The following is a 55,521-nucleotide window of genomic DNA, read 5'->3' as shown; positions in this document are numbered from 1 at the left end:
TGTTTCGCGAACATCCCGAGACGCAGGCGATGTTTCGCACCGAAGGCAGCGAGCCGGTGAAAGGCTCGATGCTGGCGCTGACGATCGAAGCCATCCTCGATTTCGCGGAGGAGCGCCGCGGACATTTTCGCCTGATCGAATCGGAAGTGTTCTCACACGACGCCTACGGAACGCCGCGCGAACTGTTCGTCGCGTTCTTCGCCGTGATTGCCGACAGCTTGCGTGAAATTCTCGGCGAGCAGTGGACTGCGGAGATCGATGCTGCGTGGCACAAGCTGCTCGGCGACATCGAAGCCATCGTGCTGCAGCAGAAACATCTCGTGGACGAGAGGCCGTAGCATCACCGTTCCGATTGTGACACACTCGCTTTATCCGCGGCGCGTGCAATTGACGCCGACGGTCAGAAAAACGAAGAGGGAGCAAGCAATGCCAGGGACCGACAAGGGGATGGACAAGGCGTCGACGACGCGGCGCGACCTTCTGCAGATGGCGGCGGCAGGTGGAGCTGCGGCCGGCCTGCTCGGCGGAATGGGCATGACGACGTCGGCGCTCGCCGCCGAAATGGGACGCTCGGAAAAGCCGCTGAAGGCGGCATTCTCCAACGCCGGACTGCAGGCGACATGGTGTGCGCAAGGCAAGCAGGCCGCCGAGTTCTGGGGCAAGCTGTTCAACGTCGAGGTGACCTGGTTCGACGGCCAGCTCGATGCCGTCAAGCAGCGCGCCGCGATCGACAACATGGCGTCGCAGAAATGGGATTTCGTCGCGATCCAGGCGTTCGGCATCGGCACGCTGACCCAGCCGGTGCAGAAGATGATCGACGCCGGGACCCCCGTGATCGACATGGACACGCTTATTGCTCCTCTCGATCAAATTAACGTCCACTCGTTCCTCGCACCTGACAACGAGTTCATGGGCGCCTCCGTAACGCAGGCGCTGTGCAACGCGATCGGCGGCAAGGGCAAGGTCATCATGACCCAGGGCGCGCTCGGCCATACCGGCGCGCAGGGCCGCGCCAAGGGCTTCAACTCGGTCATCAAGCAGTTCCCGAACATCGAGGTGCTGGATACCCAGCCCGCCGACTGGGACGTCTCGAAGACCGCCCGGCTCTGGGAAACCTATCTGACCAAATACTCGCAGATCGACGCCGCCTTCTTCCACAATGACGACATGGCGCTCGCCGCCTACAACATCATGAAGGCGCGCAACCGTACCAACATCCTGATCGGCGGTGTCGACGCCATGCCGCCGGCGATTCAGGCGGTCAGCGAAGGCCGCATGTTCGCGACCGTCCGCAATCCGTCCTGCCGCATCCATGGCGGCGCGATCGTCGCGGGCGTCGCCGCCGTGGTCGGCGGCGAGAAGAGCGGCCAGGGCATTCCGAAGAACGTCGTGACCGATGGTCCCGTCGTGACCAAGGCCAACGCCGCCGGCATGCAATGGATGGAGGATCATTTCCTGATCTGAGCGGGCCTCATGACGCAGGGACGCTCGGCGATCCTCGAGTTGCACCAGATCACGAAGGCCTTCGGCGGTGTCGAAGCCCTTCGTGGGGTCGACTTCGCGCTGCACGCCGGCGAGATCCACGGTCTCGTCGGCGAGAACGGCGCCGGAAAAAGCACGCTGATGAAGATCATCGCCGGCGTGCATCCGGAGTTCTCCGGCCGCTTCATGCTGGACGGCAAGGAAACCCGCTTCCGCTCCACCCGCGACGCGCACGCCGCCGGCATCGGCATGGTGCATCAGGAGCTCAGCGTCGCGCCTGATCTCACGGTCGCCGAGAACGTGTTCCTCGGCAACCAGCCGACCAACCGCCTCGGCTTCGTGCAGTGGCGGCGGATGGCGCGCGAGGCCGGCGAGCAGCTGGCACGGTTTGGCATCGACGTCGATCCGATGACGCGGCTCGGCGATTTGCCGATCGGCCTGCAGCAGCTGATCGAGATCGCCCGCGTGCTGTTTTCCGGCGCACGCATCATCATCCTGGACGAGCCGACCTCCGCCCTCTCTCCGCCCGAGGTCGAACGCCTGTTTGCGACGCTGCACAGGCTGCGCGACGAAGGCACCAGCATCGTCTTCATCTCGCACTTCATCGAGGACATTTTGCGGGTCTCCGATGTGGTGACGGTGTTCCGCAACGGGCGGAAGATCGCGGAGACCGCGTCCGCGGACACCACCAAGGGCGCCCTGATCGAGGCCATGATCGGCCGCGGCGGCGAGGCGCTGGAGCACAGCTACACCGATGACCTGATGCTCCCGCAACCGGGCGGAGGCGCGGCGGTGCTGAAGGTCGATCAGCTCTCGCTGCGCCGCAGCCTGCAGGACGTCTCGTTCGAGGCCCGCTCCGGCGAAGTGCTCGGCATCTACGGCTTCATGGGCTGCGGGCAGCTGGAGCTGTCGCGGATCCTGTTCGGCAAGCTGCGACCCGACGGCGGAACGCTTGCGGTCGACGGCGCAGCGAAGACGTTTCGCAGCACCGCGGCGGCGCGACGGGCCGGCGTCGCCCTGGTGCCGGAAAGCCGGCGCGCCATGCTGTTCCACCAGGAACCGGTCTACAAGAACATCTCGATCAGCATCCTCGAACGGATCTCGGCGCTGCTGCTCAAGCCGGTGCGCGAGCGTGCGATCGCCCAGCGCCAGGTCGAGCAACTGCAGATCCGGCCGCCGGTGGTCGGCCTCGATCTCGGCATGCTATCCGGCGGCAATCAGCAGAAGGTGGCGCTGGCGAAATGGCTCGCCTATCCGCCGCGCGTGCTGGTGCTGTGCGAGCCGACCCGCGGCATGGATGTCGGCGCCAAGAACGACGTGATCAACATCGTGCGCGATCTCCGCGCCAAGGGGCTGGCGATCATCGTGCTGTCGACCGAGCCGGAGACGGTGCTGTCGCTGGCCGACCGGATCCTGGTGCTGAAGCGCGGCGCGGTGGTGCGCGAATTCGCGGGCGAAGCGGTCAGCAAGGACCGGCTGCTGGAGGCGGCCTAGAGCATGATCCGGAAAAGTGCGAAGCGGTTTTCCGATGAGATCATGCTCAAACGAACAGAGAAAGCGCGATGACGACCTCATCGCGCTTGATGGAGAGCCATGATGGCAAGCAGTGACGGCGCGACGGCGCGAGAGGATCACCAGCGGTCGCGCGGGCTGGCGCCCTTCCTGCGCTCGCAGATGCGCAACATCGCGCCGTTCCTGACGCTGATCTTCCTCAGCGCCTTCTTCGCGATCGCGAGCCCGTCGTTTGCCACCATCGACAATGTCGGCAACATCCTCACGCAAGTGTCGGTCACCGGCATCATCGCCGTCGGCCTCACCTTCGTGATCCTGTGCGCCGAGATCGACCTGTCGATCGCCAGCATCGCCAACGTCACCGGCATTGCGGTGGCGTACTTCACGCTGCAGGAATCCTACGTCAACATCGCCAATGTCCCGATGCCGGGTTTTGCTGCGATCCTGCTGGCGCTGGCGCTGTGCGCGCTGCTCGGCCTCGTCAATGCGCTGGGGCTGACCATGATCGGCATCCCCTCCTTCATCATGACGCTCGCCATGATGCAGATCGCGGCCGGCGTCTCGGCACTGCTGGTGCGCGGCCAGATCGCCTACAAGGTGCCGGACCTGATCACGACGCTCGGCTCGGGATCGATCGGCGGCATCCCCTGGATCGTGATCGTCGCGGCAGTGATGCTGCTCGGCGGCCATCTGGTGCTGACCTACACGCGCTTCGGCCGCTACGTCTATATGGTCGGCGGCAACCGCGAGGCCGCGGAATTCGCCGGGCTGAACGTCAAGCTCATCCTCGGCAGCGTGATGGTGATCTCGGCGGTGTGCTCGGGGATCGGCGGCATGCTCGGCGTCGCCCATTTCGGCAGCGCCCAGCAGAACGAGTTCGATACCTATCTGCTGGATTCGATCGCGGCCGTGGTGGTCGGCGGCACCAGCCTGTTCGGCGGCCGCGGCGGCATCGGCAACACCATCGTCGGCCTGTTCGTGCTCGGCGTTCTCAACAACGGCCTCGACCACGTCAATATCGACAGCTTCCTGAAGATCCTGATCCGCGGGTTGATCCTGCTCGCGGCGCTGATCATCAACGTGTACGCGCAGCGGCTGCGGGAACAGGCGGCGGATTAAGGATGAAGGAGCTGAGCACACAGCTCTCTCCATTCGTCGTCCCTGCGAAAGCAGGGGACCCATACGCCGCGGCGGGTATTGTTGAAGGAACTCGTCATTCCAGCGTCGCTCAACAATGATCGTTGGTGGTTATGGGTCCCGGCCTTCGCCGGGACGACGCCGAGTGTGTATCGCTCGTGAGTCAAACATCCGCATTCTCGCGACATGATTTGTCCGAGCTTGCTGTTCGTTCCGCCCTCGCGTTTGAAGAGGGCGCAGGGAAAGCCGCGCTGCGTAGGACGAGTAGAGCGAAGCGAAACCCATCAACTCTTATCGCGGTCAGAATGATGGGTACCGCTTCGCTCCACCCATCCTACGCTTCCCGGCTACCTCGCAAAACCGGGCTGCCAGTGGCGCAGCTCGCGGGCGGCGTAGGTGACCGCGCCGATCGTCGTGTAGGACGGCGCCTCCAGCATCATATTGCGGGCGAGCTTGAGGGCCCGCGCCTCGCAGATCGCGCGCTGCTTCTCGTCGGCGATCCACTCGAAGTCGATGTTGTGCGCGAGACCAAGGATGCGCCGGATGGTCTTGGCCGCGGCGAAGCCGACGGTGTCCTCGAACAGCCGCGCCATGTACGCCTGCCGTTCTGCCTCCAACCGCGCGGCACCTGCCTCGCCGGTAAACAGCGACACCGGATAGCCGTCGCCGTTCGCCTCGCTGCGCCACAGCGCCAAGAACTTTCGGGAAAACTCGCTCCAGACGCCCTCCATGGTCGCGAGTAGCCAGGCCTCGAACGAGGCGCGCTCGCCCGGCGTGCGCTCGTGACCGGCGGAGGCCAGATAGGCCATCAGGAGGTTGCCGATGACGGCGCCGATGTCGAAGCCCATCGGGCCGTAGAAGGCGAACTCGGGATCGATTACCCTGGTCTCGCTGTCTGTAACCATGATCGAGCCGGTATGCAGATCGCCGTGCAGCAGCGCCTGCGGGCTCGCCATGAATTTCAGCTTCAGCCTGGAGATCGCGACATGCAGGTCGAGGTCCTCGCGGAACGCCGCCGCCATGGCGTCGAGATACGGCGCGGTCCAGCGGTTCTGCTCGGCGATGCGGTAGGGATCGGTGAAGATCAGGTCTTCTGTGATCTTGCAGAGCGCGTGGTTGCCGGCGAAATCGGCGATGCCCTGCTTCTTCTCCGCGGCCGACAACGCAAGGTCGGACGTGAAGAACAGCGTTTGCGCCAGGAAGGTTGAGATATCCTCGACAAAGCGCGGGTACCACGTGGCCTCGATCAGGCCCTTGCGCATGATGATGTGCGGCTCGAGCAGCTCCATCGCGGTGAGCGCGAGCGGCGCATCATGATGCAGCACCGCCGGCACGAGCATCGGCGCCAGCCGCGCCTGATGCACCAGCGCCATGTGCTCGTAATGCGCCCGCGACAGCGGCAGCGGCCAGCTCTCGCCGACGAGGCGCACATACGGCAGCGCCTGCTTGACCGCGAGGCCGCCGCTTCCGCCCTTGACGATGAAGACGAGATTGAGATTGCCGTCGCCGACCTCGCTGATCGACCAGTCCGCCGGCGCGCCGCCGAGCTGCGCGACGATGGCGGGCAGTCCCGCGAGATAAGCCCGCAGATCGGCTTCCCGCAGGATTCGATATGCGCTCGGCCCGGAGCCCGGCTGGGACTGCAGGTTCATCGTGGTCGCCTCCTCCGCATTGCCAGGGCGAGGTTGATCCCCACTCCATTGGCATCAGTTTCTAAGACAGCATCCTCATCGGTTCGTAGCCCGGGTGAGCGAAGCGATACCCGGGAAAGTGATCCCGCATGTCGCTTCGCTCATGCGGGCTACTTCTGATCCCACGAAAACTGCGTATCAGAACGGCATCCCCATCAGCTTCGACAGCCGCTCGATCGAGAGATAGCCGGAATGATAGGCCCACATCGCGATCGCGAAGATCACGGCGGAAATCAGTGTGGTCCACAGCAGCTTGCGGCCCATCCGCGCCAGGATCGGCGCGCCGGGGTCGGTGCCGGGCGCGCCGACATTGTCCTCGTGCTGGCTGCGCACGCCGAACGGCAGCGTCAGGAACAGCACGAGCCACCAAAGCACGAAGTAGATCGCAAGTCCGGTGGAGATTTGGTAAGCCATGCGGCCTCAGGCCTGTTCGATCTCGACCAGGGCGCCGGAAAAGTCCTTCGGGTGGAAGAACAGCACCGGCTTGCCATGCGCGCCGATCTTCGGCTGGCCGTCGCCCAGCACCCGCGCACCCTCGGCGATCATGCGGTCACGGGCCGCGATGATGTCGGGCACGTCGTAGCAGACATGGTGGATGCCGCCGTCGGCATTGCGCTCGACGAATTTCGCGATCGGCGAGGTCTCGCCCAGCGGCTCGATGAACTCGATCTTGGTGTTCGGCAGCGTCACGAACACGGTGATCACGCCGTGTTCCGGCAGCGGCACCGCATCGGAAATCTCGGCATTGAAGGCAGTGCCGTAGATCTTCGCGGCCTGCTTGGCGTCCTTGACCGCGATCGCGACGTGATTGAGCCGGCCCAGCATCTCTCTCTCCCTTTAGTTGAGCATGATCTTTTCGGAAAATCGCTTCGCACTCTTCCGGATCATGCTTAGGCTCAAACCGTCAGAACGTGCACGACGCAGATCGGCTTCTTGCCCCATTGCTCGTTCAGCGCCGCCCGCACCGCGCGCCGCACCGATTCCCCCAGCGCGTCCGGATCGCGCCGCCGCGGCTTCGGCAGGCCCTCGATCGTCGATACCACCACATCGAACACGATGTCGTCGAGCAGTTCGCCCGCCGCATTGTTCTCCGGCATGCCGACCAGATCAACCTCGGGATCGTCGACGAGCTCGCCCTGCTCGGTCATGGCGATGGCGACGAAGGCGCAGCCGGCAAAGCCCATCCGCCGCCGCTCCACCACAGCGCGCGACTTGGCGTCCTCCAGGATGGTTCCGTCCTTGTAGAGCCGCCCCGCCGGCACCTCGCCGATGATGCCGGGCTCGCCGGGCCCGAGCTTGACGAGGTCGCCGTTGCGGCAGGTCAGGACCTTGGGCACGCCGGCGGCGCGCGCCAGCTTGGCGTGTTCGGCGAGATGCAGCGCCTCGCCATGGACGGGGATCAGCAGTTGCGGCCGCACCCAGGAGATCATGTCGCGCAGCTCGTCGCGGCGCGGGTGGCCGGAGACGTGCACCAGATGCTCGCGGTCGGTGATGATCTCGACGCCCTGCATGACGAGGTTGTTGATGATCGAGCCGACCGCCTTCTCGTTGCCGGGAATGGTGCGGGAGGAGAAGATCACGGTGTCGCCCTTGTTCAGGGTGACCTGCGGATGGTCGTCATTGGCGATCCGCGCCAGCGCCGCACGCGGCTCGCCCTGGCTGCCGGTGCACAGCGCCAGCACCTTGTCGGCCGGGAAATGGCCGTAATAGTCGGCGCTGCGGAATTTATGCGAGCCATCGAGATAGCCGCATTCGCGCGCCACCTGCACCACGCGCTCCATGGCACGGCCGACCACGACGACCTCGCGGTCGGCGGCGTTGGCGGCGTCCGCCACCGCCCGCACCCGGGCGACATTGGAGGCGAAGGTCGTGACCGCGACCCGGCCCTTGGCCGCCTTGACCAGCTTCTTGATTGTGGCGGCGACCTCGGTCTCCGACGGCGAGCGCCCGTCGCGCACCGCATTGGTGGAATCGCCGACCAGCGCCAGCACGCCTTCATCGCCGAGCTCGCGCAGCCGCCGCTCGTCGGTCGGCTGGCCGATGATCGGGGTCGGATCGATCTTCCAGTCGCCGGTATGCAGCACGGTGCCGAGATCGGTCTTGATCGCCAGCGCGTGCGATTCCGGAATCGAATGCGCGACCGGGATGAACTCGACATTGAACGGACCGATATCGACTCGCCCGCCCGACGGGATCACCGTGACCGGGATTTTTGGCGGGTTGCGCTCGGCGGCGCATTTGGCCTCGAACAGCGCCGCGCTGAATTGCGTCGCGTAGATCTTGCAGCCGAGCTTCGGCCAGAGATCGATGATGGCGCCGAAATGATCCTCATGGGCGTGCGTCAGCACGAGGCCCACCAGATTGTTGCGCTCCTTCTCGAGGAAGCGGACGTCGGGCATGATCAGGTCGATGCCCGGCAGATGCTCCTCGTCGCCGAAGGAGACGCCGAGATCGACCGCGAGGAAGGACCGCTGGTGGCGGTTGCCGAGGCCGTAGATCGACAGGTTCATGCCGATCTCGCCGACGCCGCCGAGCGGCGCAAAGCTGAGCTCGTCGGGACGCGCCATCAGTTCGCCCTCACCGAGGCTGCGGTGCCGAAATAGACCTCGCCCGCCGTCACGGACAGGCGCTCGCCATCAGCGGTGCGGACGATCAGGCAGCCGGTATCATCGATGGTGTCGAACGTGCCCTCAAGGGTCGCCGAGCCGGTCTGGACCGCGACCTTCTCGCCGAGCCCGGCCGCGCGCTCCAGCCACAGCCTGCGGATCTCGGGGAAGCCGCGGCCGTCGTCCCAGATGCCGCGAAACTCGACCCAGGCGTCCGACAGCGCGGCAAACAGCTCCTCCGCCCCGATCTGGATGCCGAGCGCCGCGAGCGATACGGCCGGCGTCGGCGTCCCCTCTGGTGCTGCGACGACATTGGTGCCGATGCCGACGACGACCGCCAGCCGGCTCCCGATGGCTTCGGCCTCAAGCAGGATGCCCGAGAGCTTCCTGCCGTTGGCCAGCACGTCGTTCGGCCATTTCAGGGTGAACTTCGGGCTGTCCGGCCCGAGCCGCAGCGCCGCCTCGATGCTGACCTTCCGCAGCGCGGCTTCGAGCGACAGCCCGGCGGCAAAGCCGAGCGTGGCGGCGACCGCCGGCTGGACGTCCGTCACCTCGAGGATCGTGCTGGCGAGATTGCCGCGCGGCGCGACCCAGACCCGCTGCCGCCGCCCGCGGCCAGCGGTCTGTTCCGGCGTCACGAACCACATCGGCCCCTGCTCGCCGTCGCGGGCGCGCAGCATCGCCTCGGCATTGGTCGAGCCGATCTGATCGAAGGCGGCGAGCCGGTAGCCCGCCGCTATGGCCCGGGGCCCGAGCGTGAAGGTCATGTCAGCGTTATGCGCATGATTGGTTCCGAAAGCCAGCATCCCGATTTCGGAACTGCACGCTTCAAAATAGTGATTTGGCCGCCGCCGTGGCCACGCTCACCAGCGGGCCCGGATAGGCGAAGTAGAAGATGTTGAAGATGCCGGCGACCGCCAGCACTGTGCGCAGCTCGACGCGGACCGGGTCGAGCTTGCCGAGCGGCTGGTCGAAATACATCACCTTGACGATCGACAGATAGTAGAACGCACCCACCACGCTGGTCAGCACGCCGATCACGGCGAGCGTGAACAGATTGGCCTTGATCGCGGCGACGAACACGTACCACTTGCCGAAGAACCCGGCGAGCGGCGGCACGCCGGCCAGCGAGAACAGCAGCATCGCGAAGATGAAGGCGAGCAACGGGTTGGTGCGGGACAGCCCGGCGAAATCGCTGATCTGCTCCAGCGCCTGGCCGTTGCGCTTCATCGCCAGGATGATGCTGAAGGAACCGAGCGTCATCGCGACATAGATCGTGATGTAGATCAGGACGCCCTGGGCGCCCTCGACCGTGCCGGAGGCGAGGCCGACCAGCGCAAAGCCCATATGGCCGATCGAGGAATAGGCCATCAGCCGCTTGATGTTGGTCTGGCCGATCGCCGCGAATGAGCCCAGCGCCATCGAGGCGATCGCCACGAACACCAGGATCTGCTGCCACTGGGTGACGATGCCCGGGAACGCGGTCAGCGTCGCGCGGGTGAACACCGCGAGGGCCGCGACCTTCGGGGCGGACGCGAAGAACGCCGTCACCGGCGTCGGCGCACCCTCATAGACGTCCGGCGTCCACATGTGGAACGGCACTGCCGAGACCTTGAAGCAAAGGCCGGCGAGCAGGAACACCAGGCCGAACACGATGCCGATGCTGCCGGTCGTCGCGGCGGCCGCGATGCCGGCGAAGCTGACCGTGCCGGTGAAGCCGTAGATCAGCGAGGCGCCGTAGAGCAGCATGCCCGACGACAGCGCGCCGAGCACGAAATACTTCAGGCCCGCCTCGCTCGACTTGGCGTTGTCGCGCTGGCTGGCGGCGACGACGTAGAGCGCAAGGCTCATCAGCTCGAGGCCGAGATAGAGCGAGATCAGGTCGCCGGCCGAGATCAGCACCATCATGCCGAGCGTCGACAGCAGCACCAGGATCGAGAACTCGAAGTTGCGGCTCGACGGCTGTGACAGGTACTCGGTCGACAGGATCAGGGTTGCCGCCGAGGCGATCAGCGCGAGGACCTTCAGGAAGCGCGCGAAATCATCGACGATGAAGCTGCCGCCGAAGGTCACGAGCTTGCCGGCCGGCAACCAGAGCTCCAGCACGCCGGTCAGCACCAGGAGACAGATCGCCAGCGCCGTGACGAGCCGCGTCGTCCCCTGCCCGCGATAGGCTCCGATCATCAACAGCACCATGGCGCCGACCGCGAGCACCAGCTCCGGCAGCACCGGCTGCAACTGATAACCTGCACTGGAAAAGCTCATGACGAGGGCCTTACTGGACGGTCAGCGCGGCTGCCTTCACGGCAGTCACGGCGGTTTGGTAATTGTTGACGAGCTGCTGCACCGAGGCCGCCGACATGTCGAGCACCGGCTTCGGATAGACGCCGAACAGGATGGTCAGTGCGATCAGCGGGAACAGCGTCACGCATTCGCGGAAGGTGAGATCCTTGATCGACATCAGCGACGGCTTGACCAGCGCCCCGAACACCACCTTGCGGTAGAGCCAGAGCGCGTAGCAGGCCGACAGGATCACGCCGGTGGTGGCGAAGAACGCCGTCGGCAGCGAGATCTTGAAGGTGCCGAGCAGCGTCATGAACTCGCCGACGAATCCGCTGGTGCCCGGCAGACCGACATTGGCCATGGTGAAGACCATGAAGGTCAGCGCGTAGAGCGGCATCCGGTTGACGAGACCGCCATAGGCCGCGATCTCGCGGGTGTGCATGCGGTCGTAGACGACGCCGACGCAAAGGAACAGCGCGCCGGAGACGATGCCGTGCGAGACCATCTGGAACATGCCGCCGGCGACGCCCTGCGTCGTCACCGCGAAGATGCCCATGGTGACGAAGCCCATATGCGCGACGGACGAATACGCGATCAGCTTCTTCATGTCCTCCTGCATCATCGCCACCAGCGAGGTGTAGATGATGGCGATGACCGACAGCACGAACACGAACGGCGCGAAGTCGTGCGAGGCCAGCGGGAACATCGGCAGCGAGAAGCGCAGGAAGCCGTAGCCGCCCATCTTCAGCAGGATCGCGGCCAGGATCACCGAGCCCGCCGTCGGCGCCTCGACGTGCGCGTCCGGCAGCCATGTGTGCACCGGCCACATCGGCATCTTCACCGCGAACGAGGCGAAGAAGGCCAGCCACGCCCAGGTCTGCATCGACCGCGGCACCGCGGTGTGCATCAGGGTCGGGATGTCGGTCGTCCCGGCGTTCCAGTACAGCGCCATGATGGCGAGCAGCATCAGGACCGAGCCGAGGAAGGTGTAGAGGAAGAACTTGAACGACGCATAGACCCGGCGCGGGCCGCCCCAGACGCCGATGATCAGGAACATCGGGATCAGGCCGCCCTCGAAGAACAAATAGAACAGCACGAGGTCGAGCGCCGAGAAGGTGCCGACCATCAGCGTTTCCAGGATCAGGAACGCCATCATGTATTCGCCGACGCGCTGCGTCACCGACTTCCAGCTCGCGATGATGCAGAGCGGCATGATCGCGGTGGTCAGGATGATCAGCGGCAGCGAGATGCCGTCGACGCCCATGTGATAGGTGATGCCGGTGGCGAGCCAGGACGCCTTCTCGACGAACTGGAAGTCGGTCGAGGCCGGATCGAAGCGCGCCACCAGGATCAGCGAGATCGCGAAGGTGATCAGCGTGGTCCACAGCGCGATCCAGCGCGCCGTGCGGCTCGCGGTCTCGTCACCGCCCCGCGCCAGCAGATAGACCAGGATCGCACCGACCGCCGGCAGGAAGGTCGTGACCGAAAGGATGGGCCAGGTTGTCATCTACTGGCCTCCCAAGCCGAACATGAACCAGGTGATCAATCCGGCGGCCCCGATCAGCATCGCGAATGCGTAGTGATAGAGGTAGCCGGTCTGCAATTTCACGACGTTGCGGGTGACGTCGAGCACGCGGGCGGAGACGCCATCGGGACCGAAGCCGTCGATGATGAAGCCGTCGCCCTTCTTCCACAGCGTGTAGCCGAGCCACTTCGCCGGGCGCACGAAGATCCAGTCGTACAGCTCGTCGAAGTACCATTTGTTGAGCAGGAACTGGTACAGCATCGGCTGCTGCTGCGCGAGCTCGACCGGTAGGTACGGCCTGCGGATGTAGAACAGATACGAGATGAACAGGCCGAGCGCCATCATCACGGTGGGCAGCGGCGCAAGCCAGCCCGGCATGTGCTCCATGTCCTCGAGGATGTGCGGGTTCATCTTCACGGACTCGCGGAAGAACTCTTCCACGCCGTGCGGGTTGACGAACAGCTCCTTGAACGGCAGGCCCGCCAGGATCGAGCCGGCGGCGAGCACGCCGATCGGCACCAACATCCACACCGGGCTCTCATGCGCCGCCTCGTAGTGCTTCTGGTCGTGCGGCTCGCCGAAGAACGTCTTGAAGATCAAACGCCAAGAGTAGAACGAGGTCAGGCCGGCGGCCACGATGGTCAAGAGATAGGCGTAGGTCGCGAACGGGTTATGCGCCGCATAGGCCGCCTCGATGATCGCGTCCTTGGAGAAGTAGCCGGCGAACAGCGGGAAGCCGGTCAGCGCCAGGGTGCCGATGCACATCACCGCGAAAGTGTACGGGATCTTGCGCCACAGCCCGCCCATGTTGCGGATGTCCTGCTCGTGGTGCATCGCGTAGATCACCGAGCCTGACCCTAAGAACAGCAGCGCCTTGAAGAAGGCGTGCGTGAACAAATGGAACATGCCGACCGAATAGGCCCCCGCTCCCATCGCCACGAACATGTAGCCGAGCTGCGAACAGGTCGAATACGCGACGATGCGCTTGATGTCGTTCTGCACGAGGCCGATCGTGGCGGCGAAGAACGCCGTGGTCGCGCCGAAGAACATCACCACCGCCTGCGCGGTCGGCGACAGCTCGAACAGCGGCGACAGCCGCGCCACCATGAACACGCCGGCGGTGACCATGGTCGCGGCATGGATCAGTGCCGACACCGGGGTCGGACCTTCCATCGCGTCCGGCAACCAGGTGTGCAGCAGGAACTGGGCCGACTTGCCCATCGCGCCCATGAACAGCAACAGGCAGGTCAAGGTCAGCGCGTCGGCCTGCCAGCCGAAGAAGTTGATGGTCTTGCCGGTCAGACCGGGCGCGGCATGGAAGATGGTCTCGAAATCGGTCGAGCCGACCAGCGCGTAGATCGCGAAGATGCCGAGCGCGAAGCCGAAGTCGCCGACGCGGTTGACCACGAAGGCCTTGATCGCCGCGGCATTGGCCGACGGCTTCTGGTACCAGAACCCGATCAGCAAGTAGCTCGCGAGGCCGACGCCCTCCCAGCCGAAGAACAGCTGAACGAGGTTGTCCGACGTCACCAGCATCAACATCGCGAAGGTGAACAGCGAGAGATAGCCGAAGAAGCGCGGCCGGTTCGGATCCTCGTCCATGTAGCCGATGGAATAGAGGTGGACGAGCGCGGACACCGTGTTGACCACGACCAGCATCACCGCGGTCAGGGTGTCGACCCGCAGCGTCCAGGCCACCTGCAGGTCGCCCGAGTTGATCCAGGGCAGCAGCACGACGCGCGCGTCATGGTGCATGAAGCCGACATCGACCAGCGTGAACCACGACAGCGCCGCCGACACGAACAAGAGGCCCGTGGTGATCAGCTCGGCAAGGCGCGAGCCGGCGGCCGCCGGCTCGGAGACATGGTGATCGTCATGGCCATGGTCATCATGGCCGTGATCGTCATGGGCGGCGGAGGCATGGGCGTCGCCATGCGCATCGTCGTGATGGTCGACGGTATCGCCGCTCGGGCAGCGCGCATGGGCACCGACCAGCGAGATAATGCCTGCGAGGATGGCGCCCAGCAGAGGCAGGAATACGATTGCCTGAACCATAACTGCGCCTAGCCCTTCATCAGATTGACGTCTTCAACCGCGATCGAACCGCGGTTGCGGAAATACACCACCAGCACGGCGAGACCGATCGCAGCCTCGGCGGCGGCCACCGTCAGCACCAAGAGCGCGAACACCTGGCCGACGATGTCGCCGAGGAAGGTCGAGAACGCCACAAGGTTGATGTTGACCGACAGCAGGATCAACTCGATCGACATCAGGATGACGATGATGTTCTTGCGGTTGAGGAAGATGCCGAGGATCCCGAGCGTGAACAGGATCGCGGCGACCGCGAGATAGTGTCCGAGCCCGATCGTCATTTCACCCACTCCGCCGCGTCGGCATCCTGCAGGCCCTGCCCCGACGCCACCTTGCGCATCGCCATCGCCATCTCGGGCGTGCGCGCGTTCTGCACGTTGATGTTCTGCCGCTTGACCTTGGCCTTGTGGCGCAGCGTCAGCACGATGGCGCCGATCATCGCAACCAGCAGCACCATGCCGGCGAGCTGGAAGTAATGGATATACTTCGTATAGAGCACGAGGCCGAGCGCCTCGGTGTTGCTGACATTGGTCGGGATCGCCGCGGTGATCGTCTTGGTCACGGCCGGGTTGATCACCCAGGCGCCGACCACGAGCAGCAGCTCGAACATGAAGATGCCGCCGATCACGATGCCAATCGGCAGATACTGGATGAAGCCCTCGCGCAGCTCGACGAAGTCGACGTCGAGCATCATGATCACGAACAGGAACAGCACCGCGACGGCGCCGACATAGACCACGATCAGCATCATCCCGAGGAACTCGGCGCCCATCAGGATGAACAGCCCGGCCGCGTTGACGAAGGCCAGGATCAGGAACAGCACGGAGTGCACGGGATTGCGCGAGACAATCACCATGACCGCCGAGGCCACGCAGGCCGCAGCAAACAGGTAGAAGAACAGCGCCGGAAGGATCATGCCCTCACCTCACCGGTACGGCGCGTCGAGCGCGATCGACTTCGCGATCTCGCGCTCCCAGCGGTCGCCATTGGCGAGCAGCTTGGCCTTGTCATAGTACAGTTCCTCGCGGGTCTCGGTCGCGAATTCGAAATTCGGTCCCTCGACGATGGCGTCCACCGGGCATGCCTCCTGGCACAGGCCGCAATAGATGCACTTCACCATGTCGATGTCGTAACGCACCGTGCGGCGGGTGCCGTCGTTGCGGCGCGGGCCGGCCTCGATCGTGATCGCCTGCGCCGGGCAGATCGCCTCGCACAGCTTGCAGGCGATGCAGCGTTCCTCGCCGTTCGGATAGCGGCGCAGCGCGTGCTCGCCGCGGAAGCGCGGCGAGATCGGACCCTTCTCGAAGGGATAGTTCAGGGTCGGCTTCGGCTGGAAGAAATAGCGCATCGCCAGGAAGAACGCCGAGACGAATTCCGACAGCAGAAGCGAGCGGGCTGTTGCGTTGACATTGACACTCATGAAGGCCTCACTTCGGCGCGATGCCGGCGAACTGCAGCACGCCGGCCACGATCACCACCATCGCCAGCGACAGCGGCAGGAACACCTTCCAGCCGAGCCGCATCAGTTGATCGTAGCGGTAGCGCGGCACGATCGCCTTCGCCATCGCGAACATGAAGAACATGAAGAACACCTTCAGGGCGAACCAGACGATGCCCGGAATCCAGGTGAACGGCGGCAGATTGACCGGCGGCAGCCAGCCGCCCAGGAACAGGATCGACGCCAGCGCGCACATCGTGGTGATCGCGACATACTCGCCGAGCATGAACAAAAGATACGGGGTCGAGCCGTATTCGGTCATGAAGCCGGCGACCAGTTCGGATTCGGCCTCGACCAGGTCGAACGGCGGACGATTGGTTTCCGCGAGCGCCGAGACGTAGAACACGACGAACATCGGGAACAGCGGCCACACATACCAGTTCAGGATGGTGAGCTGCGGCAGGCCGATCAGGTGCGCAAGCCCGCGGGTGTTCTGCGCCTCGACCACCGCCGACAGGTTCAGCGAGCCGACGCAGAGCAGCACGGTGATGATGACGAAGCCGATCGAGACCTCGTAGGACACCATCTGCGCCGCCGAGCGCAGGGCGGCCAGGAACGGATACTTCGAGTTCGACGACCAGCCGGCCATGATGATGCCGTAGATCGACAGCGACGAGATCGCGAAGATGTAGAGAACGCCGACATTGATGTCGGAGATCACCCAGCCGAGATCGAACGGGATCACCGCCCAGGCGGCCAGCGCCAGGATGCACGACACCAGCGGCGCCAGCAGGAACACGCCCTTGTTGGAGCCGGACGGAATCACCGGCTCCTTCAGCACGAATTTCAGGAGGTCCGCGAAGGATTGCAGCAATCCGAACGGCCCGACCACGTTGGGGCCGCGGCGGATCTGCACCGCCGCCCAGATCTTGCGGTCGGCGAGCAGGATGTAGGCGATCGCGATCAGGAGCACGACCAGCAGCAACAGGCTCTCCGCGACCATGATGATCAGCGGCCAGAGGAAGCCGGTCCAGAACGAGCTTGCGAAGAATTCAGCCATCAGGTCACGCTCACTCCGCTGCCGTCAGCATTCGGCCCGACGCCAGCCGCGAGCACTCCGCCATCACGGCAGAGGCCCGCGCGATCGGGTTGGTCAGATAGAAGTCCTCGACGGTCGGCTTGAATGCCGCCTTGTCGACGCTGCCGCCCTTGCCTGCCAGCGCCTTGACGTCGTCGGGCTTGCCGGCCTCGATCTGGTCGAGCCGCATCAGATGCGGGTAGGCCTTGAACATAGCTTGACGCAGCGCCTGCAGCGAGTCGAACGGCAGCTTCTTGCCGAGCACGTCGGACAGCGCGCGGATGATCGCCCAGTCCTCGCGGGCCTCGCCCGGCGGGAATGCGGCGCGGTTGGCGATCTGCGCCCGGCCTTCGGTGTTGACGTAGATGCCGGACTTCTCGGTATAGGCCGCGCCCGGCAGGATGACGTCGGCGCGATGCGCGCCCTGGTCGCCATGGGTGCCGATATAGACCACGAAGGTGCCGTCCGGCACCTTGATCTCGTCGGCGCCGAGCAGGAACAGCACGTCGAGCGTGCCGAAGGTCGTCATCTGCGCCGCGGTCAGGCCACCGGCCGCCGGCGAGAAGCCGATATCGAGCGCGCCGGCGCGCGAGGCGGTATCCTGCAACACGGCAAAGCCGTTCCAGCCGTCCTTCAGCGCGCCGACATTAACGGCGAGCTTGGCGGCCTGCGCCAGCACCGCAGCGCCGTCATGCCTGGTGTAGGCGCCGGCGCCGACCAGGATGATCGGGTGCTGCGCATTCTTCAGCACGTCGGCGAAGGAGTGCTTGCCCGCCACGAGGTCGGCGAGCGTATCGGTGCCCGCGCCGAGATAGTCGTGGTCATAGGTGAAATCGGCCTTGGCGCCGATCATGCCGACCTTGAGGCCGCCGGTGCGCCAGCGCTTGCGGATCCGCGCGTTCAGCACGGCGGCTTCCTTGCGCGGATGCGAGCCGATGATCAGGATCGCGTCGGCCTGGTCGATGCCGGCAATGGTCGGATTGAAGATGTAGGAGCCGCGGCCGGCCTTGGCGTCGAACGCATCGCCGCCCTGCACGGCGAGATTGACCGAGCCGAACTTCGCGAGCATTTCCTTCAGCGCATACATTTCGTCGACCGCGGCCAGATCGCCGGCGATCGCGCCGATCCGCTTGCCGTCGCTGCGGCTGGCCTTGGCGGCGATGGCGGCGAAGGCTTCCTGCCAGGTCGCCGGCCGGAGCTGGCCGTTCTCGCGCACATAGGGCCGGTCGAGGCGCTGCGTACGCAGGCCGTCGACGATGTGGCGGGTCTTGTCGGAGATCCACTCCTCGTTCACCGCCTCGTTGATGCGCGGCAGGATGCGCATCACCTCGCGGCCGCGAGTGTCGACGCGGATCGCAGATCCCACGCCGTCCATGACGTCAACCGACTGCGTCTTGCCGAGCTCCCAGGGCCGCGCCGCGAAGGCGTAAGGTTTCGAGGTCAACGCGCCGACCGGACAGATGTCGACCAGGTTGCCCTGCAGCTCCGAGCTCAGCGCCTGCTCCAGATAGGTGGTGATCTCCATGTCCTCGCCGCGGCCGGTCGCGCCCATTTCCGGCGCGCCGCAGACTTCGGCGGAGAAGCGGACGCAGCGCGTGCACTGGATGCAGCGGTTCATCGAGGTCTTGACCAGCGCGCCGAGATACTTGTCCTCGACCGCGCGCTTGTTCTCGGCGAAACGGCTGGTGTCGACGCCGTAGCCCATCGCCTGGTCCTGCAGGTCGCACTCGCCGCCCTGGTCGCAGATCGGGCAGTCGAGCGGATGGTTGATCAGCAGGAACTCCATTACGCCTTCGCGCGCCTTCTTCACCATCGGCGAACGGGTCGAGATCTCCGGCGGCTCGCCCTTCGGGCCCGGACGGCAGTCGCGCACGGCCCAGGCGCAGCTCGCGACCGGCTTCGGGCCGCCCTTCACCTCGACCAGGCACATCCGGCAATTGCCGGCGATCGACAGTCGCTCGTGATAGCAGAAGCGCGGAATCTCTGCGCCGGCCGCCTCGCATGCCTGCAGCAGCGTGTACTCCGGCGGCACATCGATCTCTTTGCCATCGACGATGATCTTGCTCATGTCTGTCTCAAGTCTTTCCGAGCTTGCAGTCGGGCGGTGCGACGCTCGCGGTTTTCAATGAGGTCTTCACCCATTGCTGGGTGTCGGCGCCGTAGGTCGCGAGGTAGGCAGGCTGCGCCTGGTTCTTCTCGCAGAGGAACGGCAGATGCGGTTTCAGGTCGTAGTCACACGATGCCTGCCATTCGCGCTTGTCCGCGAAGGCGGCAAAGGTCTCCTCGCAGGCATAGAGGAAGTACGAGACAAAACTCTCATATTGGGACCGCTCTTCGCGACCGGCGGCCTTGATGGCCTCGTAGTCGGGCTGAGCGAACTTCGGATTCTGGAATGCGAGATCGGTGTAGCCGAGAAACGCCGAACGCGCGCTGGAGGCGCGGTTCGAGGTGCGGATTTCGTTGATCTGCAGCAGGATTGCAACAAAGCCGAGCAGCGCTACGGTCGCCTGCGCCATCTGCGCAAGCGTCCCGTATTTCTGCCACCATGCGGCCTGTTGCGTCATCGCCAGCATTACTCCGCGGCTACCATGTGCATGGGATCGCGCACGCCCTGATCGTCGAGATCGGCCTTGTGTGAATACTGGTCGATGCGCTCTTCGATCTCGTGACGGAAATGTGCGATCAGGCCCTGGATCGGCCAGGCGGCGGCGTCGCCGAGCGCGCAGATGGTGTGGCCCTCGACCTGCTTGGTGACCTCGAGCAGCATGTCGATCTCGCGCTTGTGGGCGCGGCCCTCGGCCATGCGGGTCAAGACGCGCCACATCCAGCCGGTGCCCTCGCGGCACGGCGTGCACTGGCCGCAGCTCTCATGCTTGTAGAAATAGGAGATTCGCGCGATCGCCCGGATCAGGTCGGTCGACTTGTCCATCACGATCACCGCCGCGGTGCCGAGACCCGAGCGCAGCTTGCTCAAAGAGTCGAAATCCATCGGCGTGTCGATGATCTGCTCGGCCGGCACCATGCGCACCGACGAGCCGCCGGGGATCACGGCTTTGAGATTGCCCCAGCCGCCGCGGATGCCGCCGCAATGCTTCTCGATCAGCTCGCGGAACGGAATCCCCATCGCCTCTTCGACGTTGCAGGGCCGCTCGACGTGGCCGGAGATGCAGAACAGCTTGGTGCCGACATTGTTCGGCCGGCCGATGCCGGCGAACCAGGCGGCGCCGCGGCGCAGGATGTCCGGCGCGACCGCGATCGACTCGACGTTGTTGACGGTGGTCGGGCAGCCATAGAGGCCGACATTGGCCGGGAACGGCGGCTTCAGCCGCGGCTGGCCCTTCTTGCCCTCGAGGCTCTCGAGCAGCGCGGTCTCCTCGCCGCAGATATAGGCGCCGGCGCCGTGCGCGACATAGATGTCGAACGGCCAGCCGTTGATATTGTCCTTGCCGACCAGCTTGGCCTCATAGGCCTGGTCGATCGCCGCCTGCAGCCGCTCGCGCTCGCGGATGAACTCGCCGCGGATATAGACGTAGCAGGCATGCGCGCCCATCGCGAAGCTCGCGAGCAGGCAGCCTTCGACCAAAAGATGCGGATCGTGCCGCATGATCTCGCGGTCCTTGCAGGTGCCGGGCTCCGACTCGTCGGCGTTGACGACGAGATAGCTCGGACGGCCGTCCTTGGATTCCTTCGGCATGAAGGACCACTTCATGCCGGTCGGGAAGCCGGCGCCACCGCGGCCGCGCAGGCCCGACGCCTTCATCTCGTTGATGATCCAGTCGCGACCCTTGTCGATGATCCCCTTGGTGCCATCCCAGGCGCCTCTGCGGCGCGCGCCCTCGAGGCCCCAATCATGCAGGCCGTAGAGGTTCTTGAAGATGCGGTCCTTGTCGTCGAGCATGCTCAAAACTTTCCGAACATCACCGATTGGCTTGCGAATAAGCGAGCCCGGCGGCGCAGCCGCCGAACACGATGGCCCACAACAGGCTGGATTCCAGCGTGGCGCTCAGGCCGTAGCGTTGCAGCAGGAACATGAAGCCCGCCGCGACAGCGGTATGCAGGGCGATCGTGCGCCAGGCCTTCATCGCAGCGCCCCTCCCTGCCTTGTTTTCCTGCCCGTTTGCCAGCACCTGAAAGCTCCGCATCAGGTGATTTCCTTCAGCGTCGTCGGCCCGCCGGCGGGCGCCGAGAACTGACGGTCGATCTGCGGGCCCGGCTTCGGCGGATTGCCGGCGGCAAAGCCGTCGAGCACCTTGCCGAAGCTTTCCTTGGTCAGATCCTCATAGGTGTCCTTCCAGATCAGCACCATCGGCGCGTTCACGCAGGCCCCTAGGCACTCCACTTCTTCCCAGGAGAAGTTGCCGTCTTTCGACAGCTGGAAGGGATCGTGATGGATACGGTGCTGGCAGACCTCGATCAGGTCGGCGGCGCCGCGCAGCCGGCACGGCGTGGTGCCGCACACCTGCACATGTGCCTTCTTGCCGACCGGCGAGAGCTGGAACATGGTGTAGAAGGTCGCGATCTCCAGCATGCGGATATGCGGCATCTCGAGCAGGTCGGCGACGGCGCGGATCGCGGCTTCCGAAACCCAGCCGTCATGCTGCTCCTGCACGCGCCAAAGGATCGCGATCGCGGCCGAGGCCTGACGGCCCGGCGGATATTTCTCGATCTGCTTCTTGGCCCAGGCAAGATTCTCGTCCGTGAACGTGAAGCTCGCGGGCTGCAATTCCTTCGGGGCAAGGCGGCGGACGGACATCGATCAAACTCTCATTGCGCGCGGTTCGGATGCGGACATCGTCACCGGTCGACTTCGCCGAACACGATGTCCAGCGAGCCCAGGATGGCGGAAACGTCGGCCAGCAGATGGCCCCTGCAGATGTGATCCATCGCCTGCAGATGGGCGAAGCCCGGCGCGCGGATCTTGCACTTGTAGGGCTTGTTGGTGCCGTCGGCGACGAGGTAGACGCCGAACTCGCCCTTCGGCGCCTCGACCGCGGCATAGATTTCGCCGGCCGGCACATGCACGCCTTCGGTGTAGAGCTTGAAGTGATGGATCAGCGCTTCCATCGAGCGCTTCATCTCACCGCGGCGCGGCGGCGCGATCTTATTGTCCTCGACCACGACCGGGCCCTGCCCGTCGGGTGCCTTGAGCTTCTGGATGCACTGCTTCATGATGCGCACCGACTGGCGCATCTCTTCCATGCGGATCAGATAGCGGTCGTAGCAGTCGCCGTTCTTGCCGATCGGAATGTCGAAATCCATCTCGGCGTAGCACTCGTAGGGCTGCGACTTGCGCAGGTCCCAGGCCGCGCCCGAGCCGCGCACCATCACGCCGGAGAAGCCCCACTCCCAGGCTTCTTTCAGCGGCACCACGCCGATATCGACGTTGCGCTGCTTGAAGATGCGGTTCCCGGTGAGCAGCCGATCGAGGTCGTCGACCACCTTGAGGAACGGATCGCACCACGCCTCGATGTCGTCGATCAGCTTCGGCGGCAGGTCCTGGTGCACGCCGCCGACGCGGAAGAACGCCGCGTGCATGCGCGAGCCCGAGGCGCGCTCGTAGAACACCATCAGCTTCTCGCGCTCTTCGAAGCCCCACAGCGGCGGGGTCAGCGCGCCGACGTCCATCGCCTGGGTGGTGACGTTGAGCAGATGCGACAGGATGCGGCCGATCTCGCAATAGAGCACGCGGATCAACTGGCCGCGGCGCGGCACCGTAATGCCGAGCAGCTTTTCCGCCGCGAGGCAGAACGCATGCTCCTGGTTCATCGGCGCGACATAGTCGAGCCGGTCGAAATAGGGAATCGCCTGCAGATAGGTCTTGTGCTCGATCAGCTTCTCGGTGCCGCGGTGAAGCAGGCCGATATGCGGATCGACGCGTTCGACGACTTCGCCGTCAAGCTCCAGCACAAGACGAAGCACGCCGTGCGCCGCCGGATGCTGCGGCCCAAAGTTGATGGTGAAGTTACGAAGGTTTTGCGGTTGTTCATTCATGGCTTCGGCTCCGCCTTGGCCTTCTCATCGCCGGGCAGCGGATAGTCCGCGCCTTCCCAGGGCGAAAGGAAATCGAACTTGCGGAATTCCTGGTTAAGCCGGACCGGCTCGTACAGCACCCGCTTCTCCTGGTCGTCGTAGCGGACCTCGACGAAGCCGGTGAGCGGGAAATCCTTGCGCAGCGGATGGCCGTCGAAGCCGTAGTCCGTCAGCAGGCGGCGCATGTCGGGATGGCCGGTGAAGATCACGCCATAGAGGTCGTAGGTCTCGCGCTCGAACCAGTCGGCGCCCGGGAAGACGCCGATGATCGACGGCACCTGCGTGGTCTCGTCGGCCTGCCCGCGCAAACGGACGCGCGCGTTCAGCGTCGGCGACAGCAGATGGTAGACGACGTCGAAGCGCTTCTCGCGGCTCGGATAGTCGACCGCGGTCACGTCGGTGACGTTGACGAAACGGCAGCCGGGATCGTCACGCAGAAACCTGGCGACCTCCACGATTCTGCCAATCTCGACGTCGATAGTGAGCTGATTGAACGCGACCGAGTGCGCCGTGGCCGCGCCCGGAAGCGCGCTCACGATCGTCTGCCCAAGGGCGTCGAGCTTGCCGTCGTCCATACCTGAAACCTTAGCGTTCAATAGTGCCGATACGGCGGATCTTCTTCTGCAGCAGCAGCACACCGTAGAGCAGCGCTTCCGCCGTGGGCGGGCAGCCGGGCACGTAGATGTCGATCGGCACGATGCGATCGCAGCCACGCACCACCGAATAGGAGTAGTGATAGTAGCCGCCGCCATTGGCGCAGGAGCCCATCGAGATGACGTAGCGCGGCTCCGGCATCTGGTCGTAGACCTTGCGCAGCGCGGGCGCCATCTTGTTGGTCAGGGTGCCCGCAACGATCATCACGTCGGACTGCCGCGGCGAGGCGCGCGGTGCGAAGCCGAAGCGTTCGACGTCATAGCGCGGCATCGAGACCTGCATCATCTCGACCGCACAGCAGGCCAGACCGAAGGTCATCCACATCAGGGAGCCGGTGCGCGCCCAGGTGATGAGGTCATCGGCTGCGGCGACGAAGAAGCCCTTGTCGGACAGCTCGTGATTGACCTCGAGGAAAAACGGATCATTCGCGCCGACCGGCTTGCCGGTCGACGGATCGAGAATACCCTTCGGAGCCATGGCGATCTCAGATTTGGCAATCGCCGGCTGGGAGGTTGCGGCGGTGGGGCTCAATCCCATTCGAGCGCGCCTTTCTTCCATTCATACGCAAACCCGACCGTCAGCACGGCCAGGAACACCATCATCGACCAGAACCCGGTGGCGCCGAGCTTTCCGAACGCCACGGCCCAGGGGAACAGGAACGCCACTTCGAGGTCGAAGATGATGAAGAGGATCGCCACCAGATAGAACCGGACGTCGAACTTCATGCGGGCGTCGTCAAAAGCGTTGAATCCGCATTCATAGGCGGACAGCTTTTCCGGGTCCGGCGATTGGAACGCGACCAGGAACGGCGCGATCAGGAGCGCCAGACCGATCAGGCTCGCGACTCCGATAAAGACCACAAGTGGGAGATAATTCTGCAGGATGCCGGTCATCGGCGAGGCCTTCTTGCTGCGGTTTCGGACGTGCCGCAGATTCGTTGATTGGAATTGTTCTTGAGGCTTTAGCGCAGCGCAACAGAGGGCGCAAGACAAGCTATTTTGACGCTTTTACCGTCCTTCCCGCGGGCTCTTGGCCTCATCAGGCGGATGCGCTTGCCTCCATGGGCAACGCCGCGGCGGCCATCCTGTGCCCTGCGCTCTTGCCATATCAGCCCAGCCCCCGTTCGGCAGCGAGCATCTCGGCGGCGGCCAGGGTGAGCCGATCGATGTGTCCGAGCAGCAGCTCGAGATCCCCTGGCGCAAGCTGTTCCAGCAGGCGCCGGTTTCGCTCCTGGGCGCCGGCCACGATAGCATCATGGGCGGCCAGGCCGGCCTTGGTGAGAGAGACCAGGGTCTCCCGGTTGTCGCGCGGGTTGGCCGCCTTCGCCACCAGCTTGCGCGCCACGAGTTCGGCGAGCGCCCGGCTGATCTGCCCCTTGTCCATGCCGACGGCCTCGGCGAGCCGCACCACACTCATCGGCGGCCGCCGGCCGAGCGAGGCGACCAGGCCGAACTCGACCGAGGACAGGCCGGTCAGGCGCTTGTAGCGCAGCATCGCGCCGCGCCTGAGCAGGTTCGCCAGCACCATCAGCCGTGACGACATCATCGCGGTGATCGGCGCCAGTTCGGAATCGACAACGGCCTCCGGCGGCAAGGCCCTCTCAGTCCTGAGCTTCTCGGTCATCACCACCCTCTGCCAACAAAGCCGCGCGCTGCCAAGCTCAACGATATCGTTGACATTGTCATCTATTCTATCGTTGACTTGGTCAACGATAGATCAGCCGCCGGCGCCCGACCAGCGGCGGGGAGGACAACATGACGATCACCCAGTCGGACCGCGATCTCGGCACGGCCTATGCGATGAAGCCGTCCAGCATCCGGACCGAGCTCACCTCGGTCGGCCGCCGCACGCCGATGGGCGAGCTGTTGCGCCGGTATTGGCACCCGGTCGGCCTCACCGGTGACGCCACCGATATCCCCAGAAAAGTCCGCGCGCTTGGCGAAGACCTGATCCTGTTCCGCGACCGGCATGGCCGGGCCGGCCTGCTGCATGCGCGCTGCTGCCACCGCGGCACCACGCTCTATTACGGCAAGGTCGAGGAAGACGGCATCCGCTGCTGCTATCACGGCTGGAAGTTCGACACCGAGGGCCGCTGCCTCGAACAACCCTGCGAGCCCGAAGGCGGCCTGTTCAAGGACAAGGTGCGCCAGCCCTGGTATCCGGTGCAGGAACGCTACGGCCTCATCTTCGCCTATATGGGGCCGGCCGAGAAAAGGCCGGTGCTGCCGCGCTACGAGTGCCTGGAGAACATGGACGACGGCGAGTTCGTCGAGGCCGACGATTCCTCGATCGGCGGCGGCGGCCCTGCCGTGATCCCCTGCAACTGGCTGCAGCATTTCGAGAACGTCGCGGACCCCTACCATGTGCCGGTGCTGCACGGCTCGTTCTCAGGGCCGCAGTTCACCAACATGATGGCCTCGATGCCCGAGGTGAAGTTCGAGATGTCGCCGCGCGGCGTCACGGTGCGTTCGATCCGCAGGCAGGACGACGGCAAGGTGTTCTATCGCGTCACCGAGGCCGCCCTCCCCACACTCCGCGTCGTGCCCAATCCGCGCGTCGCGCAGTTCGCGCGCGTCGAATCGATCGGCTGGACCTTGCCGATCGACGACACCTCGTTCCGCATCTACGTCGCCGGCCGGGTCAAGAACGCGGGCGATATCGGGCGGATGCGCTCGAAGTTCAACGGCAAGTTCTGGTGGGACATGACCGAGGCCGAGCACCAGCAATTTCCCGGCGACTACGAGGCCCAGGTCGGCCAGGGAGCGGTGACGATCCATTCCGAAGAGCATTTTGGCCAGAGCGACCGCGGCATCCTGATGATCCGCCGGATGCTCGCTGACCAGCTCGAGACCATGGCCACCGGCCGCGACCCGATCGGGGTGTCGTTCGACGCCGACACGAGGCCGGTCGAATTCGAGGCAGGGAATTACATCCGCGAGGCGTAAGGCCCGCGCGCAAGCAACAACAACAAAGAAGATCGGGGGAGGAAGTGATGGTCGATGTCGCACCGCAGGCGGCCGCGCCAACGCAAGCTGCGGCCGCGCCCTCGGCGCGCCGCTACTACGTCCTCGCCTTGCTCACGATCATCTACGCCCTCAACTTCCTCGACCGCACCATCTTCAACGTGCTGATCGAACCGATCAAGAAGGAGTTCACGCTCAGCGACACCACGATGGGCCTGCTCGCCGGGTTCGGTTTCGTGCTGTTCTATTCGCTGCTCGGCATTCCGATCGCGCGGATGGCCGATCGCCTCAACCGCCGCAACATCGTCGCGGTCGCCTTCGCGTTCTGGAGCGCGATGACCTATCTCTGCGGCCTCGCCTCCAGCGTCACGACGCTGGCCTTGGCCCGGATCGGCGTCGGCATCGGGGAGTCGGCTGGCACGCCGGCCTCGCAATCGATGATCGCCGATCTCTTCGACAAGAACGAACGACCGCGCGCGCTCGGCATCTACGCGATCGGCACCTATCTCGGCGTCTTCCTCGGCTATTTCATCGGCGGCTATGTCAACCAGCACTATGGCTGGCGGATGGCGTTCTTCACCGCCGGCCTGCCCGGCATCGCGCTCGCCGCCGTCTTGTGGCTGACGATCGCCGAGCCGAAGCGCGGCGCGATGGCCGAGACCTTCAAGGCCGAGCCGCTGGGGCCGACGCTGCGTTTCCTGGTATCGCAGCCGAGCTTCGTCATCGTGCTGATCGGCTTTTGTCTGACGACCTACACCAACTACGCCACCGCGGTGTGGATCCCGCCGTTCCTGGCGCGGATCCATCACCTCACCAGCGCCGAGATCGGCACCTATGCCGGCACCTTCAAGGGTCTCGCCGGCATGGCGGGCACGCTGATCGGTGGCCTCGTGGTGGCGCAGATCGGCCGTCGCGACGACCGCTGGAAGCTGTGGGCGCCCGCGATCATGTCCGGTCTCGCCGGCCCGGTGTTCGCGCTGTGCATGCTGACGCAAAGCTTCACGCTGATGGTCGCGACGCTGGCGCTGACCTCGTTCATGGTCGGCTTTCATCTCGGCCCGATCTTCGCGATTGCGCAGACGGTGGCAAAACCCAGCATGCGCGCGCTGGCCTGGGCGATCGTGCTGCTGACCGCGACCTGCTTCGGCCAGGGCGTCGGCCCCCTCGCCGTCGGCATGATCAATGACGCGCTGAAAGGCACCTACGGCGTCGATGCGGTTCGCTACTCGCTGCTGTCGGCCGCGCTCACGACGACGCTCGGTGCCCTGCTGTTCGTGTTGGCGGCACGCGCGATCCGCGCCGACATCGCGCGCGCGAGCTAGCACCCGTCTCAGCCGAGCCGGCGCGTGATGTCAGGCTGCGCTCACGTCAGCTTGCCGGTGTATTTCTCCAGCGCCGCCCAGGCGTCCGCGCCGTAGGTCTTCTGCCACTGCGTGTAGAAGCCGGCCTTCACCAACGCGGCCCTGAACTGCACGGGATCGGGCTTGTTGAACGTCATGCCCTTCCCGGTTAGCTCCTCCTGCAGCGAGCGATCCATCTCGACCAGATCGGTACGCTCCTTCACCGCCGCGGCGTCGAACGCGGCATTGATGAGCTCAAGCAGATCGGGCGGCAGGCCGGCCATCGCGCGGCGGTTGCCGAGGATCCAGTAACCGCTCCAGCAATGGTTCGAGAGCGCGCAGAATTTCTGCACCTCGTAGAGTTTTCCGGTGGAGACCTGCGCCAGCGGATTCTCCTGCCCTTCGACGATGTGGGTCTGCAGCGCCGAATAGAGTTCGCTGTAGGAGATGCTCGACGGCAATGCGCCGAGCCCTGAGAACAGCGACGTCAGCAATGCCGTCACCGGCACGCGGATCTTGAAACCCTTGAGATCGTCGACGCTGTTGAGCTGCCGGCTCGACGACGAGGTGATCTGGCGGAAGCCGTTGTCCCAGGCCTTCTTGAGCGGCACGACGCCGGTCTTCGTGATCGCCTCGCGCACGAGGTCGCCGACGCCGCCGTCCATCGCCGCCCAGACCTGGTCGTAAGACTGGAAGGCAAAGCCGATGCTGGGCAGCCCCGATAGCGGCACCAGCGTCGACAGCGTCATGCTGGGCGCCGCCAACAGCTCGATCCCGCCGGCGCGGACCTGCGACAGCATCTCCGGATCGCCGCCGAGCTGGCTGTTGGCGAACACCGTGATGTTGACCCGGCCGGACGACTGGGCGCCGACCGCCTTGGCGGCCTCAGTCAGGCGGATTGTTAGCGGATGGGTTTCCGGAGTGTTGACACCGAGTTTGAAGTCGAACTCGGCCGCCGCAACGGCGCGCTTACCAAACATCGTGGCGGCGAGTGCCGCGGAGCCGGTTCCAAGCACCCGGCGCCGGGTTAGTCTCATTGTTTTCATTATTGTTTTTCTCCCAAGCGCATTTCCGCGCCTGGGGCAGTTTTAGCCGGCCGGCAGTGTGACGCAAGGCACGGTGAAACCAATCCGCCCGTGGCACGAAACCATTTCCCGGAACTCACGAAACGATCCGGAAACAGATGGGCCTTACCAGTACCTGCCATAGACGGCGCACAGACGCCCGGAGGCGACCATGAACCACTCGATCCATTCAGCTGACCGCGCGACCCATCTCAAGATTGTGGTGGTTGCCCTTATTGCGGGGATCGGGATCGCGGCGCTCGGCATTTCGGCCCGGAACAACGCGGATTTCGCCCAGACTGCCCAGACCACCCAGGTCATCAAGGCCGGCAAACCGGTGGCGATCACCTCGTCGGGCACCTCGACGGTCCGCTAAAGATTTCTGCTGGCTTCCACAGGTAAGACGGCCGCCCTCGGGCGGCCTTTTTTGTTGGTCCTGATCGTCTCAAGCTCGGACCAGCATGGTGTGGCCTTTGCGAGCAAGTTCGGCTACGGCGACTGCAGGACCATCGAGACCGGGGCGCGCGCCATAGGCGTGTGCAACGTCGCAACCCGGCTGAGTGCCGCGAATGACTGAGCCTCGCCTCGCCGGCGACGACACTGCGAAGCCACAGGATGCTTCCCGCCCCGACGGGTCGCCCCCTTTGCTCGGCCTCCCGGCATCGCTGCCGCTGGTGCTCGACCTCGACGGCACGCTGATCACGGGCGACCTGCTCTATCTCAGCTTCTTCTCGATCCTGCGCCGCAATCCGCTGATCGTCGTGTCATGCGCCGCCTGGCTGACGCGCGGCCGCGCGGCGCTGAAGCGCCGGCTCGCACAGCGCCAGCGCATCGACTGGAGCCGGATCGAACTGCACCAGGACGTCGTCGCATTGGCTGAGCGCGAGAACGCGGCCGGCCGCCGCATCGTGCTGGCAACCGCGGCCGACGCGCTGCTCGCACACAAGCTGGCGTCGCGTCTGCCTTGGATCGACCAGGTGCTTGCCTCCGACGGCGAACATAATCTCAAGGGCGCCAACAAGGCCGACCTGTTGCGGAAGACATTCCCCGGGGGCTTCATCTACGCCGGCGACAGCGCCTCCGACCTCGCGGTCTGGGCCCACGCCGCCGGCATCATCACCGTCAATGCCCGCGATGCCGTGCGCGCCGCCGCGGCAGGGCTCGGCAGGCCGACGCTGCATCTGCAGGGCCGCGCGGCCGCGGCGAAATCTTAACCGCGTCCTAATGCGGTTGTTCGATTGCAATCCGCTCCGCGACCCCAGTCTTAAAAGTTGTTCGGTTAAGGTCGGCGTCAACAGAGGCGCAGGCCACGATGAATTTGCAGCAGCAAGTAATTTCAACCGGCTTCAAGATCATCTGCACGGATTGCGGTAGCCTGGCGATCAAGGTCGCCGATCCGGCGCATGCATCCGGCGACACCATCATCGAATGCCGCCGCTGCAACGCGGTGCGCGGCACGATGGCGGACCTGCACAATTTGGCGCGGCGCGGCCGCGACCTGTTCGAATTCTAACCGCGGCCCCGTCAATGCTGTCAGACCCGAAGGCGACTACGCAGAGCGACGTTCCCTTGGACACGGTCTGGTCGATCCTCGAAGCCGCCAACGAATTGGGCGACACCCACACGGTTGACGCCTGTCGCCGCATCATCGACGCCAATTTGCGCGGCGATGCGCCGGGACAATCCGACCTCAACGCGGTCGCCGCATTCTTTGCCTGATCAAGGCAAGGTGTTGCCGTTGTGTGAATTCAATAGGGCATCGCGGTGACGAATGGCCAGGCAGAAACATAACAACACAGACCGAGATATTGCTTAACTTGCTTCGTCCAGGGCCGACCGGCTAGCTGCCTGGCAGCTTTCGGATTCGGACGGACCGATGACATTGACGCGCGATGACCTGGTTGTCGGGATCGCCATCCCCGGGTTCTTCGTCCTCAGCGTCGCCTCGATGATCGCCTGCGGGCACGCATTTCCGGCGATGCATGTCTGGCGATCCGGCATCAACGCGCAAGCCGTCCTCGGCACCGCCATCATGGTCGCGTTCGTCCCGGCGTTCGTCGCGGTACGATTCAGCTTCGGTTATCTGGTCGGCTTCTCGCTGCTGTCAGCCGTGTTCGGCTTCGTCTGGCTCAGCTTCTTCAGCGCGTTCGACTATCCGCACGCCATCGCCCGCTGGGCCATGATCGCCGCGCTGGCCGCAGCGATGATCCCTCTGATGTTACAGAACATCCCGGTTTGGCGGCCCGATTTGTCCGAAGCGGCCGTCAAGCGCATCGCGGTTCTGCTACTGGCGTCGTGCCTTGCCGTGCTGATCGGCGACATCTCCTACGGGGCCAATCTTGGCGATCCCTATGGCGCAGCCCGCACCGCCGTGGTGCGGCCGGCCCTAATGAACTATCTCACCGGGATCATGATCGGCGCGGTCCTGCCCTACCTGTTCGCGCATTTCGCATCGCGCAGGCGGTGGATGCCGGCGGCCGGGGTGCTGCTGCTTGCGCTTTGCTTTTATCCCGTCGTCAACAACAAGACCGTCCTGTTGCTGCCGATCTGGCTGCCGTTTCTGTTCTGGCTGTACGGCCGGTTCGACCCGCGGCTGGCCACGGTGCTCGCATTTCTGATCCCGATGATCGTCGGCCTTTTGGCTTTCGCCATTCTCGTCGCCGACAAGACCTACATCGTGTTCAGCACCATCAATCTGCGCTTCGTCGCGATCCCGTCGCTCGCGCTCGATCAATACGCCGACTTCTTCGCGCACCGCGAGCACACCCGGTTCTGCCAGATCACCGTCCTGCGATACATGGCCGCCTGCCCGTACGGCGAGCTTGGCCCGACCCTCGGAGCGATTTATCAGGACGGCAATTTCAACGCGTCCTTCCTCGCCACCGAGGGCATCGCATCGGTCGGTCTTGCGCTCGCCCCGGTGTCGGCTTTCGTCTGTGGTCTGATCCTGTCAGTGGGATCGATGGTCTCAAAGCACCTGTCGCCGCGCTTCATCGCGGTTTCGTCGGGCATCGCAGTTCAGGCGATCATGAACGTGCCGCTCACGACAGGCCTGCTGTCGAACGGGATAGCACTGCTGTTCCTGCTGTGGTGGCTGACGCCCGAACAGCGCGTGGCATTATCGGTCAGGCCCGAGCAGGCCGCTCAACCGGTCAGCGTTGTCGGCCTCGCGGCGTCCTGAGCTGTCGCGGCAGTCGCCAGGTGCAGTGAACAGGAGGGAGGCAACTCGTTATGGCACCGGTCCACAGGGACCAATGGTTTCGGGCCAAACACGCTGCTAAGTCATTGAAATGAATGGCGCGAGAGACGGGACTCGAACCCGCGGCCTCCGCCGTGACAGGGCGGCGCTCTAACCAACTGAGCTACTCCCGCGGATGCCGATCGTCGGATTGATCCGCGCAGGACCGAGGGCATAAAGGCCCGCATCCGGTTAGTCAAGGACGTTGCGGATCCCTGCACAGCGTCGGCATTTTCGCGGCGCGTACGCGGGTTGTCGCCTGTTTTCAGGGGAAACGGCGTAGTCAGCGAAGCCCCGAATCAAATAAGGCCTGATACGTCTGGGTTTCCTGTGGCCGGCCCGGCGCTGCCCGTTCCCGGAACCGGCGGTTTTCAGGACTTTTCCGGACGCATTTTCCCGACGCGAACGGCGCGCCATTCGCGTGAAAAGCAGCAATCCAGCCATTCAGCAACGAGGAGGGCCAGACATGGCGAAGAAAGCAGCGACACCGGCGACGATCACGCTGAAGCATTTGGCGGCGGCCATCGCCGAGGAGCAGGAGCTGTCCAAGAAGCAGGCCGAGGCGATCCTGACCGATATGGTCACCAGGATCACCAAGCACCTCAAGAAGGGCGAGCGCATCAGGATCGTTGGCCTCGGCATCCTCCAGGTCCGCAAGCGCGCCGCCCGCATGGGCCGCAACCCCGCGACTGGCGAACAGATCCATATCAAGGCCAGCAAGAAGGTCGCCTTCCGCGCCGCCAAGGAGCTGAAGGAAGCCGTCTAGCGCCTACTCTCTCCGTTAAGACAAAGCGCCATTCCGGCTCGTGACGCGGCCCCGGAGTGGCGCTTTTCTGTTATAGGATTGTCCTTCGAAACTCGCCTTGACGCGGTTTGCTCGCGCGAACCAACTTCGCCAAAGCGCATTGTTCCTTTCTCCAGTTTTTTGCGCGGTTTTCATGCTGGCACCGGCTCTCGACTTCAAACACACCGTCACCGAGCGCTTCCTGCGCTATGTCGTGATCGACACCCAGTCCGATCCGGATTCACCCACCACGCCTTCCACCGAGAAGCAGAAGAATCTCGGGCGCCTGCTGGTCGCCGAGCTGCAGGCGATGGGGATATCCGACGCGCATCTTGATCCGCACGGATACGTCTATGCGACGATCCCGGCCAACACCGACAAGACAGTGCCGGTGATCTGCTTCTGCTCGCACATGGACACCTCTCCCGACTGCACCGGCAAGAACGTCAAGCCGCAGGTCGTGAAGAACTATCGGGGCGGCGACATCGTGCTTCCCGCCGATGCCTCGCAGGTGATCCGCCCCGCCGAGCACGAAGCGCTAGCCGACCAGATCGGCAACGACATCATCACCACCGACGGCACCACCCTGCTCGGCGCCGACAACAAGGCGGGCCTTGCCGAGATCATGGGTGCCGCGCATTTCCTGATCACCAATCCGCAGGTCAAGCACGGCACCATCAAGATCCTGTTCACGCCGGACGAGGAGATCGGCCGCGGCGTCGACAAGGTCGACCTCAAGAAGCTGGGGGCCGATTTCGGCTACACCATGGATGGCGAGACCGCCGGCCATATCGAGGACGAGACCTTCTCGGCCGACGGCGCCAGCATCATCATCGAAGGCGTCGCGACCCATCCGGGCTTCGCCAAGGGCAAGATGGAGCACGCAATCAAGATCGCCGCCGCGATCGTCGATCGCCTGCCCAAGGACACCTGCTCGCCCGAGACCACCGAGGGCAAGGAGGGCTTCCTGCATCCGGTCGCGATCTCCGGCGCGCTGGAGAACGCGCGGATCGACTTCATCGTGCGCGATTTCACCGAGGCTGGCCTGAAGCAGAAGGAATCGCTGCTGGAAGACATCGTGAAGGACGTCATGAAGGGCTATCCGCGCTCGACTTACCGCATGGAGGTCAAGCAGCAGTACCGCAACATGAAGGATGTGATCGATCGCCACCCGCAGATCGTGGCCTATGCGATCGAGGCGATCGAGCGCGCCGGTCTCACGCCGGTGAAGACCTCGATCCGCGGCGGCACGGACGGCTCGCGGCTGTCCTTTATGGGACTGCCCTGCCCGAACATCTTCGCCGGCGAGCACGCGTTCCATTCGCGGCTCGAATGGGTCAGCCGGCAGGACATGGAGAAGGCCGTGCAGACCATCGTGCACCTGGCGATGATCTGGGAAGAGAAGGCCTGATCAGGCCCGCGCGGTCACGATCCAGATCGCGCCGGGCAGCAGCACCGCATCGCCCTTGACAAACGGCGCCAGCGCCTCGCGCATCGAGGCGATCGCCGCAGCGCGCACCTCATCAGGGTGCCCTTCCAGCGCGCGGCTGGCCGGCCCGATCTCGAGCGCGCCCTGGATCGCGGCATCGATGCCGCGCCCGGTCGCGACATCAAGCTCAACCCGGCACGGCTCCATGGCAATGCCGGAGAAGCCGGCTTCGCCCAGGATCCGCTTCACCCGGGCCTCGGAGGCGAACGCGAACGGGCCGGGATCCTCGGGCCCTAGCGGCGGCAGTTTCGGCACGTGCTTGTAGACGGCAGCAAGCGGCGTCATGAAGAACGGATTTTCACGCGGCTCCTGCCAGCAGGCGAAGGCGAGACGGCCGGTCGGCTTCATCGCCTTGCGCAGATTGGCGAACGACACCACGGGATCGGCAAAGAACATCACGCCAAAGCGCGAGGCCAACAGATCGAAGCTCTCGCTGACAAACGGATAGACGGTCGCATCGGCCAGCGCGAACTCGACCGGCAAACCCTGCGGCGCGCTCTGCCGCGCCCGCGTCAGCATCGGCTCCGAGACATCGACGCCGAGCACGTGGCCAGCGGGCGCGACCTTGGCCGCCAGCGCGAAGCTCGAGGCACCGCTGCCACAGCCGACATCGACGACGCGTTCGCCGGCTTTCGGCGCAGCGCGATCGATCAGGAGGTCGAGCACCGGTTGCAGCACGATGTCCTGCGCGGCCTGCCGTGTGGCCCAGCGCTGACCGCCCGGCCCGTTCCAGTATGCGATCTGATCGGCGTTTTGCGGGTGGCCTGCGTTCATGCGATCCAAACCTTCTCAGGAACCTTCTGTCGTCTCACGTTTGGGTATGCTCTTTCGGAAAACCGCTTCGCACTTTTCCGGATCTTGCCCTAGCAAGTCTCGCGCGTCGCGGCGCGCAGCATCGGCATCAGCTGATAGGTGAATCCGGCATCCGCCTTGGTGACGGGATCGTTGGCGACGATCTCCTGCGGATCGGCGTCGTCGGGCAGTTGCAGCACGCCGAGGCCCCAGACGCCGGCCGGATCGGCGACCGGTCCGAACACCAGCGCCTTGCCGGCCTGCAGCAGTTCGCCGCAATAGGCGACGTGCGCCTGCATGATGGCGGCTTCCTGCGACGTCATGTCCTGCGGAAAGGTCGGGCGCGGTCCGGTCAATTTGCAGACGTAGTATTTCATCGACCTGATCCGCGCTCGGAGATTATTTGGCGGCTGCGCTCGTGGGCTTGGCCGGCTTCGGCTTCGCGGCATTCGCCTTGGGCGCGCCCTGCCCGTCACTGCGCGCGATGCCCCAGGGATCGGTCGGCTTCTGATCCGGCACACCGCTGAGCGCACGCTGATAGGCTCGCTGCTGGCGCGCCTCGTTGGCCGCATCGGCCGGCGACTTCTCGACCTCTTCGCGATAGCGCTGAACGTGATCCGACTGTGCGAATGCGGGTCCGGCAATCATGGTGAGAAGAAAAATCGCGGCGAGTTTGCGCATGCATCAAGTTCCCGGTTAGGCGGACAGAATAGCATCGCTGCAGCGTCGGCATCAAATCTGAGCGCGTGACTTTCGGCACCTTTCGCACCATCGGGGATCGAATGACATTCGGCACGCCAGCGCGGAGCAAGCGCGGTCCCGGCCACCCCATGAGACTAACTACCCCACGGCCGGGATCGCGCCCTCTCCGCGCGTTCACCGAGAGCCGTGCAATGGCCTTGCTCCGTAGGGCTCATCAACCAGAGGCCGCTTTGCAGCTCGTGAAACACCGCGCCACCGTCATCCTGCGCGAGCATGTGCAAGCGGAGGCCGAGCTGGTCGGACGAGCCGCGGTTCTCACCGATGGAACCGCAGGGACCGTCGAGGGCGTGTTTCTGGACGAATCTCATGGGTTGCGCATCTCGATCAAGGGCCACATCGGGAAGTGGCCGATCGCGACCATCAGGATGCTTCAGCCATAGGGCTGGATCCAAAACGGGGAAGCACGCCCGCACATTCAGGCAGCCGGTCCGCCTGCGCTCTTCGAGCTTCGGTGCGACAGCCTTCGCCCTGCGAACCGAACAAGCGGATGAATTCGTGCTCAAAGGCTGGTAGGCGGCGAGAGATTCGAACTCCCGACCCTCTCGGTGTAAACGAGATGCTCTAACCAGCTGAGCTAGCCGCCCTTACCTGCGCGCCTCTTTAGCCTCGCCTGCCCCCGAGGCGCAAGGCCGCAACACCTCAATCCGTCAGCTCCAGTCCTTGGGGTGCGCTGGCAATTCCTTGAGATCATTGATCCATGGCGCAGCGGAGCGGCACCAGACCTGGCGTCGCGGGGTCAATTGGCCGCGCTGGCGAATGCTGCCCCAGCGGATGCCCCAGTCGTCGGGCCCGCCGTCCTCGCCGCTCGTAAACAGCGGCGAACCGCAATCGCCGCAAAAGTGCTGGAAGCGGATTCGGCCGTTGTCGCCCCGCTTGCCGTAGACCTTCGGCGCACCTCCGGTCAGCCGCACCTGTTCGGCGTCGCAGATCACCGTGACGCGGTAGGGCGAGCCGGTCAGCGCCTGGCAGTCCGTGCAATGGCAGATCGAGACCCGTTCCGGGTCGATCTCGGCCTGATAGGTGATAGCCCCGCAATGGCATTGCCCGTCGATACGCATGTAGCGCTCTCCAATTCCGTCAAACCAAGCAACCGCCGTGGGCGCGGTTCCATCGTCCAGGGCCCTGGCTCTCGGCCCACCTCCCTTAACGGAGCAACGTGGTATCCCATAGCCGCCTTGTTTGGGATACCAAATCGGGATACGAAAGCCGCCTGATGGAGATTCCGCGCCCGCCAACGAGCGGCCAAAGGACGGCGCCATGTCGCAGATGCTTCAGATCCATGACCAGCTCCGGGAGATGATCCTGTCGCTCGACCTGGGCCCCGGCGAGCGGCTGACCGAGCGCTGGCTGGAGAGCCGGTTCGAGGGATCGCGCACGCCGATCCGTGCCGCGCTGGTCCGGCTCGAAGGCGAAGAGCTGGTGCGCCGCGACGGCCGCAACTGGATCGTCGCACCGATCGACCTCGGTGAGCTGGAGGCGCTGGCCGAGTTCCGGATTCCGCTGGAGACGACGGCGGTGCGCCTCGCCTGCGCGCGGGCGAGCGCAGCCGATATCGCCGGCGTCGAGGAGATGCTGGATGCCTGCCAGTCCGGCGCGCCGCGCGAGGAATGGCATCGGGTCGGCACCGATTTCCATGTCGAGATCGCGCGGCTCTCCGGCAATCCCTTCATCGTCAAGGCGATCGCGGGCGCCATGACGAGGCTGTCGCGGGCGCGCTGGCTGGAAGTGTGGACCGAGCCCTCGCGTGAGCAGGCCTGGCGCGAGCACCGGCGCATCCTCGGCTTCATCAAGGCCAACGATCCGGAGGCCGCCGCGCGCGAGGCCGCCGACCACATCACCGATACCCGTGATCGCCTGCTGCGTTCGCTGAACGAGGATCGCCGCGGCCTGCGGGCGCGCGGCTTCGCCGTGATCGGGCTGCGCTGACATGAACATCGAAGTCGATCGCGAAGCCCTGCTCGACGCGGGCCCCTGGAAACGCAATTTGATCGTCTGCGTGTTCGGCTCCTTCACGACAATCGTGGGGATGACGCTGCTGCTGCCGTTCCTGCCGCTCTATGTCGAGCAGCTCGGCGTGACCGATCATGCCGCGATCGTGCAATGGTCGGGCTTCGCCTATGGCGCGACCTTCTTCAGCGCGGCGCTGACGGCGCCGCTGTGGGGACGGCTCGCCGATCGCTACGGCCGCAAGCTGATGCTGATCCGCGCCAGCCTCGGCATGGCGATCGCGATGTCGCTGATCGGCATGGCGCACAACGTCTATGAGCTGGTCGGCCTGCGGCTGCTGACCGGCCTGCTCGGCGGCTACGCGTCGGGTTCGACCGTGCTGGTCGCGGCGCAGACGCCGAAAGCGCGATCCGGCTGGGCGATCGGCGTGCTGTCGGCCGGCATCATGGCCGGCAGCCTGGTCGGTCCCTTGATCGGCGGCGTGCTGCCGGGGCTGATCGGCATCCGCGCGACATTCTTCCTGATCGGCGGCGTCATCTTCTTCACCTTCCTCGGCACGACGTTCCTGATCCGCGAGGAAGCACGCCCGAAGACCGCGAAAGGCGGCAAGGCGCGCGGCGGCTGGTCGCTGGTTCCGGACAAGCGCCCTGTCGTCGCGATGTGGGGAACGGGCCTGCTGCTGATGGTCGCCAACATGTCGATCGAGCCGATCATCACGGTCTATGTCGCGCAACTGGTCGAGGCACCGCAGGTGACGTTCGTCGCCGGCCTCGTGATGTCGGCGGCAGCCTTCGGCAGCCTCTTGTCGTCCTCGCATCTCGGCAAGCTGGCCGATCGGGTCGGCCACTGGCGGATCATCACCATCTGCCTTGCTGCCTCCGCGCTGCTGTTGATCCCGCAGGCCTTTGTGGTCAGCGGCTGGCAGTTGATCCTGCTGCGCTTCCTGATGGGGCTCGCGCTCGGCGGCCTCCTGCCCTGCATCGCGAGCGTGATCCGGCACAACGTGCCTGATGCGGTCACCGGCAGCATGCTCGGCTATTCGATCTCGGCGCAATATGCCGGCCAGGTGATCGGCCCGCTCGCCGGCGGCTTCATCGGCGGACATATCGGCATGGCCGCGGTGTTCCTCGGCACCAGCGTGCTGATGGCGCTCGGCGCGATCGGCAACTTCGTCGTCGAGAGGAAAGACTAGTTCCGGCGCCGGCGTACCCACGTCGACAACTCGATCGTTCCGTACCGCAACGACGAAAAAGCCCGTCGGGGTGTCGGAACGCGCGCCATTCGTTCGTCCTTTTGCCTGTGAAGCCAGCAAATGGAGATACCCAATGGCCGACCTGACGCTGACCACCTTCGATTGGGTTCCGGAGATGCCGCGGGGATTTGTGCGCGACCTCCGCGTGCGCTGGGCACTGGAAGAGGCGCGCTTGCCGTATCGCGTTGCGAGCGTGCCATTTCGCGATCGGAGCGCCGAGCACTTCGCGCACCAGCCGTTCGGCCAGGTGCCGTGGCTGACCGACGGCGACATCTCGATCTTCGAGAGCGGCGCGATCCTGCTGCATCTCGGCGAGCGCAGCGACGCGCTGCTGCCGACCGATCCGCACCAACGCAACGAGGCTTTGAAATGGCTGTTCGCAGCGCTCAACTCGGTCGAGATGGCGAGCCTGCCCTGGTCGCTCCTGGTATTCTCGGGCGAGAGCGGCGGCACGTCGGCATGGACACGCTTCGACGGCTTCCTGCAATCCCGGCTCAGGCACATGGAGCCGGTGCTCGCGGGCCGCAAATGGCTGGCCGGGCCGTTCTCCGTCGCCGACGTTCTCATGGCGGATGTGCTGCGCCTGGTCGACCGCTTCGACGGACTGGCGGAATATCCCGCGTGTCGCGACTACGTCGCGCGCGCCACGGCCCGGCCGGCTTTCGCAAAAGCGCATGCCGATCAGATGGCGCACTTTGCCGCCGCGGACAGAGCCGCAGCCTTCCCGACCTGATCGCGAACAGCGAAAACAAAAACGGCGCCCGAAGGCGCCGTTTTCTTATGTCGATCGCAGCTCGCTTCAGTGCGCCGTCAGGCCGCCGGACGCTTCATCGGAAGCATCGGGCTTGACGTCGACCTTGCTGGTCTCCTCTTCCCAGACGATCGGCGCGGGCACGCGGACCAGCGCCTTGGCGACGACCTCATCCAGCCGCGAGACCGGAATGATGTCCATGCCGCCCTTGATCGCATCGGAAATCTCCGTGAGATCCTTGGCGTTGTCCTCCGGGATCAGCACCGTCTTGATGCCGCCGCGGGCGGCGGCCAGGAGCTTCTCCTTCAGACCGCCGATCGGCAGCACGCGACCACGCAGCGTGATCTCGCCGGTCATCGCGACATCGTGGCGGACCGGAATGCCGGTCATGACCGAGATGATCGCGGTGGCCATCGCAACACCGGCAGACGGACCGTCCTTCGGCGTTGCGCCCTCCGGCACGTGAACGTGGATGTCGCGGCGGTCGAACATCGGCGGTTCGATGCCGTAGACGATCGCCCGCGAGCGGACGTAGGACGCCGCCGCCGAGATCGACTCCTTCATCACATCGCGCAGATTGCCCGTGACGGTCATCTTGCCCTTGCCGGGCATCATGACGCCTTCAATGGTGAGCAACTCGCCGCCGACATCGGTCCAGGCCAGACCGGTGACGATACCGACCTGATCCTCGTCGTCGATCTCGCCGAAGCGATACTTCGGAACGCCGAGGAACTCTTCGATGTTCGCCTCGGTGACCTTCACCGACTTCTTCTTGGAGATCATCAGCTCCTTCACCGCCTTGCGGGCGAGTGTGGAGAGCTCACGCTCCAGGTTACGCACGCCCGCTTCGCGGGTGTAGCGGCGGATCATCAAGAGCAAGGCCGCGTCGTCGATCGACCATTCCTTGGAGTCCAGACCGTGCTTGGAGAGCGCGCTCGGGATCAGATGCTTGCGCGCGATCTCGACCTTCTCGTTCTCCGTGTAGCCGGCGATCCGGATGATCTCCATGCGGTCCATCAGCGGGCCGGGAATATTCAGCGTATTCGCGGTCGTGATGAACATCACGTTGGACAGGTCGTAGTCGACCTCCAGGTAGTGGTCGTTGAAGGTCGAGTTCTGCTCGGGGTCCAAGACCTCAAGCAGCGCCGACGACGGATCGCCGCGGAAATCGGCGCCCATCTTGTCGATCTCGTCCAGCAGGAACAGCGGGTTCGAGGTCTTCGCCTTGCGCATCGACTGGATGATCTTGCCGGGCATCGAGCCGATATAGGTGCGGCGGTGACCGCGGATCTCGGCCTCGTCACGCACGCCGCCGAGCGACACGCGCACGAATTCGCGCCCCGTGGCCTTCGCAATCGACTTGCCGAGCGAGGTCTTGCCGACGCCGGGAGGCCCGACCAGGCACAGGATCGGTCCGGTCAGCTTGTTGGCGCGCGACTGCACCGCGAGATACTCGACGATACGGTCCTTGACCTTCTCGAGTCCGTAGTGATCGGAGTCCAGCACCGCCTGCGCGGCCTCGAGGTCCTTCTTGACCTTGGACTTCTTGCCCCACGGGATCGACAGCAGCCAATCCAGGTAGTTGCGCACGACGGTCGCTTCCGCCGACATCGGCGACATCTGGCGCAGCTTCTTCAGCTCGTGCTGGGCCTTCTCGCGTGCTTCCTTGGACAGCTTGGTCTTGGAGATCTTCTCCTCCAGATCGGCCAACTCGTCACGACCTTCGTCGTCGCCGAGCTCCTTCTGGATCGCCTTCATCTGCTCGTTCAGGTAATACTCGCGCTGGGTCTTCTCCATCTGGCGCTTGACGCGCGAGCGGATGCGCTTCTCGACCTGCAACACCGAGATCTCGCTTTCCATCAGGCCCAGCACCTTCTCCAGGCGCTGCGTGACGGACAACGTCTCCAGGATCGCTTGCCGGTCGGCAATCTTGACCGCGAGATGCGAAGCAACGGTATCGCCGAGCTTGGCGAAATCGGTGATCGCCTGAACCACGCCGACGACTTCGGCGGAGATCTTCTTGTTCAGCTTCACATAGCTTTCGAAGTCGGACACGACCGACCGCGCCAGCGCCTCGGCTTCGACCGAGTTGGCGTCAGTGTCGGCGAGCGCGACCGCGGTCGCCTCGTAATATTCGCTGCGGTCGGAATACTTCTCGACGCGCGCGCGCTCGAGGCCCTCGACCAGCACCTTCACGGTGCCGTCGGGCAGTTTCAGGAGCTGCAGGACGCTGGCGAGCGTACCGGTCTCGTAAATTGAATCGGGTGCCGGATCGTCATCGGACGCGTTCTTCTGCGTCGCGAGCATGATCAGCGCGTCGTTCTTCATCACCTCTTCGAGCGCGCGGATCGATTTCTCGCGGCCGACGAACAGCGGCACGATCATGTGCGGGAAGACGACGATGTCGCGGAGCGGCAGCACCGGATAGGAGTGGCTTTCGCCGTGGACGATCGTTGGCCGGGGTTTTGAGGTCGTCATGGCCTAATCCTTTTGTTGTGCCCCCTTGCACGCAGTCCGCCTGCTTGCGCAACCGCCACAAGGTGCCTTGGTGATGCGGAATGAGAATGCCGTCGGCAGCCGCTTATTCCGCATCGTGAAGCGACGAATCTCAACGGATGAGATCCCTCACCGATAGCATTAGGTGGCTATCAGGCGGGGGGGTGTCAAGTCTCAGAAGTGTCGGGAAATATAGGCTAAACAAGCATTTGCTGCTACGCCGTAAGGGCGCCGCTGCTGCGCCACGGCGGCCGCCGGAGCGTCCGGCAGCCGTGCATTTTTGGCGGGTCGAGACGAGCGCCGTTTAGGCGCTCGCGCTGCTCTCGACGGCGCGGTCGGAACGATCCGCGTAGATGTAGAGTGGACGCGCCGTTCCCTCGACGACCTCGCGCGAGATAACGACTTCCTCGACGCCTTCCAGGCCCGGGAGATCGAACATGGTTTCGAGCAGGATGCTCTCCAGGATCGACCGCAGGCCGCGCGCGCCGGTCTTGCGCTCGATCGCCTTGCGGGCGACCGCGCCAAGCGCCTCGTCGGCGAAGGTCAGCTCGATGTTCTCCATCTCGAACAGCCGCTGGTACTGCTTCACCAGCGCGTTCTTCGGATCGGTCAGGATCTTCTTCAGCGAGGTCTCGTCGAGGTCCTCCAGCGTCGCAACGACGGGCAGACGGCCGACGAATTCCGGGATCAAGCCGTACTTCAGCAGATCTTCCGGCTCGACGTGACGGAAGATCTCGCCGGTGCGGCGGTCCTCCGGCGCGAGCACCTGCGCCGCGAAGCCGATCGAGGTCGAGCGGCCGCGCGCGGAGATGATCTTCTCGAGGCCCGAGAACGCACCGCCGCAGATGAACAGGATATTGGTGGTATCTACCTGCAGGAACTCCTGCTGCGGATGCTTGCGGCCGCCCTGCGGCGGGACCGAGGCCACAGTGCCTTCCATGATCTTCAGCAGCGCCTGCTGGACGCCCTCGCCCGACACATCGCGGGTGATCGAGGGGTTGTCCGACTTGCGGCTGATCTTGTCGATTTCGTCGATATAGACGATGCCGCGCTGCGCACGCTCGACGTTGTAGTCGGCGGCCTGCAGCAGCTTCAGGATGATGTTCTCGACGTCCTCGCCGACATAGCCGGCTTCGGTCAGCGTCGTCGCGTCAGCCATGGTGAAGGGCACGTCGAGGATGCGGGCCAGCGTCTGCGCGAGCAGCGTCTTGCCCGAACCGGTCGGACCGATCAGCAGGATGTTCGACTTCGCCAGTTCGACGTCGTTGTGCTTGGTCTGATGGTTGAGCCGCTTGTAGTGGTTGTGGACGGCGACCGACAGCACCTTCTTGGCATGGCTCTGGCCGATCACGTAGTCGTCCAGGACCTTGCAGATTTCCTTCGGCGTCGGGATGCCGTCGCGCGACTTCACCAGCGAGGACTTGTTCTCCTCGCGAATGATGTCCATGCACAGTTCGACACACTCGTCGCAAATGAAGACAGTCGGTCCGGCAATCAGCTTGCGAACTTCATGCTGGCTCTTGCCGCAGAACGAGCAATATAGCGTGTTCTTGGCGTCGCTCGTGCCGACCTTACTCATTCATTATCTCCGTCCGCCGTTCGATCTTGTTTGCCAGATCGACCCAATCCGGCACACAACCGGGCTGTTGGGTAGATAGAGCAAATTCCGTACCAAAAAAGACCCTACGCAATACTGACCGTGTGGATCACGGTTTATTCGAATCTCCGCGATCATAGCCGATGCATCACAGCCAACCATGCTGGCACCCGACTATCAAGAATTCGCTAATCGGATGGCCGGCTCAAGACCGTGACAATACCGTGATTTTCAACGATCGCACGTGGAATACGCGTCGAAATCCACGGAACGTTGCGGGATTACCACGTCGGTATATGAGCACGAAAGCGGAACTTTCCGCTGTGCGCATGCACCCGCCGGCGGGTCCAGCACCCTGCTTTTGCCGGTTATGTGAGGCGTCAATGTGGAGATCACACCGACGCCTCGAGATGCCTGCCCAGATCAGGCCGCCTTCGCGGCGGCCGGATCGTCCGGACGCTTGTCGATGACCTTGTCGACGAGGCCGAACGCCTTGGCGTCCTCGGCGGTGAGGAACTTGTCGCGCTCCAGCGCGTCCTCGATCGCCTTGTAGGTCTGACCGGTATGCTTCACGTAGATCTCGTTGAGGCGCTTCTTGAGATTCAGGATCTCCTGCGCGTGCAGCATGATGTCGGTGGCCTGGCCCTGGAAGCCGCCGGACGGCTGGTGCACCATGATGCGGGAATTCGGCAGCGTGAAGCGCATGTCCTTCTCGCCGGCGGCCAGCAGCAGCGAGCCCATCGAGGCCGCCTGCCCCGTGCACAGCGTCGATACCGGCGGACGGATGAACTGCATCGTGTCGTAGATCGCAAGGCCCGACGTCACCACGCCACCCGGCGAGTTGATGTACATCGAGATTTCCTTCTTCGGATTCTCGGCCTCGAGGAACAGCAGCTGCGCGACGATCAGCGTCGACATGCCGTCTTCCACCGGACCGGTGACGAAGATGATGCGCTCTTTCAGCAGGCGCGAGAAAATGTCGTAGGCGCGTTCGCCGCGATTAGTCTGCTCGACGACCATCGGCACGAGGTTCATGTAGGTTTCAACGGGATCGCGCATGAAAGAACCCAAGGGTTAGGGGTGATGCAGAACTTTGCTCAAGACTACTTGGCTCAAGACTACTTGGCTCAAGACCACTGCCTCAAGGCTTAACCCAGATATGGGCCAATTTCCGGCCGACAAGGCCGTCAACTCGCCGCACTAGCCACCTGGGCAGGTCGCAGAAGTTCAAGCTGATTCGCGTCTTCGCGCCTAGCGACGGGACCCGTCGCGAGGCGCGCTTTCGCGGTTCATCATTAACGCGAGGTGCCGAAATTAAGCGGCAGTTTTCTCGGCGTCTTCATCCTTGAACAGCTCCTCCTTGGTGACCTTCTTCTCGGTCACGTTGGCGAGCTCCAGGACGAAGTCGACAACCTTGTCCTCGTAAATCGGGGCGCGGAGCTGGGCCAACGCCTGGGCGTTGCTGCGGTAGTAGTCCCAGACTTCCTTCTCGCGGCCGGGCATCTGGCGCGCGCGCTCGATCACGGCGCGCGACACCTCGTCGTCGGTCACGGTAATCTTGTTCTTCTCGCCGATCTCCGACAGCACGAGGCCGAGGCGGACGCGGCGGTCGGCGATCTTGTGGTACTCCTCCTTTGCCGCTTCCTCGGTGGTGTTCTCGTCGGCGAAGGTCTTGCCGGACGAGTCCATCTCGGCCTTGATCGAGTTCCACATCAGATTGAACTCTTCGGCGACAAGCGACGGCGGCGCCTCGAATTTGTGGCTCTCGTCGAGCCGGTCGAGCAGCGCGCGCTTGACCTTCTGGCGGGTGGCGCCGGCGAACTCGGCCGTCAGGCGCTCGCGGGCGGCCTCCTTCAGCTTGTCGAGCGACTCCAGGCCCAGCGTCTTGGCGAACTCGTCGTCGATCGTGGTCTCACCGGGCGCCTCGATCAGCGTCGCGGTGGTCTCGAACTCGGCCGGCTGGCCGGCGAGCTTCTCGTTCAGATAGTTCTTCGGGAACGAGACCTTCAGCGTGCGAGTCTCATTGGTGCCGATGCCGATCAGCTGCTCCTCGAAGCCCGGGATGAACTGGCCGGCGCCGATCACGACCTGGATGCCCTCGCCGGTGCCGCCCTCGAAGGCTTCACCGTTGATGGTGCCCTTGAAGCTGATGGTGACGCGGTCGCCCTTCTCCGCCGCGCCCTCGGCCTTGGCATTGTACGGGCGGCTGCCTTCGGCGATCCGCTTGATGGCGTCGTCGACATCGGCGTCGGAGACTTCGACGACCGGCTTCTCGACCGAGAACGACTTGAAATCGGCGAGCTGGATCGGCGGCACGACCTCGATCGCGACGGTGTAGGTCAGGTCGGTCTTGCCCGACAGCAATTCCTCGACCTGGTCCTTCTCGGTCGGCATCGTGATCTTCGGCTCGCCGGCGAGGCGGAAGCCGCGATCCTCGAAGATCTGCCGGTTGGTGTCGCTGATGGTCTGGTCGATGGTCTCGGCCATCACCGAGCGGCCGTAGATCTTCTTGAGATGCGCCACCGGCACCTTGCCGGGACGGAAGCCGTTGAGACGGACCTTGTCCTTGAGGTCGACCAGCTTGGCGTCCGCCTTGGCATCGAGATCGGATGCCGGGACGCTGATCTTGAATTCGTGCTTCAATCCCTCGTTGAGGGTCTCGGTGACCTGCATGGTATCAATCTTCTTCCGCTTTTGCCGCGGCCCGAGCGGCCGTGGCAGTGTTCAATCTGTTCGACGATGGGCCTTGCGGCCTAACGTCTGTGGGTTCGGCGAACCCTCACCCCATCGGGGCCAAAGGTTCTCCAAGAATTCGTCATGCAAACGCTGTAAGCGCTTGGTGCGGGCGGAGGGACTCGAACCCCCACAACTTTCGTCACTGGAACCTAAATCCAGCGCGTCTACCAGTTCCGCCACGCCCGCGCGAAAAGCATCCCAGTCCGGCCGCGATGCCGCGGGCGGCCGGGCTTATAACATGCGCCCACCGGTTCGCAGCAAAAAAATGGCCGCTGTTGAGCCCGCCCTGCGACCGATCGCGACTGGACAGGTACTCTTGAAAATGGTCCGCATCGGCCGGATGGCAAGTCCTCCCGCAAGTCCCGAATTTTCACTCACCCGGCGCAACCTGATCGCCGCCCTCGGCGCCGCGGCGCTTTGCCCCGCTCTGCCGGCCACCGGCGCGGCGCAGGGCCGGACCGCGGTCGCGCTCCAGGCCAAACCTGACCGCATCTCGCTTCGTCCGGACGGACCGGGTCCTGGCGGACCGGAGACATCGGTCTGGTCGCTCGGCAGCGGCGACCTCCGCTTCAAACGCGGCGAGGTCCTTGACGTGACCTTTGGCAATGACCTGCCGGTCGCGGCCGCGCTGGACTGCCGCGGGCTCGACGGCGTCGCGGCGGCGGAGCCACTGGCCTCCCGGGCGCTGCTTGCCGCCGGGGCCAAGGATAGCTTCCAGCTGCCGCTTCGGCATGCCGGCACCTTCCTGTGCGAGCCGCTGATCGGCGATGGCGGCACGGCGCCGGCACGGCCGCGGCCGCTGATCGTGACCGGCACCTCGCCGGTCGCGGTCGACCACGACGAGGTCCTGCTGATCGAGGAGTGGCGCCTGCGGCCGGACGGAAGCGCAATCCCGGCCGGCAATGATCCAAAAGATTCGACGCAAATTCATACGATTAACGGGAAAACCTCATACGATATCTCCGCACCGGCCAATGCCCGCCTCAGACTCCGCTTTATCAACGGCAGCCAACGCAGCGTGTTGGCGATCAAGCTGGAGAACCTCGACGTCCGTGTGATGGCCATCGACGGCCAGCCGGCCGAACCGTTTTCGGCCCGCAACGGTGCGCTCGTCCTCGCTCCCGGCAGCCGCACCGATGTCTTCGTCGACGCCGCCGGACCGGCCGGAACCAGCTTTCCGATCCTGCTGCACGACGGCAAGCAGGCTCGCCCGGTCGGCAAGCTGGCCGTCTCGAACGACCCGCCGGTCCGCTCGGCGCCGTTCCCGCCGGCACCGCCGCTGCCCGGCAACGACATGCCCGCTCAGCTCGATCTCAAGAGCGCCGCAAGGTTCGAGCTAACCCTCGGCACGCCGACCGAATGGTTCCGGCCGGCGGACTTCAAGCCATCAGCCGCTCCGGCCTTTCAGGCCAAAGCCGGCCGGCCGGTTGTGCTCGCGCTGACCAACCGCGGCCCGATCGCCAGCGTGTTTCATCTGCACGGCCATCACTTCCGTCTGCTCGACCGGCTCGACGACGGCTGGAAGCCGTTCTGGCTCGACACGCTCGCGATTGAGCCGGGCCAGACCCAGCGCATCGCCTTCCTTGCCGAATATCCCGGCCGCTATCTGGTCGAGCAGGTCGCGACCGACTGGGCCGCGCCGCGGCTGGTCCGATGGTACAGTGTCCAATAACAAAAAGAGGAAACGTCCATGAGCCAGACAGTTGCAGCGATCCGCGGAGTTCGTGCGCGAAGCGTCGTGGTGCCGCTCAAGCGCCCTGTGAAGAACGCCTTCGGCGTGATCGATTCCGGCCCGCTGGTTCTGATCGATGTCGAGACCGACCAAGGCGTTACCGGCCGCACCTATATCTTCGCCTACAGCAAGCTCACGCTTAGAGCACTTGCCTATCTGATCGAGGAGATCGGCCGCGAGCTCATCGGCAAGCCGGTCGCGCCGTTCGACCTGATGAAGGCGATGGACGCCAGGTTTCGGCTGCTCGGCTGGCAGGGCCTGGTCGGCATGGCGGTATCCGGTCTCGACATGGCGTATTGGGATGTACTCGGACAGCTTGCCGGCCGGCCGCTGGTCGAACTGCTCGGCGGCTCGGCGAAGCCGATCAAGGCCTATGACAGCTACGGCGTAGTCGATCCCGTCGCCGACGAGGGCGCGCTGCGCCGCTCGCTCGACCAGGGCTTCAAGGGCATCAAGATCAAGGGCGGCGACGGTGATGCCGCCAATGACGAGCGCGTCGTGAAGGGCGTGCGCGCCCTGCTCGGCCCCGACATTGCGTTGATGATCGACTTCAACCAGTCGCTCGATCCGGCGGAGGCGACCCGCCGCATCGCCCGCCTTGCGCCCTACGATTTGCACTGGATCGAGGAGCCGGTGCCGCAGGAGAGTCTGTCCGGCCACGCCAAGGTCCGCGAGACCTCGCCGACGCCGATCCAGGCCGGCGAGAACTGGTGGTTTCCGCGCGGCTTTGCCGAAGCGATCGCGGCCGGCGCGTCCGACTTCATCATGCCCGACGTGATGAAGGTCGGCGGCGTCACCGGCTGGATGCAGGTCGCGGGCCAAGCCGACGCCGCATCGATCCCGATGTCGAGCCATCTGTTCGCGGAAGTCAGCGCGCATCTGCTCGCGGTGACGCCGACCGCGCACTGGCTCGAGTTCCTCGACTTCGCCGGCGCGATCCTCACAAGGCCCGCCGAAATCGTCGACGGCGCCGTGACCGCTCGCGGTCCCGGGCTCGGCATCGAGTGGAACGAGTCGGCCGTCGCGAAGTATCTCGTCAGCTAGCGGCGATCCTGGCCGGTGAGCGCACGCTTCACCTTTGCGACGCATTCATGTAGGTCGATCCGAAATCGGAGCGCCCAATGTCGACCAATAGCAAGCTGACGCTCAAATTCCGCTGTCCGACGGAGCTTGACGGACTGATACCGGCCCCCATACCGGCGGCCCAGGGCGTTCCCGACTGGCTCAAGGCCATGCCGGCGACGGCCTTCTCCTCGATCAACCTGCACGACGAGGACACCATCAAGCGCTGCCCGCCGTTCGTCGATGCGATGACCTGCGGGTTCTTGCTGCCGCTGGTTTGCGATCTCAAGGTCGAGGACGGCGAAATCACCTGGGACCAGGACCTGCCGCCGGGAGGCACGCCGGAATTCCCACGCTCACCGATCGGCTTCCACGACCCGGGTCAGGTCACCGGCACTCCGCTGTTTGAAGAGGGCCGCTTCTTTCTCAAATTCCACAATTTGTGGACCGTCGAAGCCCCGGAAGGCTACGCGATCTACTTCACCCATCCCGTCAACCGCTTCGACCTGCCATTCACCACACTCAGCGGCCTGGTCAATTCCGACCTCTATGCCGACAATTGGGTGCACTTTCCGGCGTACTGGCACGACAGGAATTTCAGAGGCGTCCTCCCCAAGGGGACTCCGATCGCGCAATGTATTCCCGTCAAGCGAGACGACTGGACCGCGCAGGCAACGCCGTTCACCGCCGAAGACGCCAAGCGGGTCGGCGAACTCCGCACCGAGCTCAGACGGCAGCCGAACCTCTACCGGAGAAACTTCAGGGCGTAAGGCATGGCGGAATGCCGTCCGCCGCGCGCTCAATCTCACTCCCCGCCGAGGAACTTCGCAGCGGCGCTCTGGGAGAAGAAGAAGCGGCCATGAGATCCCGAGGCCATGACGAATGCCGCGCGTCCAAACAGCTGGGGCTGACCGCGCATCACCGAGCGCAGCGCTGCCTCGGCAGCATCGCGCTCCCCCTGCTCGAAAAGGCAGGTGGCGAGGTGGGCGCGGGTTGAGCGATCATCCGGGTATTGCGCGAGCACGCGGCGGAACGCATCCGCGGCTGCGGCGTAGTCGCCACGGAGGATCAGGACCCGCCCGAGCTGGTTGAGAATGTCGGGGCGTCCCGGCGCGGCATCACGTGCCGCCGTCAGGACGCTTGCAGCCCGCGCGATGTCATTGGTCTCCTGCAACAGGCGCCCGAGATCGAGCTTCAGGTCGACGCTCTCAGGGGCCAGCGCGAGACCGGCCTCGATCGTGCTGATCGCCTCGTCGTGTTGCCCGGCCTTGGCAAGCTGCCCGGCGAGTTCTTGAAAGGACGGAAAATATGGCGGGCGGCGTGCCGCCGTGCGCCGAAGCTGTGCGATGCCGTCGGTGACGCGGCCCGCGCCGCACAGCAACGCGCCGAGCAACGTCTCGACCTCTCCATCGTCGCCGCGACGGGCAACGCGCTCGAGCGCGGCGATCGCCTCGCCTCCCCGGTTCTGCCCCATCAGGGCATGCGCAAGAAGAAGCGCGGCGTGTCTGTCCGTGCGGTTCGATTTCAGGACGTTCGTCGCAATCTGCTCGGCCTGAGCAAACTGCTGCGCCCGCAACGCCAAGGCACCTTGTTGCAGCGCCTGAGCGAGGAAATTGTTCTGCCTGCCACTCACGAGAGGTTTCTGGAGGATCCGAGAGAATGTTGAGGGCCCTGGCCCCGCCATCGCGGGGCGTCCAGCAACAGTCTCGTGAAAACGCGACATGAGGTCAACAGCAGCGCCCCGCCCACCTTCTGGCCTACCCAACGGCCTGATGTCGTCGGGCCCATGGCGATCACATCAATTCGCATCGAAATCGCGAAACGGAACCCGTCAATTCGGGACAAGCGTTGGATAAATCCTGTAGTGTCGGAGTTGATCGGCGTGCCGCCGAGCGAGTCTGACACCATGGGGCTCAGATCGGAGAACAGGGATGGCACAGTGTATCGTCGTCGTTCAATTCGACCTTCCGAAACGAACTGAAGAACAGGCCATCAGGGGTGGCATGGGCACCGCCCCTATTTACCGAAAGCTCGCAACAAAGGGGCTGATCCGCAAAGACTATCTCAATGGAGAGGCCGGTACCGGCGGCGTCTATCTCTGGGAGAGCCGAGAGGCGGCCGAGGCATGGTTTACCGAGGCCAAGATCGTCGAGCTCACCGGACGGTTTGGAGTCCGGCCGCGGCTGACCTGGTACGACACACACGTCACCGTCGACAATCTCAAGGGCGAGACGCGGGTCAGCCAAACCGCGCTGATTTCCGCAGCGGAATGAAATCGACCTGAGGTCAGCGTCGAGCGCCCGCATCTGTGCACAGTGCGGGCGCTGTAACGCGGCCGTTTTCGACCGGGGCCTTTGGCCCGACGCCTACTCCCCGCCTCCGGCAATCCCGCCGGGGCTCGGTTGCAGCTTGCCGCGCACCTCCGCGGATGACGCTTCGCCGTCCATCGCCTCCGGCCGCAATGCCTCCAGCGGACGCTTGCGGGTCTCGATGCCGAGCACCGCGACCGCGACCGCCTGCACCACCAGGAGCCCGGCCACCACAGAGACGACGCCGGTGACACCGAACCTTGTGAACAGCTCGACCACGATGAACGGCGTCACGATCGACATCAGGCGACCGGCGGTGTTGCAGATGCCGGAGCCGCGCATCCTGAGCTCGGTCGGGAACAGTTCGGGGATGTAGAGCCCCCAGGCCAGCGCCAGCATCACCGCCACCGTGAAGACCAGGAGGAAGCCGATCACGACGAAGGCGACCGGGTTGATGAACATCGGATAGATCAGTCCGAGCCCGGCAGCCGCGAGCGACAGCACGATCAGCGACGGCTTGCGGTCGATCTTCTCGCCGATCCACATTCCCGACAGCGTGCCGAGCGGGCTGCCGAGCGTCATCAGCATGGTGTAGCCGAGCGATGACGACAGGTTGATGCCCTGCTTGACGAAGAAGGTCGGGATCCAGGCGATGAAGCCGTAGACCGCGGTGTTGAGCCCGATCAGGATCAGGCAGCCGACGATGGTCCGCGCGATCAGTGCGCGCGAGAACAGGCGCGTGAAGCGAACGTCCGGCTGCACCGGGGCCGGCTGATAGGCCGGGGTCGCCAGGGTCCGGCCCTTGCCGACCTCCTGCTCGATCGCCGTCAGCACGGCCTCCGCCTCGGCGCTCTTGCCCTGCGTCTCGAGCCAGCGCGGCGATTCCGGCAGCGAGCGCCGCAGGAACCAGACGATCATCGCGCCGACGCCGCACAGCGCGAACATCCAGCGCCAGCCGAGATGCGGAATGACGACCCAGCCGACCAGGGTCGCGACGAACAACGCACCATTGGTGCAGGTCGCGAGCGCCGCGCCCCAGCGGCCGCGCTGCTGCGGCGGGATGAATTCGCTGAGCACGACATAGCCGACGACGATCTCGGCGCCGAGCCCGAGGCCCATCACGAAGCGGGCCCCGATCAGCCAGTTCATCGACGGCGCGAGCGTTGCCGCCAGCGCGCTGAGGCCGAAGATCAGGAGATTGGCCTGGTAAGCGAACTTACGGCCAAAGCGGTCGCCGGCGACGCCCGCCAGCCAGGCGCCGATCAGCATCCCGACAAAGGTCGCCGAGATGAAGCGCGCATTCTGGGCGAGGTCCGAATAGCCGGACTGAACCAGTGCGCCGAGAATGCTGCCGGCGAGGAAGATCTCGAAGCCGTCGACGAACAGCCCGGCTCCGATCAGCGCGAATATCCGGTAGTGAAATCCGGCGATCGGCAATCTATCGAGCCGGCCCCCCGCGTTAACGCCCTTGGTCACTTCAGCCTCCCTGATTTTGATTTTGTTTTGATCGTTGTCTGCGCCGGCGTTCTGTCCCGACCTCATCCGGTCGAGACGCGCGCCTCCTCGTCGGCTACGCCGGCATGCACGGCCTGCGGCCGCGGCAGGCCGAGATTCTCGCGCAAGGTGTCGCCCTGATACTCGCGCTGGAACAGGCCACGGCGTTGCAGCTCGGGCACGACGAGGCGCACGAAGTCCTGATAGGTGCCGGGCACATGGGTGGCCGCCACGACAAAGCCGTCGCAGCCGCCTTCGCAGAACCAGCGCTCCATCTGATCGGCGACCGCCTTGGGCGAGCCGACGAAGGTCGGCAGTTCGGCGAGCGTTCCCCTGCCGCTGAACTGCACGAAATCGCGCGGTGTCGGATTGGGCTTGCCGCAGAGATTCATCACGCGGTCGCGGATCGCCTGCAATCCGCTGATCGATGCCAGCTCGTCCGATGTAAACGGCTCGTCCATCGGCTTGGCCGCGAAATCGTAGTTCAACACCTCAGACAACAGCGTCAGCGCATCGATCGGCTTGGCGAGCCGGTTGATCGCCGCGAACTTGTCCTCGGCCTCGGCCTGGGTCTCGGCGACGACTGGATAGACCGCCGGCGCGATGCTGATGTCCCTGCCCGTCTTGGCCAGCGTCCCCTTCAAGTCCGCATACTGCTTCTTCGCGATGTCGAGATTGGGATAGATCACGAAGATCAGTTCGCCCCAGCGCGCCGCGAAGGTCTTGCCGCGGCCGCTCTGGCCGGCCTGAATGATCACCGGATGGCCCTGCGGCGAGCGCGGCACCGTGAACGGGCCCCGCGAGCGGAAGAACTGGCCGTGATGGTCGAGCCGGTGCACCTTGGCCGGGTCGGCGAATAGCCCGCTCTCGCGGTCGAAGCTGACGGCGCCGTCCTCCCAGCTGTTCCAGTGGCCGAGCACGACCTCCATGAACTCGTCGGCCCGGTCGTAGCGCAGATCATGGCTGAGGTGCTGCGAGGCGCCGAAATTCGCCGCCTCGGAGTCGTTCAGCGAGGTCACCACGTTCCAGGCGGCGCGGCCGTTCAGCAGCAGGTCCATCGTCGCGAACACCCGCGCGACGTGGAACGGCTCGTAATAGGTGGTCGAATAGGTCACGCCGATGCCAAGCCGCTCGGTCGCCAATCCCATCGTGAGCGCAACCGAGACCGGATCGAGCTTCGCCGCGCGCACGCCGTGGCGGATGGTCTCGCGGAAATCGTCGCCGAAGCGATCGGGGATCGCGAGCCGGTCGTCGAAGAAGGCGAGATGAAACTTGCCGTGCTCCAGCGTGCGCCCGATCTCCTGATAATAGTCGCGCGAGAACCAGTTCGGCTTCGAGTCCGGATGGCGCCAGGAGGCGGGATAGTTCGAGCAATTCTGGGCCTGCAGGAAGCCGATCAATTTCATCTGCCTGGTCATGGCGTGGTTCCTTCGTGGCCGCGGGAGAATTGGGGCATGTCAGATCACCCCGTCGCTGCGCAGCGCGGCGAGCGCCGCCGCGGTTGCGCCGGCAAGTGAGGTCAGGACTTCGTCGGTGTGCGCGCCGAGCGCGACGCCGGCATGCTTGAACTGCGGCGGCGTGCGCGACATTTTTGGGATCGCGCTCGGCACCGCAATCGGCCCGGCGCGCGAGGGCACCTCGGCGATGTTGCCGCGGGCGCGGTATTGCGGGTCGGCGAAGATGTCACTGATGCTGTAGATCGGCCCGCAGGGCACGTCGTAGCGCTCGCATTCGGCAAGCGCCGTCTCCAGCGGCTTGGAGCCGATCCAGTCGGCGACCATCCCGTTGACCTCCTCGCGCCGCGCCAGGCGGCCGGCCATGGCCGCATAGCGCGGGTCGGTCGCGAGTTCGGGGCGCTGCATCGCCTGCGCCAGGCGCTCGAACATCTTGTCGCTCGAACAGGCCAGCGCCACCCATTTGCCGTCGGCGGTCTGGTAATGGCTGTGCGGCACGACATTGACGGTGTCGGCACCGAGGCGTTCGCGGACGAAGCCGGTCTTGGCGAACACGGTCGCCATCTCGTCGAGCAGCCGAAACACCGATTCATAAAGCCCGATATCGACCACCTGCCCGTGTCCGGTGGCTTCGGCATGGCGCAGCGCCAGCAGCACGCCGAGCGCGCCCCATAGCCCGGAAATGTAATCGGCGAGCGAGGTCGATCCCGGCATCACGGGTTGGCGTCCCGC

56 protein-coding genes and 3 tRNA genes (2 of these 59 only partly in view) are annotated in these 55,521 nt (G+C 64.7%); 21 read left to right on the top strand and 38 right to left on the bottom strand.

The features are described from left to right. From J2R78_RS35235 to J2R78_RS35220, 4 genes are all read left to right on the top strand, one after another. Positions 1-338, top strand: the 3' portion of a protein-coding gene (locus J2R78_RS35235; RefSeq protein WP_253608463.1) for a globin. 88 nt of this gene lie to the left of the window's left edge; only the last 338 of its 426 coding nucleotides appear in the window; its start codon lies beyond the left edge, outside the window; its stop codon occupies positions 336-338. Positions 339-426: 88 nt separating this feature from the next. Next, on the top strand, positions 427-1,464 hold the full coding sequence (locus J2R78_RS35230; protein ID WP_253590132.1) for a sugar ABC transporter substrate-binding protein: 1,038 nt from the start codon (positions 427-429) through the stop codon (positions 1,462-1,464). Between the two features lie 9 nt (positions 1,465-1,473). Further along, positions 1,474-2,976: a sugar ABC transporter ATP-binding protein gene (locus J2R78_RS35225; RefSeq protein WP_253608462.1), complete on the top strand. Its 1,503-nt coding sequence runs from the start codon at positions 1,474-1,476 to the stop codon at positions 2,974-2,976. Positions 2,977-3,078: 102 nt separating this feature from the next. Further along, positions 3,079-4,113 carry an ABC transporter permease gene (locus J2R78_RS35220; RefSeq protein ID WP_253610005.1) on the top strand — a complete coding sequence of 345 codons (1,035 nt, stop codon included), beginning with the start codon at positions 3,079-3,081 and terminating at the stop codon, positions 4,111-4,113. 365 nt (positions 4,114-4,478) lie between these two features. On the opposite strand, the gene mtnK is transcribed toward J2R78_RS35220, so the two are convergent. The 22 genes from mtnK to J2R78_RS35110 form a co-directional block, all read right to left on the bottom strand. Further along, positions 4,479-5,783, bottom strand: a complete 1,305-nt coding sequence (mtnK, locus tag J2R78_RS35215; protein ID WP_253608461.1) for an S-methyl-5-thioribose kinase — start codon at positions 5,781-5,783, stop codon at positions 4,479-4,481. 177 nt (positions 5,784-5,960) lie between these two features. Beyond that, entirely contained in the window at positions 5,961-6,236 is a 276-nt protein-coding gene (locus J2R78_RS35210; RefSeq protein ID WP_057016477.1) for a DUF1467 family protein, read from the bottom strand. Positions 6,237-6,242: 6 nt separating this feature from the next. Further along, complete coding sequence (gene mce, locus J2R78_RS35205) at positions 6,243-6,647, bottom strand: methylmalonyl-CoA epimerase (RefSeq protein ID WP_057016476.1); 405 nt, start codon at positions 6,645-6,647, stop codon at positions 6,243-6,245. Positions 6,648-6,718: 71 nt separating this feature from the next. Beyond that, positions 6,719-8,389 (bottom strand): ribonuclease J, encoded by a 1,671-nt coding sequence (locus J2R78_RS35200; protein ID WP_253608460.1) that lies wholly within the window; start codon positions 8,387-8,389, stop codon positions 6,719-6,721. Next, a complete protein-coding gene (locus tag J2R78_RS35195; RefSeq protein ID WP_253610004.1) occupies positions 8,389-9,195 on the bottom strand; it encodes a biotin--[acetyl-CoA-carboxylase] ligase in 807 nt (268 codons plus the stop codon). The genes J2R78_RS35200 and J2R78_RS35195 overlap by 1 nt, the downstream gene beginning before the upstream one ends. Before the next feature lie 61 nt (positions 9,196-9,256). Then, positions 9,257-10,693, bottom strand: a complete 1,437-nt coding sequence (nuoN, locus tag J2R78_RS35190; RefSeq protein ID WP_057016475.1) for an NADH-quinone oxidoreductase subunit NuoN — start codon at positions 10,691-10,693, stop codon at positions 9,257-9,259. 10 nt (positions 10,694-10,703) lie between these two features. Next, a complete protein-coding gene (locus J2R78_RS35185; RefSeq protein ID WP_016841819.1) occupies positions 10,704-12,218 on the bottom strand; it encodes an NADH-quinone oxidoreductase subunit M in 1,515 nt (504 codons plus the stop codon). After that, the gene (gene nuoL / locus J2R78_RS35180; protein ID WP_057016474.1) at positions 12,219-14,291 is read right to left on the bottom strand and encodes an NADH-quinone oxidoreductase subunit L; all 2,073 of its coding nucleotides are present in this window, start codon (positions 14,289-14,291) and stop codon (positions 12,219-12,221) included. An 8-nt stretch (positions 14,292-14,299) separates the two neighbouring features. Then, entirely contained in the window at positions 14,300-14,608 is a 309-nt protein-coding gene (gene nuoK, locus J2R78_RS35175; protein WP_016841823.1) for an NADH-quinone oxidoreductase subunit NuoK, read from the bottom strand. Then, complete coding sequence (locus J2R78_RS35170) at positions 14,605-15,243, bottom strand: NADH-quinone oxidoreductase subunit J (RefSeq protein WP_028333975.1); 639 nt, start codon at positions 15,241-15,243, stop codon at positions 14,605-14,607. Before J2R78_RS35170 ends, nuoK begins: the two co-directional genes overlap by 4 nt. Positions 15,244-15,252: 9 nt before the next feature. Further along, positions 15,253-15,747, bottom strand: coding sequence for an NADH-quinone oxidoreductase subunit NuoI (gene nuoI / locus J2R78_RS35165; RefSeq protein WP_018271854.1), 495 nt, complete (start codon positions 15,745-15,747; stop codon positions 15,253-15,255). Positions 15,748-15,754: 7 nt separating this feature from the next. Beyond that, positions 15,755-16,825 (bottom strand): NADH-quinone oxidoreductase subunit NuoH, encoded by a 1,071-nt coding sequence (gene nuoH / locus J2R78_RS35160; protein ID WP_018271855.1) that lies wholly within the window; start codon positions 16,823-16,825, stop codon positions 15,755-15,757. Positions 16,826-16,835: 10 nt separating this feature from the next. Then, positions 16,836-18,911, bottom strand: coding sequence for an NADH-quinone oxidoreductase subunit NuoG (gene nuoG, locus J2R78_RS35155; protein ID WP_253608459.1), 2,076 nt, complete (start codon positions 18,909-18,911; stop codon positions 16,836-16,838). A 7-nt stretch (positions 18,912-18,918) separates the two neighbouring features. Further along, positions 18,919-19,407 carry a hypothetical protein gene (locus J2R78_RS35150; protein WP_137477838.1) on the bottom strand — a complete coding sequence of 163 codons (489 nt, stop codon included), beginning with the start codon at positions 19,405-19,407 and terminating at the stop codon, positions 18,919-18,921. 8 nt (positions 19,408-19,415) lie between these two features. Beyond that, entirely contained in the window at positions 19,416-20,741 is a 1,326-nt protein-coding gene (gene nuoF / locus J2R78_RS35145; RefSeq protein ID WP_069276819.1) for an NADH-quinone oxidoreductase subunit NuoF, read from the bottom strand. Positions 20,742-20,760: 19 nt separating this feature from the next. Further along, positions 20,761-20,985: a hypothetical protein gene (locus J2R78_RS35140; RefSeq protein ID WP_050384881.1), complete on the bottom strand. Its 225-nt coding sequence runs from the start codon at positions 20,983-20,985 to the stop codon at positions 20,761-20,763. Continuing rightward, entirely contained in the window at positions 20,985-21,596 is a 612-nt protein-coding gene (gene nuoE, locus J2R78_RS35135) for an NADH-quinone oxidoreductase subunit NuoE (RefSeq protein ID WP_253608458.1), read from the bottom strand. Before nuoE ends, J2R78_RS35140 begins: the two co-directional genes overlap by 1 nt. Positions 21,597-21,637: 41 nt before the next feature. Further along, positions 21,638-22,834 (bottom strand): NADH-quinone oxidoreductase subunit D, encoded by a 1,197-nt coding sequence (locus J2R78_RS35130; protein ID WP_092077512.1) that lies wholly within the window; start codon positions 22,832-22,834, stop codon positions 21,638-21,640. Continuing rightward, positions 22,831-23,448 (bottom strand): NADH-quinone oxidoreductase subunit C, encoded by a 618-nt coding sequence (locus tag J2R78_RS35125; protein ID WP_076825355.1) that lies wholly within the window; start codon positions 23,446-23,448, stop codon positions 22,831-22,833. Before J2R78_RS35125 ends, J2R78_RS35130 begins: the two co-directional genes overlap by 4 nt. A 10-nt stretch (positions 23,449-23,458) precedes the next feature. After that, positions 23,459-24,004: an NADH-quinone oxidoreductase subunit B family protein gene (locus J2R78_RS35120; RefSeq protein ID WP_018271859.1), complete on the bottom strand. Its 546-nt coding sequence runs from the start codon at positions 24,002-24,004 to the stop codon at positions 23,459-23,461. Between the two features lie 50 nt (positions 24,005-24,054). Then, complete coding sequence (locus tag J2R78_RS35115) at positions 24,055-24,420, bottom strand: NADH-quinone oxidoreductase subunit A (protein WP_018271860.1); 366 nt, start codon at positions 24,418-24,420, stop codon at positions 24,055-24,057. Positions 24,421-24,634: 214 nt separating this feature from the next. Then, positions 24,635-25,150, bottom strand: a complete 516-nt coding sequence (locus tag J2R78_RS35110; protein ID WP_253608457.1) for a MarR family winged helix-turn-helix transcriptional regulator — start codon at positions 25,148-25,150, stop codon at positions 24,635-24,637. 131 nt (positions 25,151-25,281) lie between these two features. Between J2R78_RS35110 and J2R78_RS35105 the strand changes: the two genes are divergently transcribed. Both J2R78_RS35105 and J2R78_RS35100 read left to right on the top strand, forming a co-directional pair. Then, positions 25,282-26,472: an aromatic ring-hydroxylating dioxygenase subunit alpha gene (locus J2R78_RS35105; protein WP_253608456.1), complete on the top strand. Its 1,191-nt coding sequence runs from the start codon at positions 25,282-25,284 to the stop codon at positions 26,470-26,472. A gap of 47 nt (positions 26,473-26,519) precedes the next feature. Further along, complete coding sequence (locus J2R78_RS35100) at positions 26,520-27,812, top strand: MFS transporter (RefSeq protein WP_253608455.1); 1,293 nt, start codon at positions 26,520-26,522, stop codon at positions 27,810-27,812. Positions 27,813-27,853: 41 nt separating this feature from the next. Here the strand turns inward: J2R78_RS35100 and J2R78_RS35095 are convergent, their stop codons facing one another. Further along, positions 27,854-28,867, bottom strand: coding sequence for a TRAP transporter substrate-binding protein (locus J2R78_RS35095; protein ID WP_253610003.1), 1,014 nt, complete (start codon positions 28,865-28,867; stop codon positions 27,854-27,856). 199 nt (positions 28,868-29,066) lie between these two features. On the opposite strand from J2R78_RS35095, the gene J2R78_RS35090 reads away from it, so the two are divergent. The 5 genes from J2R78_RS35090 to J2R78_RS35070 all read left to right on the top strand — a co-directional run bounded on the left by J2R78_RS35090 (position 29,067) and on the right by J2R78_RS35070 (position 32,075). Further along, positions 29,067-29,270, top strand: a complete 204-nt coding sequence (locus J2R78_RS35090) for a hypothetical protein (protein WP_253608454.1) — start codon at positions 29,067-29,069, stop codon at positions 29,268-29,270. A gap of 193 nt (positions 29,271-29,463) precedes the next feature. Continuing rightward, positions 29,464-30,108: a haloacid dehalogenase-like hydrolase gene (locus J2R78_RS35085; RefSeq protein WP_253608453.1), complete on the top strand. Its 645-nt coding sequence runs from the start codon at positions 29,464-29,466 to the stop codon at positions 30,106-30,108. A gap of 98 nt (positions 30,109-30,206) precedes the next feature. Beyond that, entirely contained in the window at positions 30,207-30,407 is a 201-nt protein-coding gene (locus J2R78_RS35080; RefSeq protein WP_253608452.1) for a hypothetical protein, read from the top strand. A 14-nt stretch (positions 30,408-30,421) separates the two neighbouring features. Further along, positions 30,422-30,613, top strand: a complete 192-nt coding sequence (locus tag J2R78_RS35075; protein ID WP_076825345.1) for a hypothetical protein — start codon at positions 30,422-30,424, stop codon at positions 30,611-30,613. A gap of 157 nt (positions 30,614-30,770) precedes the next feature. Continuing rightward, positions 30,771-32,075, top strand: coding sequence for a hypothetical protein (locus tag J2R78_RS35070; protein WP_253608451.1), 1,305 nt, complete (start codon positions 30,771-30,773; stop codon positions 32,073-32,075). 114 nt (positions 32,076-32,189) lie between these two features. Here J2R78_RS35070 and J2R78_RS35065 read toward each other — a convergent pair. Continuing rightward, positions 32,190-32,266 (bottom strand) — tRNA-Asp (locus J2R78_RS35065). A gap of 308 nt (positions 32,267-32,574) precedes the next feature. Here J2R78_RS35065 and J2R78_RS35060 point away from each other — a divergent pair. Continuing rightward, entirely contained in the window at positions 32,575-32,898 is a 324-nt protein-coding gene (locus tag J2R78_RS35060; protein WP_259171327.1) for an HU family DNA-binding protein, read from the top strand. A gap of 172 nt (positions 32,899-33,070) precedes the next feature. Then, positions 33,071-34,327, top strand: coding sequence for a peptidase T (gene pepT / locus J2R78_RS35055; RefSeq protein ID WP_253608450.1), 1,257 nt, complete (start codon positions 33,071-33,073; stop codon positions 34,325-34,327). On the opposite strand, the gene J2R78_RS35050 is transcribed toward pepT, so the two are convergent. From J2R78_RS35050 to J2R78_RS35040, 3 genes are all read right to left on the bottom strand, one after another. Next, positions 34,328-35,179 (bottom strand): class I SAM-dependent methyltransferase, encoded by an 852-nt coding sequence (locus J2R78_RS35050; protein ID WP_253608449.1) that lies wholly within the window; start codon positions 35,177-35,179, stop codon positions 34,328-34,330. An 89-nt stretch (positions 35,180-35,268) separates the two neighbouring features. Then, positions 35,269-35,574: a YciI family protein gene (locus J2R78_RS35045; protein ID WP_253608448.1), complete on the bottom strand. Its 306-nt coding sequence runs from the start codon at positions 35,572-35,574 to the stop codon at positions 35,269-35,271. Between the two features lie 22 nt (positions 35,575-35,596). Continuing rightward, entirely contained in the window at positions 35,597-35,878 is a 282-nt protein-coding gene (locus tag J2R78_RS35040; protein ID WP_038385060.1) for a hypothetical protein, read from the bottom strand. A gap of 212 nt (positions 35,879-36,090) precedes the next feature. On the opposite strand from J2R78_RS35040, the gene J2R78_RS35035 reads away from it, so the two are divergent. After that, positions 36,091-36,339: a hypothetical protein gene (locus J2R78_RS35035; RefSeq protein WP_050384893.1), complete on the top strand. Its 249-nt coding sequence runs from the start codon at positions 36,091-36,093 to the stop codon at positions 36,337-36,339. 127 nt (positions 36,340-36,466) lie between these two features. On the opposite strand, the gene J2R78_RS35030 is transcribed toward J2R78_RS35035, so the two are convergent. Both J2R78_RS35030 and J2R78_RS35025 read right to left on the bottom strand, forming a co-directional pair. Further along, positions 36,467-36,543: transfer RNA gene (locus J2R78_RS35030), tRNA-Val, on the bottom strand. Positions 36,544-36,606: 63 nt separating this feature from the next. Then, positions 36,607-37,017 carry a GFA family protein gene (locus J2R78_RS35025; protein ID WP_076825336.1) on the bottom strand — a complete coding sequence of 137 codons (411 nt, stop codon included), beginning with the start codon at positions 37,015-37,017 and terminating at the stop codon, positions 36,607-36,609. A gap of 199 nt (positions 37,018-37,216) precedes the next feature. Here J2R78_RS35025 and J2R78_RS35020 point away from each other — a divergent pair, with 199 nt between their 5' ends. From J2R78_RS35020 to J2R78_RS35010, 3 genes are all read left to right on the top strand, one after another. Beyond that, positions 37,217-37,885, top strand: a complete 669-nt coding sequence (locus J2R78_RS35020) for a GntR family transcriptional regulator (RefSeq protein WP_028340149.1) — start codon at positions 37,217-37,219, stop codon at positions 37,883-37,885. 1 nt (position 37,886) lies between these two features. Further along, on the top strand, positions 37,887-39,098 hold the full coding sequence (locus tag J2R78_RS35015; RefSeq protein ID WP_253608447.1) for an MFS transporter: 1,212 nt from the start codon (positions 37,887-37,889) through the stop codon (positions 39,096-39,098). A gap of 133 nt (positions 39,099-39,231) precedes the next feature. Continuing rightward, a complete protein-coding gene (locus J2R78_RS35010; RefSeq protein ID WP_253608446.1) occupies positions 39,232-39,891 on the top strand; it encodes a glutathione S-transferase family protein in 660 nt (219 codons plus the stop codon). A gap of 66 nt (positions 39,892-39,957) precedes the next feature. Here the strand turns inward: J2R78_RS35010 and lon are convergent, their stop codons facing one another. The 5 genes from lon to J2R78_RS34985 all read right to left on the bottom strand — a co-directional run bounded on the left by lon (position 39,958) and on the right by J2R78_RS34985 (position 46,924). After that, positions 39,958-42,387, bottom strand: a complete 2,430-nt coding sequence (lon, locus tag J2R78_RS35005; RefSeq protein ID WP_028333951.1) for an endopeptidase La — start codon at positions 42,385-42,387, stop codon at positions 39,958-39,960. Positions 42,388-42,709: 322 nt separating this feature from the next. Then, the gene (gene clpX / locus J2R78_RS35000; protein ID WP_018271869.1) at positions 42,710-43,984 is read right to left on the bottom strand and encodes an ATP-dependent Clp protease ATP-binding subunit ClpX; all 1,275 of its coding nucleotides are present in this window, start codon (positions 43,982-43,984) and stop codon (positions 42,710-42,712) included. A gap of 441 nt (positions 43,985-44,425) precedes the next feature. After that, positions 44,426-45,061 carry an ATP-dependent Clp protease proteolytic subunit gene (locus J2R78_RS34995; protein WP_016847729.1) on the bottom strand — a complete coding sequence of 212 codons (636 nt, stop codon included), beginning with the start codon at positions 45,059-45,061 and terminating at the stop codon, positions 44,426-44,428. A 255-nt stretch (positions 45,062-45,316) separates the two neighbouring features. Next, positions 45,317-46,675, bottom strand: coding sequence for a trigger factor (gene tig, locus J2R78_RS34990; protein ID WP_253608445.1), 1,359 nt, complete (start codon positions 46,673-46,675; stop codon positions 45,317-45,319). 164 nt (positions 46,676-46,839) lie between these two features. Continuing rightward, positions 46,840-46,924: transfer RNA gene (locus J2R78_RS34985), tRNA-Leu, on the bottom strand. A gap of 136 nt (positions 46,925-47,060) precedes the next feature. Between J2R78_RS34985 and J2R78_RS34980 the strand changes: the two genes are divergently transcribed. The 3 genes from J2R78_RS34980 to J2R78_RS34970 all read left to right on the top strand — a co-directional run bounded on the left by J2R78_RS34980 (position 47,061) and on the right by J2R78_RS34970 (position 50,302). Then, positions 47,061-48,410: a multicopper oxidase family protein gene (locus J2R78_RS34980; protein ID WP_253610002.1), complete on the top strand. Its 1,350-nt coding sequence runs from the start codon at positions 47,061-47,063 to the stop codon at positions 48,408-48,410. A gap of 18 nt (positions 48,411-48,428) precedes the next feature. Then, on the top strand, positions 48,429-49,514 hold the full coding sequence (locus J2R78_RS34975; RefSeq protein ID WP_253608444.1) for an enolase C-terminal domain-like protein: 1,086 nt from the start codon (positions 48,429-48,431) through the stop codon (positions 49,512-49,514). A 77-nt stretch (positions 49,515-49,591) separates the two neighbouring features. Next, a complete protein-coding gene (locus tag J2R78_RS34970) occupies positions 49,592-50,302 on the top strand; it encodes a hypothetical protein (protein ID WP_253608443.1) in 711 nt (236 codons plus the stop codon). A gap of 35 nt (positions 50,303-50,337) precedes the next feature. On the opposite strand, the gene J2R78_RS34965 is transcribed toward J2R78_RS34970, so the two are convergent. Then, positions 50,338-51,114: a tetratricopeptide repeat protein gene (locus J2R78_RS34965; protein ID WP_253610001.1), complete on the bottom strand. Its 777-nt coding sequence runs from the start codon at positions 51,112-51,114 to the stop codon at positions 50,338-50,340. Between the two features lie 349 nt (positions 51,115-51,463). Here J2R78_RS34965 and J2R78_RS34960 point away from each other — a divergent pair, with 349 nt between their 5' ends. Continuing rightward, the gene (locus J2R78_RS34960) at positions 51,464-51,805 is read left to right on the top strand and encodes a hypothetical protein (RefSeq protein WP_063790074.1); all 342 of its coding nucleotides are present in this window, start codon (positions 51,464-51,466) and stop codon (positions 51,803-51,805) included. Between the two features lie 93 nt (positions 51,806-51,898). Here the strand turns inward: J2R78_RS34960 and J2R78_RS34955 are convergent, their stop codons facing one another. The 3 genes from J2R78_RS34955 to J2R78_RS34945 all read right to left on the bottom strand — a co-directional run. Further along, complete coding sequence (locus J2R78_RS34955) at positions 51,899-53,317, bottom strand: MFS transporter (protein WP_253608442.1); 1,419 nt, start codon at positions 53,315-53,317, stop codon at positions 51,899-51,901. Positions 53,318-53,379: 62 nt separating this feature from the next. Further along, a complete protein-coding gene (locus J2R78_RS34950; protein WP_253608441.1) occupies positions 53,380-54,753 on the bottom strand; it encodes an LLM class flavin-dependent oxidoreductase in 1,374 nt (457 codons plus the stop codon). Between the two features lie 39 nt (positions 54,754-54,792). After that, on the bottom strand, positions 54,793-55,521 hold the 3' portion of the coding sequence (locus tag J2R78_RS34945; protein ID WP_253608440.1) for a CaiB/BaiF CoA-transferase family protein. The gene runs 471 nt beyond the window's last position; only the last 729 of its 1,200 coding nucleotides appear in the window; its start codon lies off the right edge, out of view — the gene reads right to left on this strand; the stop codon is at positions 54,793-54,795.

Source organism: Bradyrhizobium sp. USDA 4538 (genome assembly GCF_024171045.1).
Taxonomy (GTDB): Bacteria; Pseudomonadota; Alphaproteobacteria; order Rhizobiales; family Xanthobacteraceae; genus Bradyrhizobium; species Bradyrhizobium australafricanum.
The sequence above is the reverse complement of the archived record's forward strand: the minus strand, read 5'-3'. Positions and strand labels throughout refer to the sequence as shown.

Coding starts and splice junctions, on each gene's coding strand:
- J2R78_RS34970 (WP_253608443.1), top strand. CDS start 49,592: ATGTCGACCAATAGCAAGCTGACGCTCAAATTCCGCTGTCCGACGGAG.
- J2R78_RS35220 (WP_253610005.1), top strand. CDS start 3,079: ATGGCAAGCAGTGACGGCGCGACGGCGCGAGAGGATCACCAGCGGTCG.
- J2R78_RS35120 (WP_018271859.1), bottom strand. CDS start 24,004: ATGGCTCCGAAGGGTATTCTCGATCCGTCGACCGGCAAGCCGGTCGGC.
- J2R78_RS34995 (WP_016847729.1), bottom strand. CDS start 45,061: ATGCGCGATCCCGTTGAAACCTACATGAACCTCGTGCCGATGGTCGTC.
- J2R78_RS35225 (WP_253608462.1), top strand. CDS start 1,474: ATGACGCAGGGACGCTCGGCGATCCTCGAGTTGCACCAGATCACGAAG.
- J2R78_RS35040 (WP_038385060.1), bottom strand. CDS start 35,878: ATGCGCAAACTCGCCGCGATTTTTCTTCTCACCATGATTGCCGGACCC.
- J2R78_RS35020 (WP_028340149.1), top strand. CDS start 37,217: ATGTCGCAGATGCTTCAGATCCATGACCAGCTCCGGGAGATGATCCTG.
- nuoE (WP_253608458.1), bottom strand. CDS start 21,596: ATGTCCGTCCGCCGCCTTGCCCCGAAGGAATTGCAGCCCGCGAGCTTC.
- J2R78_RS35115 (WP_018271860.1), bottom strand. CDS start 24,420: ATGACCGGCATCCTGCAGAATTATCTCCCACTTGTGGTCTTTATCGGA.
- nuoG (WP_253608459.1), bottom strand. CDS start 18,911: ATGAGCAAGATCATCGTCGATGGCAAAGAGATCGATGTGCCGCCGGAG.
- J2R78_RS35045 (WP_253608448.1), bottom strand. CDS start 35,574: ATGAAATACTACGTCTGCAAATTGACCGGACCGCGCCCGACCTTTCCG.
- J2R78_RS35110 (WP_253608457.1), bottom strand. CDS start 25,150: ATGACCGAGAAGCTCAGGACTGAGAGGGCCTTGCCGCCGGAGGCCGTT.
- J2R78_RS35210 (WP_057016477.1), bottom strand. CDS start 6,236: ATGGCTTACCAAATCTCCACCGGACTTGCGATCTACTTCGTGCTTTGG.
- J2R78_RS35170 (WP_028333975.1), bottom strand. CDS start 15,243: ATGATCCTTCCGGCGCTGTTCTTCTACCTGTTTGCTGCGGCCTGCGTG.
- nuoK (WP_016841823.1), bottom strand. CDS start 14,608: ATGACGATCGGGCTCGGACACTATCTCGCGGTCGCCGCGATCCTGTTC.
- tig (WP_253608445.1), bottom strand. CDS start 46,675: ATGCAGGTCACCGAGACCCTCAACGAGGGATTGAAGCACGAATTCAAG.
- J2R78_RS34960 (WP_063790074.1), top strand. CDS start 51,464: ATGGCACAGTGTATCGTCGTCGTTCAATTCGACCTTCCGAAACGAACT.
- J2R78_RS35125 (WP_076825355.1), bottom strand. CDS start 23,448: ATGGACGACGGCAAGCTCGACGCCCTTGGGCAGACGATCGTGAGCGCG.
- mtnK (WP_253608461.1), bottom strand. CDS start 5,783: ATGAACCTGCAGTCCCAGCCGGGCTCCGGGCCGAGCGCATATCGAATC.
- J2R78_RS35075 (WP_076825345.1), top strand. CDS start 30,422: ATGCTGTCAGACCCGAAGGCGACTACGCAGAGCGACGTTCCCTTGGAC.
- J2R78_RS35050 (WP_253608449.1), bottom strand. CDS start 35,179: ATGAACGCAGGCCACCCGCAAAACGCCGATCAGATCGCATACTGGAAC.
- J2R78_RS35010 (WP_253608446.1), top strand. CDS start 39,232: ATGGCCGACCTGACGCTGACCACCTTCGATTGGGTTCCGGAGATGCCG.
- J2R78_RS35230 (WP_253590132.1), top strand. CDS start 427: ATGCCAGGGACCGACAAGGGGATGGACAAGGCGTCGACGACGCGGCGC.
- nuoN (WP_057016475.1), bottom strand. CDS start 10,693: ATGAGCTTTTCCAGTGCAGGTTATCAGTTGCAGCCGGTGCTGCCGGAG.
- J2R78_RS34950 (WP_253608441.1), bottom strand. CDS start 54,753: ATGACCAGGCAGATGAAATTGATCGGCTTCCTGCAGGCCCAGAATTGC.
- mce (WP_057016476.1), bottom strand. CDS start 6,647: ATGCTGGGCCGGCTCAATCACGTCGCGATCGCGGTCAAGGACGCCAAG.
- J2R78_RS35025 (WP_076825336.1), bottom strand. CDS start 37,017: ATGCGTATCGACGGGCAATGCCATTGCGGGGCTATCACCTATCAGGCC.
- J2R78_RS35035 (WP_050384893.1), top strand. CDS start 36,091: ATGGCCTTGCTCCGTAGGGCTCATCAACCAGAGGCCGCTTTGCAGCTC.
- J2R78_RS35100 (WP_253608455.1), top strand. CDS start 26,520: ATGGTCGATGTCGCACCGCAGGCGGCCGCGCCAACGCAAGCTGCGGCC.
- J2R78_RS35095 (WP_253610003.1), bottom strand. CDS start 28,867: ATGAGACTAACCCGGCGCCGGGTGCTTGGAACCGGCTCCGCGGCACTC.
- nuoL (WP_057016474.1), bottom strand. CDS start 14,291: ATGGTTCAGGCAATCGTATTCCTGCCTCTGCTGGGCGCCATCCTCGCA.
- nuoH (WP_018271855.1), bottom strand. CDS start 16,825: ATGGCTGAATTCTTCGCAAGCTCGTTCTGGACCGGCTTCCTCTGGCCG.
- nuoI (WP_018271854.1), bottom strand. CDS start 15,747: ATGAGTGTCAATGTCAACGCAACAGCCCGCTCGCTTCTGCTGTCGGAA.
- J2R78_RS35200 (WP_253608460.1), bottom strand. CDS start 8,389: ATGGCGCGTCCCGACGAGCTCAGCTTTGCGCCGCTCGGCGGCGTCGGC.
- J2R78_RS35105 (WP_253608456.1), top strand. CDS start 25,282: ATGACGATCACCCAGTCGGACCGCGATCTCGGCACGGCCTATGCGATG.
- J2R78_RS35140 (WP_050384881.1), bottom strand. CDS start 20,985: ATGCGGAGCTTTCAGGTGCTGGCAAACGGGCAGGAAAACAAGGCAGGG.
- J2R78_RS35150 (WP_137477838.1), bottom strand. CDS start 19,407: ATGACGCAACAGGCCGCATGGTGGCAGAAATACGGGACGCTTGCGCAG.
- J2R78_RS35080 (WP_253608452.1), top strand. CDS start 30,207: ATGAATTTGCAGCAGCAAGTAATTTCAACCGGCTTCAAGATCATCTGC.
- J2R78_RS35130 (WP_092077512.1), bottom strand. CDS start 22,834: ATGAATGAACAACCGCAAAACCTTCGTAACTTCACCATCAACTTTGGG.
- J2R78_RS34980 (WP_253610002.1), top strand. CDS start 47,061: ATGGTCCGCATCGGCCGGATGGCAAGTCCTCCCGCAAGTCCCGAATTT.
- J2R78_RS35015 (WP_253608447.1), top strand. CDS start 37,887: ATGAACATCGAAGTCGATCGCGAAGCCCTGCTCGACGCGGGCCCCTGG.
- J2R78_RS34975 (WP_253608444.1), top strand. CDS start 48,429: ATGAGCCAGACAGTTGCAGCGATCCGCGGAGTTCGTGCGCGAAGCGTC.
- lon (WP_028333951.1), bottom strand. CDS start 42,387: ATGACGACCTCAAAACCCCGGCCAACGATCGTCCACGGCGAAAGCCAC.
- J2R78_RS35085 (WP_253608453.1), top strand. CDS start 29,464: ATGACTGAGCCTCGCCTCGCCGGCGACGACACTGCGAAGCCACAGGAT.
- J2R78_RS35070 (WP_253608451.1), top strand. CDS start 30,771: ATGACATTGACGCGCGATGACCTGGTTGTCGGGATCGCCATCCCCGGG.
- J2R78_RS35195 (WP_253610004.1), bottom strand. CDS start 9,195: ATGACCTTCACGCTCGGGCCCCGGGCCATAGCGGCGGGCTACCGGCTC.
- pepT (WP_253608450.1), top strand. CDS start 33,071: ATGCTGGCACCGGCTCTCGACTTCAAACACACCGTCACCGAGCGCTTC.
- J2R78_RS35090 (WP_253608454.1), top strand. CDS start 29,067: ATGAACCACTCGATCCATTCAGCTGACCGCGCGACCCATCTCAAGATT.
- J2R78_RS35185 (WP_016841819.1), bottom strand. CDS start 12,218: ATGACAACCTGGCCCATCCTTTCGGTCACGACCTTCCTGCCGGCGGTC.
- nuoF (WP_069276819.1), bottom strand. CDS start 20,741: ATGCTCGACGACAAGGACCGCATCTTCAAGAACCTCTACGGCCTGCAT.
- clpX (WP_018271869.1), bottom strand. CDS start 43,984: ATGAGTAAGGTCGGCACGAGCGACGCCAAGAACACGCTATATTGCTCG.